Origin of the sequence: Polaromonas sp. CG_9.5 (assembly GCF_035984465.1) — a bacterium.
Lineage (GTDB): Bacteria > Pseudomonadota > Gammaproteobacteria > Burkholderiales > Burkholderiaceae_C > Polaromonas.
On the sequence record NZ_JAXCHR010000015.1, the window covers coordinates 1 to 55,274 of the forward strand.

At 59.8% G+C, this 55,274-nt stretch carries 54 protein-coding genes, 6 tRNA genes and 2 pseudogenes (1 of these 62 running past the window's edge); 25 read left to right on the plus strand and 37 right to left on the minus strand.

Annotated elements, in window-relative coordinates:
• The 13 genes and pseudogenes from RCH06_RS12295 to RCH06_RS12355 all read right to left on the minus strand — a co-directional run.
• Positions 1–267, minus strand: a pseudogene (locus RCH06_RS12295) (hypothetical protein); the annotation flags it as partial.
• Between the two features lie 153 nt (positions 268–420).
• Positions 421–1,254, minus strand: coding sequence for an AraC family transcriptional regulator (locus RCH06_RS12300; protein WP_327081759.1), 834 nt, complete (start codon positions 1,252–1,254; stop codon positions 421–423).
• On the minus strand, positions 1,251–1,481 hold the full coding sequence (gene nrtS / locus RCH06_RS12305; RefSeq protein WP_327081760.1) for a nitrate/nitrite transporter NrtS: 231 nt from the start codon (positions 1,479–1,481) through the stop codon (positions 1,251–1,253). Before nrtS ends, RCH06_RS12300 begins: the two co-directional genes overlap by 4 nt.
• Positions 1,478–1,708 carry a GDCCVxC domain-containing (seleno)protein gene (locus tag RCH06_RS12310; RefSeq protein WP_327081761.1) on the minus strand — a complete coding sequence of 77 codons (231 nt, stop codon included), beginning with the start codon at positions 1,706–1,708 and terminating at the stop codon, positions 1,478–1,480. Before RCH06_RS12310 ends, nrtS begins: the two co-directional genes overlap by 4 nt.
• 25 nt (positions 1,709–1,733) lie before the next feature.
• Complete coding sequence (locus RCH06_RS12315; RefSeq protein ID WP_327081762.1) at positions 1,734–2,336, minus strand: class I SAM-dependent methyltransferase; 603 nt, start codon at positions 2,334–2,336, stop codon at positions 1,734–1,736.
• 48 nt (positions 2,337–2,384) lie between these two features.
• Positions 2,385–2,924: an RNA polymerase sigma factor gene (locus tag RCH06_RS12320; RefSeq protein ID WP_327081763.1), complete on the minus strand. Its 540-nt coding sequence runs from the start codon at positions 2,922–2,924 to the stop codon at positions 2,385–2,387.
• A gap of 3 nt (positions 2,925–2,927) precedes the next feature.
• Positions 2,928–3,137 (minus strand): YgaP family membrane protein, encoded by a 210-nt coding sequence (locus RCH06_RS12325; protein ID WP_327081764.1) that lies wholly within the window; start codon positions 3,135–3,137, stop codon positions 2,928–2,930.
• A gap of 69 nt (positions 3,138–3,206) precedes the next feature.
• Entirely contained in the window at positions 3,207–4,244 is a 1,038-nt protein-coding gene (locus tag RCH06_RS12330) for an IS630 family transposase (protein WP_327081765.1), read from the minus strand.
• Between the two features lie 102 nt (positions 4,245–4,346).
• On the minus strand, positions 4,347–4,781 hold the full coding sequence (locus tag RCH06_RS12335; RefSeq protein ID WP_327081766.1) for a hypothetical protein: 435 nt from the start codon (positions 4,779–4,781) through the stop codon (positions 4,347–4,349).
• Between the two features lie 119 nt (positions 4,782–4,900).
• On the minus strand, positions 4,901–5,629 hold the full coding sequence (locus RCH06_RS12340; protein WP_327081767.1) for an HAD-IA family hydrolase: 729 nt from the start codon (positions 5,627–5,629) through the stop codon (positions 4,901–4,903).
• Positions 5,630–5,668: 39 nt separating this feature from the next.
• Positions 5,669–6,397 carry a cytochrome c biogenesis CcdA family protein gene (locus tag RCH06_RS12345; RefSeq protein WP_327081768.1) on the minus strand — a complete coding sequence of 243 codons (729 nt, stop codon included), beginning with the start codon at positions 6,395–6,397 and terminating at the stop codon, positions 5,669–5,671.
• Positions 6,397–6,783, minus strand: coding sequence for a thioredoxin family protein (locus tag RCH06_RS12350; RefSeq protein ID WP_327081769.1), 387 nt, complete (start codon positions 6,781–6,783; stop codon positions 6,397–6,399). Before RCH06_RS12350 ends, RCH06_RS12345 begins: the two co-directional genes overlap by 1 nt.
• A gap of 18 nt (positions 6,784–6,801) precedes the next feature.
• Positions 6,802–7,218 (minus strand): c-type cytochrome, encoded by a 417-nt coding sequence (locus RCH06_RS12355; protein WP_327081770.1) that lies wholly within the window; start codon positions 7,216–7,218, stop codon positions 6,802–6,804.
• A 469-nt stretch (positions 7,219–7,687) separates the two neighbouring features.
• Between RCH06_RS12355 and RCH06_RS12360 the strand changes: the two genes are divergently transcribed.
• Together RCH06_RS12360 and RCH06_RS17900 are read left to right on the plus strand one after the other, a co-directional pair.
• Positions 7,688–8,407: a DUF6969 family protein gene (locus tag RCH06_RS12360; RefSeq protein ID WP_327081771.1), complete on the plus strand. Its 720-nt coding sequence runs from the start codon at positions 7,688–7,690 to the stop codon at positions 8,405–8,407.
• Positions 8,404–9,032, plus strand: a pseudogene (locus tag RCH06_RS17900) (Y-family DNA polymerase). The gene RCH06_RS12360 and the pseudogene RCH06_RS17900 overlap by 4 nt, the downstream one beginning before the upstream one ends.
• 275 nt (positions 9,033–9,307) lie before the next feature.
• Here RCH06_RS17900 and RCH06_RS12370 read toward each other — a convergent pair.
• The 12 genes from RCH06_RS12370 to pip all read right to left on the minus strand — a co-directional run bounded on the left by RCH06_RS12370 (position 9,308) and on the right by pip (position 18,194).
• Positions 9,308–9,384, minus strand: a tRNA-Asp gene (locus RCH06_RS12370).
• An 80-nt stretch (positions 9,385–9,464) separates the two neighbouring features.
• Positions 9,465–9,540, minus strand: a tRNA-Glu gene (locus RCH06_RS12375).
• Between the two features lie 127 nt (positions 9,541–9,667).
• A tRNA-Asp gene (locus RCH06_RS12380) sits at positions 9,668–9,744 on the minus strand.
• A gap of 80 nt (positions 9,745–9,824) precedes the next feature.
• A tRNA-Glu gene (locus tag RCH06_RS12385) sits at positions 9,825–9,900 on the minus strand.
• A 68-nt stretch (positions 9,901–9,968) separates the two neighbouring features.
• Positions 9,969–10,044: transfer RNA gene (locus RCH06_RS12390), tRNA-Ala, on the minus strand.
• 71 nt (positions 10,045–10,115) lie between these two features.
• The gene (gltX, locus tag RCH06_RS12395) at positions 10,116–11,510 is read right to left on the minus strand and encodes a glutamate--tRNA ligase (RefSeq protein ID WP_327081773.1); all 1,395 of its coding nucleotides are present in this window, start codon (positions 11,508–11,510) and stop codon (positions 10,116–10,118) included.
• 7 nt (positions 11,511–11,517) lie between these two features.
• Complete coding sequence (locus RCH06_RS12400) at positions 11,518–12,732, minus strand: O-succinylhomoserine sulfhydrylase (RefSeq protein ID WP_327081774.1); 1,215 nt, start codon at positions 12,730–12,732, stop codon at positions 11,518–11,520.
• A 2-nt stretch (positions 12,733–12,734) separates the two neighbouring features.
• Positions 12,735–14,264, minus strand: a complete 1,530-nt coding sequence (gene purF, locus RCH06_RS12405; protein WP_327081775.1) for an amidophosphoribosyltransferase — start codon at positions 14,262–14,264, stop codon at positions 12,735–12,737.
• Between the two features lie 74 nt (positions 14,265–14,338).
• A complete protein-coding gene (locus RCH06_RS12410) occupies positions 14,339–14,824 on the minus strand; it encodes a CvpA family protein (protein WP_327081776.1) in 486 nt (161 codons plus the stop codon).
• Between the two features lie 15 nt (positions 14,825–14,839).
• The gene (locus RCH06_RS12415) at positions 14,840–15,697 is read right to left on the minus strand and encodes an SPOR domain-containing protein (protein WP_327081777.1); all 858 of its coding nucleotides are present in this window, start codon (positions 15,695–15,697) and stop codon (positions 14,840–14,842) included.
• Positions 15,698–15,775: 78 nt separating this feature from the next.
• Entirely contained in the window at positions 15,776–17,086 is a 1,311-nt protein-coding gene (gene folC / locus RCH06_RS12420) for a bifunctional tetrahydrofolate synthase/dihydrofolate synthase (RefSeq protein ID WP_327081778.1), read from the minus strand.
• A 157-nt stretch (positions 17,087–17,243) separates the two neighbouring features.
• A complete protein-coding gene (gene pip, locus RCH06_RS12425; RefSeq protein ID WP_327081779.1) occupies positions 17,244–18,194 on the minus strand; it encodes a prolyl aminopeptidase in 951 nt (316 codons plus the stop codon).
• A 180-nt stretch (positions 18,195–18,374) separates the two neighbouring features.
• Between pip and RCH06_RS12430 the strand changes: the two genes are divergently transcribed.
• Together RCH06_RS12430 and RCH06_RS12435 are read left to right on the plus strand one after the other, a co-directional pair.
• Complete coding sequence (locus tag RCH06_RS12430; RefSeq protein WP_327081780.1) at positions 18,375–18,719, plus strand: arsenate reductase; 345 nt, start codon at positions 18,375–18,377, stop codon at positions 18,717–18,719.
• 173 nt (positions 18,720–18,892) lie between these two features.
• Entirely contained in the window at positions 18,893–19,711 is an 819-nt protein-coding gene (locus RCH06_RS12435) for a glycine zipper 2TM domain-containing protein (protein WP_327081781.1), read from the plus strand.
• An 83-nt stretch (positions 19,712–19,794) separates the two neighbouring features.
• Here RCH06_RS12435 and RCH06_RS12440 read toward each other — a convergent pair whose 3' ends face one another.
• From RCH06_RS12440 to RCH06_RS12450, 3 genes are read right to left on the minus strand one after another with little or no spacing between them, the layout of a single operon-like run.
• Positions 19,795–20,577 carry an anti-sigma factor gene (locus RCH06_RS12440; RefSeq protein ID WP_327081782.1) on the minus strand — a complete coding sequence of 261 codons (783 nt, stop codon included), beginning with the start codon at positions 20,575–20,577 and terminating at the stop codon, positions 19,795–19,797.
• Complete coding sequence (locus RCH06_RS12445; protein WP_327081783.1) at positions 20,574–20,765, minus strand: hypothetical protein; 192 nt, start codon at positions 20,763–20,765, stop codon at positions 20,574–20,576. Before RCH06_RS12445 ends, RCH06_RS12440 begins: the two co-directional genes overlap by 4 nt.
• The gene (locus RCH06_RS12450) at positions 20,762–21,337 is read right to left on the minus strand and encodes a sigma-70 family RNA polymerase sigma factor (protein ID WP_327081784.1); all 576 of its coding nucleotides are present in this window, start codon (positions 21,335–21,337) and stop codon (positions 20,762–20,764) included. The genes RCH06_RS12445 and RCH06_RS12450 overlap by 4 nt, the downstream gene beginning before the upstream one ends.
• 145 nt (positions 21,338–21,482) lie before the next feature.
• Here RCH06_RS12450 and ppnP point away from each other — a divergent pair, with 145 nt between their 5' ends.
• From ppnP to RCH06_RS12480, 6 genes are all read left to right on the plus strand, one after another.
• Complete coding sequence (gene ppnP, locus RCH06_RS12455; protein ID WP_327081785.1) at positions 21,483–21,809, plus strand: pyrimidine/purine nucleoside phosphorylase; 327 nt, start codon at positions 21,483–21,485, stop codon at positions 21,807–21,809.
• Positions 21,810–21,849: 40 nt separating this feature from the next.
• Entirely contained in the window at positions 21,850–23,187 is a 1,338-nt protein-coding gene (argG, locus tag RCH06_RS12460) for an argininosuccinate synthase (protein WP_327081786.1), read from the plus strand.
• A 9-nt stretch (positions 23,188–23,196) separates the two neighbouring features.
• Positions 23,197–23,982, plus strand: coding sequence for a hypothetical protein (locus tag RCH06_RS12465; protein ID WP_327081787.1), 786 nt, complete (start codon positions 23,197–23,199; stop codon positions 23,980–23,982).
• 14 nt (positions 23,983–23,996) lie between these two features.
• Positions 23,997–24,206 (plus strand): type II toxin-antitoxin system MqsR family toxin, encoded by a 210-nt coding sequence (locus RCH06_RS12470; protein ID WP_327081850.1) that lies wholly within the window; start codon positions 23,997–23,999, stop codon positions 24,204–24,206.
• 2 nt (positions 24,207–24,208) lie between these two features.
• Positions 24,209–24,610 carry a type II toxin-antitoxin system MqsA family antitoxin gene (locus RCH06_RS12475; RefSeq protein WP_327081788.1) on the plus strand — a complete coding sequence of 134 codons (402 nt, stop codon included), beginning with the start codon at positions 24,209–24,211 and terminating at the stop codon, positions 24,608–24,610.
• A 208-nt stretch (positions 24,611–24,818) separates the two neighbouring features.
• Entirely contained in the window at positions 24,819–26,267 is a 1,449-nt protein-coding gene (locus RCH06_RS12480; protein WP_327081789.1) for an alpha/beta hydrolase, read from the plus strand.
• Between the two features lie 193 nt (positions 26,268–26,460).
• On the opposite strand, the gene RCH06_RS12485 is transcribed toward RCH06_RS12480, so the two are convergent.
• On the minus strand, positions 26,461–27,312 hold the full coding sequence (locus tag RCH06_RS12485) for a glycine-rich domain-containing protein (protein WP_327081790.1): 852 nt from the start codon (positions 27,310–27,312) through the stop codon (positions 26,461–26,463).
• 2 nt (positions 27,313–27,314) lie between these two features.
• Positions 27,315–28,382, minus strand: coding sequence for a UDP-N-acetylmuramate dehydrogenase (gene murB, locus RCH06_RS12490; RefSeq protein ID WP_327081791.1), 1,068 nt, complete (start codon positions 28,380–28,382; stop codon positions 27,315–27,317).
• Between the two features lie 53 nt (positions 28,383–28,435).
• Between murB and RCH06_RS12495 the strand changes: the two genes are divergently transcribed.
• Together RCH06_RS12495 and RCH06_RS12500 are read left to right on the plus strand one after the other, a co-directional pair.
• Positions 28,436–28,927 carry a YajQ family cyclic di-GMP-binding protein gene (locus RCH06_RS12495; protein ID WP_196868940.1) on the plus strand — a complete coding sequence of 164 codons (492 nt, stop codon included), beginning with the start codon at positions 28,436–28,438 and terminating at the stop codon, positions 28,925–28,927.
• Between the two features lie 107 nt (positions 28,928–29,034).
• Positions 29,035–29,685, plus strand: coding sequence for a retropepsin-like aspartic protease family protein (locus tag RCH06_RS12500; protein WP_327081792.1), 651 nt, complete (start codon positions 29,035–29,037; stop codon positions 29,683–29,685).
• Here RCH06_RS12500 and plsY read toward each other — a convergent pair.
• Genes plsY through RCH06_RS12515 form a run of 3 tightly spaced genes read right to left on the minus strand, consistent with a single transcriptional unit; the run spans position 29,679 to position 31,964 of the window.
• On the minus strand, positions 29,679–30,353 hold the full coding sequence (plsY, locus tag RCH06_RS12505) for a glycerol-3-phosphate 1-O-acyltransferase PlsY (RefSeq protein WP_327081793.1): 675 nt from the start codon (positions 30,351–30,353) through the stop codon (positions 29,679–29,681). The genes RCH06_RS12500 and plsY overlap by 7 nt on opposite strands.
• A 21-nt stretch (positions 30,354–30,374) precedes the next feature.
• Positions 30,375–30,866: an aminoacyl-tRNA deacylase gene (locus tag RCH06_RS12510; RefSeq protein ID WP_327081794.1), complete on the minus strand. Its 492-nt coding sequence runs from the start codon at positions 30,864–30,866 to the stop codon at positions 30,375–30,377.
• A 36-nt stretch (positions 30,867–30,902) separates the two neighbouring features.
• Positions 30,903–31,964, minus strand: a complete 1,062-nt coding sequence (locus RCH06_RS12515) for an aldo/keto reductase (protein WP_327081795.1) — start codon at positions 31,962–31,964, stop codon at positions 30,903–30,905.
• 214 nt (positions 31,965–32,178) lie between these two features.
• On the opposite strand from RCH06_RS12515, the gene RCH06_RS12520 reads away from it, so the two are divergent.
• The gene (locus RCH06_RS12520) at positions 32,179–32,841 is read left to right on the plus strand and encodes an OmpA family protein (protein WP_327081796.1); all 663 of its coding nucleotides are present in this window, start codon (positions 32,179–32,181) and stop codon (positions 32,839–32,841) included.
• 86 nt (positions 32,842–32,927) lie between these two features.
• Here RCH06_RS12520 and RCH06_RS12525 read toward each other — a convergent pair whose 3' ends face one another.
• Complete coding sequence (locus RCH06_RS12525; RefSeq protein WP_327081797.1) at positions 32,928–34,841, minus strand: acyl-CoA synthetase; 1,914 nt, start codon at positions 34,839–34,841, stop codon at positions 32,928–32,930.
• 3 nt (positions 34,842–34,844) lie between these two features.
• Between RCH06_RS12525 and RCH06_RS12530 the strand changes: the two genes are divergently transcribed.
• The 10 genes from RCH06_RS12530 to RCH06_RS12575 all read left to right on the plus strand — a co-directional run bounded on the left by RCH06_RS12530 (position 34,845) and on the right by RCH06_RS12575 (position 48,600).
• Positions 34,845–35,774 carry an alpha/beta fold hydrolase gene (locus RCH06_RS12530; protein ID WP_327081798.1) on the plus strand — a complete coding sequence of 310 codons (930 nt, stop codon included), beginning with the start codon at positions 34,845–34,847 and terminating at the stop codon, positions 35,772–35,774.
• 327 nt (positions 35,775–36,101) lie between these two features.
• Positions 36,102–37,091 carry a Bug family tripartite tricarboxylate transporter substrate binding protein gene (locus RCH06_RS12535; RefSeq protein ID WP_327081799.1) on the plus strand — a complete coding sequence of 330 codons (990 nt, stop codon included), beginning with the start codon at positions 36,102–36,104 and terminating at the stop codon, positions 37,089–37,091.
• Positions 37,092–37,225: 134 nt separating this feature from the next.
• A complete protein-coding gene (locus tag RCH06_RS12540) occupies positions 37,226–40,708 on the plus strand; it encodes a response regulator (protein ID WP_327081800.1) in 3,483 nt (1,160 codons plus the stop codon).
• A gap of 3 nt (positions 40,709–40,711) precedes the next feature.
• Positions 40,712–41,587 carry a CheR family methyltransferase gene (locus RCH06_RS12545; RefSeq protein WP_327081801.1) on the plus strand — a complete coding sequence of 292 codons (876 nt, stop codon included), beginning with the start codon at positions 40,712–40,714 and terminating at the stop codon, positions 41,585–41,587.
• Positions 41,584–42,192, plus strand: coding sequence for a chemotaxis protein CheB (locus tag RCH06_RS12550; RefSeq protein ID WP_327081802.1), 609 nt, complete (start codon positions 41,584–41,586; stop codon positions 42,190–42,192). The genes RCH06_RS12545 and RCH06_RS12550 overlap by 4 nt, the downstream gene beginning before the upstream one ends.
• A complete protein-coding gene (locus RCH06_RS12555; RefSeq protein WP_327081803.1) occupies positions 42,179–43,420 on the plus strand; it encodes a hybrid sensor histidine kinase/response regulator in 1,242 nt (413 codons plus the stop codon). Before RCH06_RS12550 ends, RCH06_RS12555 begins: the two co-directional genes overlap by 14 nt.
• A 153-nt stretch (positions 43,421–43,573) precedes the next feature.
• A protein-coding gene (gene prfB, locus RCH06_RS12560; RefSeq protein ID WP_327081804.1) for a peptide chain release factor 2 occupies positions 43,574–44,678 on the plus strand; the annotation gives its coding sequence in 2 pieces (ribosomal slippage) (positions 43,574–43,654 and positions 43,656–44,678; 1,104 coding nt in all).
• Positions 44,679–44,729: 51 nt separating this feature from the next.
• Complete coding sequence (gene pepN / locus RCH06_RS12565) at positions 44,730–47,453, plus strand: aminopeptidase N (RefSeq protein WP_327081805.1); 2,724 nt, start codon at positions 44,730–44,732, stop codon at positions 47,451–47,453.
• 51 nt (positions 47,454–47,504) lie between these two features.
• Complete coding sequence (locus tag RCH06_RS12570; protein WP_327081806.1) at positions 47,505–48,512, plus strand: class 1 fructose-bisphosphatase; 1,008 nt, start codon at positions 47,505–47,507, stop codon at positions 48,510–48,512.
• Positions 48,513–48,524: 12 nt separating this feature from the next.
• Positions 48,525–48,600 (plus strand) — tRNA-Thr (locus RCH06_RS12575).
• 1,383 nt (positions 48,601–49,983) lie between these two features.
• Here the strand turns inward: RCH06_RS12575 and dxs are convergent.
• Genes dxs through RCH06_RS12590 form a run of 3 tightly spaced genes read right to left on the minus strand, consistent with a single transcriptional unit; the run spans position 49,984 to position 53,167 of the window.
• Positions 49,984–51,861 carry a 1-deoxy-D-xylulose-5-phosphate synthase gene (dxs, locus tag RCH06_RS12580; RefSeq protein ID WP_327081807.1) on the minus strand — a complete coding sequence of 626 codons (1,878 nt, stop codon included), beginning with the start codon at positions 51,859–51,861 and terminating at the stop codon, positions 49,984–49,986.
• A gap of 41 nt (positions 51,862–51,902) precedes the next feature.
• Positions 51,903–52,826 (minus strand): polyprenyl synthetase family protein, encoded by a 924-nt coding sequence (locus RCH06_RS12585; RefSeq protein WP_327081808.1) that lies wholly within the window; start codon positions 52,824–52,826, stop codon positions 51,903–51,905.
• Positions 52,827–52,876: 50 nt separating this feature from the next.
• Entirely contained in the window at positions 52,877–53,167 is a 291-nt protein-coding gene (locus RCH06_RS12590) for an exodeoxyribonuclease VII small subunit (RefSeq protein ID WP_327081809.1), read from the minus strand.
• A gap of 291 nt (positions 53,168–53,458) precedes the next feature.
• Here RCH06_RS12590 and RCH06_RS12595 point away from each other — a divergent pair, with 291 nt between their 5' ends.
• A complete protein-coding gene (locus RCH06_RS12595; RefSeq protein ID WP_327081810.1) occupies positions 53,459–54,577 on the plus strand; it encodes an aromatic ring-hydroxylating oxygenase subunit alpha in 1,119 nt (372 codons plus the stop codon).
• Positions 54,578–54,704: 127 nt separating this feature from the next.
• Positions 54,705–55,274: the 5' portion of a DMT family transporter gene (locus RCH06_RS12600; RefSeq protein WP_327081851.1), read on the plus strand. Its footprint extends 333 nt past the window's final position; 570 of the gene's 903 nt are visible here — the first part of the coding sequence; the start codon lies at positions 54,705–54,707; its stop codon lies off the right edge, out of view.

Genomic DNA, 55,274 nt, shown 5'->3' on the forward strand with positions numbered 1-55,274 from the left:
CCGGGTTAAGTGCACACCATCGTGGTGGGCAACTCCCCGGATACTGCCCGGCTCATCAACCCGGCGCAAGAATGGTGTTCGTCGGACGGTTACGCGAAAGAGTCCGTAGCCGTGCAAGTAAGTGCTCAGGACGCCTGGGGCATTGACCATGTTGGCATACATATTGGGAATGAAGCCGACCTGTTTTTTGGCGGTATCGAGCAACTCCTTTTGCAAGCCTTGAGCACTGGCGTGGTCTACGGCGGTGAGGGTTTTGAGGTAAGACATGAGATTCCTTGGATGGTTAAGTTATTGGGTTGCTGTTGGCTCGGTCGAGCCGCCAATCAACGCAAGTTCATCGTAGGAAAATCAGCGCCAGCAAAGTTGGCCAAACGTCTCAGAGCGATGGCCTGGCGTCCTGCCAAGCCGTTTCTTCTGCGCTCACTCGATGTCAGCTTGCCGCCGCAGCCACTCCGAGGGCGACACGCCCAGCTTGCGCACGAACGCCCGGTGCAAGGCGCTCGACCCCCCATAGCCCACATCCACGGCCACCGACTTTGCGGGATGGCCACGGGCCAGCAGGCGTTGGGCAAGCATCACTCGCCACGAAGCCAAATAGTCCGCAGGAGGCTTGCCGACGACTTCGCGGAAGCGGTCGGCAAAACGCGCACGCGACATCCCGGCCTTTGCGGCCATGGACGGCAGGTCCCAATCGCGCGCGGGCTCGCGGTGGATGGCCTCCAGGGCTTTGGAGAGCTTGGGGTCGGCCAAGCCAGACAGCACGCCTCCATGAGTCGTTCCCTGTTCCAGGCAATGGCGCAGCATGCGAATCATCAAGACCTCGCACAGACGATCGAGGACGGCCTGCCGGCCGCTGCGGTCGTCAAAGGCCTCCGCGAACATCACGCCAAGGATTTCTTCAATGCCATCCATCTGCCCAAGCTCAATCATGACCGTGTCGGGCAAAGAGTCGGCGATGGGATTGCTGCCGCCGCCTCCGAGCATCACAGTGGCGCAGACGACATCAGCGCCTGCCCGCTCATCCGCCAAGAGCCGATGGGCTTGAGGACGGGGCAAGAAAACCAGGGTGGGGCGCTCAATCACGATGGCGGCTTTACCAGGCTCGATCAATTGGACGGGGCCGCTTTTGACCAAATGGAGATGGCCGCGCAACTCGTCGCGCTCGAAATCATGCAGACCGCAGAGGTTGCCCGTGTAGAAGACGCCTGCACGCAGGGAGAACTGAGTCAACAGGTGGTCGAGCGGCTCCGTCATCCCATGCGGTCCTTGTCCCGCGAGATTTGATTATTGGCCGCGCTGTAGCTGGCAACGCAATAGGGAACGGCATCGTTCAGAACAAGGTGAACCCATGACACGCCCGAGCGGGAAAGGATGGTGCCGCCTTGGTTGATCAGGTTCAGCGCGGTGCCGACAAACAGCGCAATCCGCAGCGCGTTGGCGGCAATAGGCCGGGTCCGCATCGCCCGCCAAATCTGCATCATGCGCGAGCCTGCTGCATGGGCGGGCACTTCACCGAACCATAGCTGCAAAAGACGCAGCAGTCGCCCGGCTGGGGGCGTAGCATCGCATGGCACGCGCGGCACTCGTGAAAGAACAGGCAGGCATCGGTCGGCATTTCGAGCTCTTCCGCATGACCACATTCGGGGCAAGTCAAAGTCGAACGAGTCAGGAAGGCTCGGGAGTTTTCGGGTGGAATCGCGCAGGTCATGTATCGTTCCTCAATGAAGTTTGAGTCAATGGCAATAGACGAAGTGCTGCACCGCCCCCCAAGGCGTCACGTGCTCTTCGCTGGCATGCGCCAGTAGTTCGAGGCTTGGCCCGAATTGACCATGGAGTTCTCCGGGGGCATACCTTGCCACCGGCAGCCCGCTGCATTGCTCGGGGCCGTCGGGCGCGAAGGTCGCGACGATCACATGGCCGCCGGGCTTCACGGCCTTCATTACCTGCGAGACATAAGCCGCTCGATCCTTCGGATCGGTCAGGAAGTGAAAGACGGCTCGGTCGTGCCATATGTCGAAACTTTGAGCGGGCAGGGACACTTCGCGGATGTCGCCAACAATCCAATGAACGGGATCACCCTTGGCGCCGAGCCGGGTTCGGGCGACTTCGAGCGCGCTGACGGAAAAATCGAGGACAGAGAGATTCCGAAAGCCATCGGCCAACAGGTCATCAACCAAAGTGGAGGCGCCGCCGCCCACGTCGATGATGCTTGAATCGGGCGTGGCTCCGACGGAGCGGATGATTTCAAGCGAGCGCGTGGCGTGTTTTTGGAACCAACTCACGTTGTCCGGTTGCTTGGTTTGGTAAACCTTTTCCCAATGCTGCTTGTCGTCCATGAAGGCTCCTTGCGCTTTGCGTATTTATACCGCCTATGTCGCTTTCAATTATTTGGGAGAGGCTTGCGGGCCGATCATGTATTCGCGCACAAGCTCGCGGGCGCGGTGGAGTCGGCTTTTGATGGCGCCGACCTGCTCGCCAAGACGCTCGGCGATCTCGGCGATGGTGAGCTCTTCGAAGTCGCGCAGCAGCACCACTTCGAGGTAATGGGCGGGGAGCGATTCAAGGGCTGCGGCAAGGTCGATCCGCAAGTCGTTGTCGGTCTTGCATAGCAACTGATGCTCGGCCAAGTCCTCGTCGAGGGAATCGGTCTTGAACATCATGCGCTCAAGCTTGCGGCACTCGCGCTTGATGACGGTGAAGAGCCAACCGGAGAAGGCTGCGGCGGCTTTGAGTCCCTTGACCTTTCGGGAAATGATCAAGAGCGATTCCTGAACGGCATCGTCCACGTCGCTAACGTGGCAATGCTTGTGGGCATAGCGGCGGGCATCGGCTTGGCACACGGCCAGTAGGCGGCCGATCGCAGCCGGGTCGCCCGTCTGGGCAGCCAAGATGAGGTTGTTGCGATCGGCTGCGCTGACTGCCATGTTTTACGCTCCTTTGTCGAGCTTGCGGCCCACCATGGCGCACATCGGGCAAAAGCCGAAGAGCCCGGTCATGGCGAGCATCGCGCCCATGGCGCCGATGCCGACGGCCATGCCAGAAACTCCCCAGTTCATTGCGGCGAAGGCAAGGCCTGCCATGCCCATCAAGACTCGAAGTATGCGCTCCCAGGTTGGGACATTTTTGACGTAGAACATATTGATCTCCTTTGAACTGTTTGTGTCGAGGACCATCCTCACCAACTATTGATCCGGCCCTGTGAAGTTTTAAGCCGCATAGTGAACCCGACGATCCTGGAAGTAGCTCATCACCCGCTCGGGGTTTTGCTCGAGCATCGTCATGTGATCGTTGGCAGCCTCACGTAATTTAGCCTTAGTCCTGACGGGCACGCGCTTGCCCATTTCCTGCTTCAGATCGGCGTTGAGTCGCTCCTCAGGGTTGAGTTGCGGGCTGTAGCTGGGCAAGTAAAAAAGCTCAATCTGATCACGCCGCTCAGCTACCCAGGCCTTGACGAGCTTGCTGTGATGCACCCGCAGGTTGTCCAGTATCAGGAACACCTTTTTGCCTGCATCCTTGATCAAGGCTTGCAAAAATTCAATGAGCTTGTCGGCATCAAACGCCTCATCAATGATCATCCAGCGTGCCTTGCCCTGATTGGTGACTGTGGCGATCATCGAGAGCTTGTGGCGGGTGCCGCCCACAGCCATGGCTACCGGGGTTTTGCCCGCTGGCGCAAAGCTCCTGCCGCGCACGTCGGTGTTGACCAAAGCTGTTTCATCGCCCCAGTGAATTTCAGCGCCCTCGCTTCTTGCGCGTTGCTCAATGGCCGGATACTCGCCTTGCAGCCAAGCCTGCACTGCCGCCGGGCTTTGCTCGTAGGCGCGCTTGACGGGCTTTTGCGCCGTAAAACCCCAGCGCGTGAGGTATTTGCCGATGCTGCACACTTGCAGTGTGATGCCAAACTCTTGGCTTATGAGTTGGCCTACTGCGGCCCGGCTCCAGAGATAAAAGTCCATCTTGAGTTGTTCGGGCCGAGTGTCAATGATCAAGCGCTGGATGGTGTCCTCTTGCACTTGACTGAGCACCCGGCCATCGCCTCTGGCGCGCCCGCGCAGGCTAGGCTTGACCGCACTCCAGCCGCCCGATTCAAACAGATCAATAGCCGAGCGTACCGTCGGGTAGCTCAGTCCCGTCATCGGCACGATTTGCATGATCTTGATGCCTTGTTTGTGCAGCCTCACGACTTGCTTGCGCCGCTCGTGCAGGCGCTCCAGTGTCTGGCTTCTTGCGTCTTCTTTTTCCATAAAGGTTTGATCAAAAAAATCATACAAAATTCAAACTTTATTGGGCCTTATCTATAAGAGGGGCCAGCGAGGCGAAACGGTTCGCGGCTGCAAAAAATATTTCTACTGCGAAACGAGCTCGCCCTCAAGCTTGAAGATTCGGTCGGTGGGGTTTGCCGCCTTGATGTGCAGCGTGCCCGCGCCCCTCAATCCCTTGAAACTGCCGGTGCCGGAGACCACTTCCCAAAAGCCGTTGTCGTTGAGTTCGGGCTTCCCATCTTTGCCTGGCAGGAAGATAGCGCGCACGGTCCACTTGATGTAGGCGACATTGCTTTCGCCCTTGGTGGCAACCAAATAGCCGCTGGGGTCTCCCGAGACGCCGGGGAGGATGTCATGGCGGCCGAATTCAACGATTTGAGCGCCGTCGAGCAATCCCGTTCCCGCAGCTTGGCCTTCGCGCTTGACCATCAGCACAAAGTGTCCCGTTCCGTCCTTGAAGTCGAGCTTGATTTGCTCCTTGGGGACCATGGTGGCCTGGATACTCAGCGGATCGGCCATGGCCGACCCTGTGGACAGAGATGCAGCGCAGAGGGCGAGGGAGGCAAAATTGCGCAGTGCGGAGAGTAGTAGCATGGGATTCCTTTCGATTTGCAGAAAACTAAATTTGAAGCGGGATTTCAATTTCTTTGAGATGGCGGCACTGGGGCTGCAATCGACCGAACGGCCCTGGCCAGCTCCTCGAATCCATCGAAGACAAAGTCGCAATCGGGGTGGGGCGTCGGCTCCGGTGGCGGCTCATGGCCCCACTCTCTGGGGCGTCTGACAAATGCGGTCTTGAAGCCGCATGCCCGCGCGGCATTGAGGTCAAAGTTATGGCAGGCCACCATCAGAATGTCTTCGGGGGCGACCGCCAGCCATTTCGAGGCCTGCAGGTATGCGCGGGGATCAGGTTTGTAGTAGCCAATGGCTTCGCAGGAGATCACAGCGTCCCAGGAAATGCCGTTGAACCGGGACACATCCACAACCAGCGACAACGGCAGCATGGTGAAGGAAACCACCGGGACCAGCTCTCGGATATCACGCAGAGGGCGGGCGAAGTCGCTCCACGTCGCGAGCTGGTGCCACGCGTGGGCAATCGACTTGCGGTCGTTCTCTGAAAAAACCGAAAGATCGTGGGACTCGAGCACCTCATCCAAAACGCTATAGTGAACGTCGTCCATGTTGAAGTCGGGCCGCGATTGCCCAACGATGCCCTTCATCGCCAGACGCCGATATTGATTCGCAATCGACGCCCAATCCCTTGCCACGCCATGCTTTTCCCCGATGGCCGCAAATGCGTCTCTTATGCCCGAGTGCCAGTCGATAACCGTTCCTCCGGTGTCGAATGCGATGGCTTTGATGTTCATGGCAATTCCTTGCTGCGTTTCAATGTGGGGCACCGCCTATTAAAACCGGGTTGTCAGTTGGGTGAGCCAAGCGGGCGAGTGCTCTACCAACCATGCTTCCATAGGCCTGTCGGCTCCGGTCAAGATCAACACCGACAGCGCGATCATGATTGCGCCCAAGATCGTCTTGCCGGTCTTGCCAGCCTGCATGAGCTTTCCACGCATCTTGAGCATGGCGCCGCGTGAGACGTAGGCCAGCGCGACAACGGGTAGAGCCGCACCGAGGCCAAAAATTCCCATGAGCAAGGCGACCTGGGGGAGTTGTGAGCCTTGGCTGGCCAGAACTACGGCAGCGCCCAAAGTCGGCCCTACGCAAGGGCTCCACACCACGCCAAGCACCAGGCCAATCGCGAATTGTCCCCACAGGCCGTCCAGTCGCATCCGTGAAATCAAGCTGTTGCCCGCGTCTCCAATGCCGGAGGTAGCCGCTGCAAACCGCTGCTGGAGACTTCCCGACATCAAGACCAAGCCCAGCAAACCCAAAATGGCGGCTCCGATTCCGCGAAAGATGGAGATGTCCAGTCCCAGCGCGGAGCCCGCCCATGCCAGAGCGGTTCCGATGACGGCGTAGGAAAGAGCCAGCCCGCCCGCGAGCGCCAGCGGCGCCCTCGGATGGGCATTGGTGGCCGAGCCCAGCAGAATCGGAATGATGGGCAAAACGCAAGGCGATAGCGTCGAAAGCAGCCCTGCCAGGAAACCAAATCCGTAGGAGCCAAGCCCGAACTCCATCAGTTCACCGTCTTTTTGATGAGGCCCTCAAGGCCTGCGGGCGTGGTGTCACCGACCGAGCGGCCCACTTCCTTCTCGCCTTTGAAGGCCACCAGCGTGCTTTGCATGGCGACCTTGAATTGCTTGAGTGTGGGCTTGGCGCTGTCGAAGTCGATGGTCAGCAGTGTCACATCCTTGTAGGCGGGCTGCTTCATCAAGCCGTCAATAATGGGCTTTTGCTCCTTGCAGGTGGGGCACCATGGCGCGCTGATGTCGAGCACGACGGGCTTGCCCGCCTTCGTGAGCTGGTCGAATTCCTGTTGGCTGAAGGGCTTGATGTCTCCGGCCATGGCCATGAATGCCAAGGAGGTGAGAGCGATGGTGAGAATGGTTTTTGCGAATTTCATGGGAAGTCTCCTGGTGGGTTAACGGGAAGGTTTGAAAGTCTTTTGCAGCGTCTGCACATAAACGGTGAGGCCTGCCAGCTCCTTGGAATCCCAAGGAAGCGGCTTGGCGGCCATGGGCATGACCATGCAGGCTTGGATCATTTCGTCCAGGTGGATTGTCTTGCGGCCCAACTGGTCCTTAGCCATGGCGACGGTGTGGGGATAGGGTTTGGCAAACGAGGCCGAGAACGCGCCGTGGTTGGCATGGCAGGACGCGCAGGACATGCCATTGGTCGAGAGCTTGGTGTCATTGAAGAGCTTCTCTCCCAGCTTGGCGTCACCTGTGATGGGCTTGTAGCCCGCGGGCCTGACCGTTTCGTCCGCAGCCGAGGCAGATGCGGCAAAGCCAAACGAGGCGATCAAAACGGCTAATAGCGTTGAAACGTGGTGGGTCATGGCAGTCCTTTGAGGTTGATTGCCCACTAAGAGGGGTTTCGGAGCCCAAACGGTTCGCGGGTTTGAAAAAATATTTGCAATGGGTCGGTTTCAGTGGCGTTTTCTTACGCTTGCTGCGTTTTTCGAACTTTTTTTCATTCGGCGCGAACCGATCCGTCTGGTTGATGCCTCTTAGTTGCCGAGGAAGCCAATCGCGGCCTCGATCCATCCACTACTGAGGAACATCCATGAAAACATCATTGAAACTGGCATCTCTGGCCGCTCTGACTGCCGCCACGTTGGCTCTACCAGCCGCCGCCCAAGACATGAAGGACGCCGCCAAGTGCAAGCCGAAGGCTGGCATGTCCAAATGTTGCGGCAAATGCGCGCCCAGGTGCTGCGCCAAACCCGCAAAGTGCGGGGCCAAGAAGTGCGCGGCTAAATGCGGTGCAAAGTGCGCTCCCAAGTGCATGGCCAAATGCGCCCCGAAATGCACGCCCAAGTGCGCTCCCAAGAACTGATGCGTAAAGAGAGCCGATCATCCAGAGCGGCAAGCCGCGCCGCGCAAGTCGCGACGGGTTCCCGTTTGCTTGAAACGTATGCCAGCCTTGCCCAGCGCAGGGAACATCTGTTTGGAAGCCTTTTGGATGGTGATCTGCCCAGGCAATGGGGGCACTATCCGGAGGACGATGCGATCGATTTGTCCAGCGGATTTCAGTGGTTCTATCACTCGCATTCGCCCGAGGACCGGCCTGGGGCGTCCGAGCATGGCCACATCCATTTGTTCGCCAGACGTAAGCTATGGTCGCGCCGACTGCGCTCCGCCCGAGAGCTTGAATTTGGAAGACTTGATGGCGGCGCCGAGAATCCCAACACGCGCCACTTGCTGACCATAGGCTTCGATGTGAAAGGCGTCCCAGTCTCGCTGTTCACGGTCAATAGCTGGGTGACAGGGGACTTGATGCTTAGTGCCCAGACCACGGCTGAATTGCTTGAGCAAATTGAGCTGGACACGGGCCATCCGGACGTGGATACCGTGGTGGAGTCGGTTGTCCGGATCTGCATGAAAGAAATCCGAAGCTTGCTTGAGCGCCGGGACGCCGCGCTCTGGAGCTTCGCAGGGGGCAAAGTGTTGGCCAACGAGTCGCTCGAGTTGCTTTCTGAGCAGGTGATCGACATGGATGCGAAGCTGTCGTCCTTGATGACATGAATGGGAAAGCTGCCGACGATTTTCTCAGAACCTATTTTCCAAACCAGACGCTTGCCCTCACGGCTGCCCTTCCCAGTTCGCGAAAACTGTTAGTGGAGAAAAATCTGGTTGTCACAGGCGCAAGCAAACCACTAACAGTTAGAACCATTCAGAACTCCTGCGAGCGCGCCTTCAATCCGCGCCTGGACAACGTGCCGGTAGTGGTGCTTTCCAATAATGACGATTGCGCAGTGGCACGCAGCAACGAGGTCAAAGCACTCGGTGTCATGATGGGTGCACCGTGGTTCAAACTCAAAGCGCTGGCCCACCAGCTCGGCATCGTGGCACTGTCATCCAATTACACGCTGTACGGGATATGAGCAACCGGGTCGTCTCCGTGCTGCGCGAGTTCTCGCCAGACATTGAGGTTTACAGCATCGACGAAAGCTTTCTGCGGGTGGAAACACTGGTGCATTTGCATGGCGGTGCAACCATCATGGGTCAAGCGATGCGCTGCAAAATCCGGCGCTGGACGCGGTTGCCTGTTTGTGCGGGGTTCGGCTCCACGAAGACACTGGCGACATCCAAACCTGGCCCCGCTACTGGGGGAACGCATCGACCACATCGGCCGGGGTTTTCCGTTTGAAATAAAAGATGGAACTGCGCCGGTGCAGATATTTCGGCAAAGCCAAACTGGACAGAGCGGGGTCGCGCAAGGATGCACGGCGCAGTGAAGCGACGGCATTTGACATAAGGGTGCCCCATGAACAAGTTCAAGAAACCCCATCGGGGCAACACCAACGTGCTACCCGACTGCTACACCAAAAGGGCTTCGGGGTAGCACCGACAAAACGAAAATGGGGCAGCAGAAAATGAAAAAGCCGTCGTAAATCAATGACTTACAACGGCTTTTCATATGACTGGCGGAGCGGACGGGACTCGAACCCGCGACCCCCGGCGTGACAGGCCGGTATTCTAACCAACTGAACTACCACTCCTGGTAGAAAAGCGTTTGCTCCTGCGAGCCAAGTGCTTGACATACTTGTGCTTGGCTTTTTCGCCTTGCAGCGAAAAAATTTGGCGACCCTACGGGGATTCGAACCCCGGTACCTACCGTGAAAGGGTAGTGTCCTAGGCCTCTAGACGATGGGGTCTTAACCTGGTGACTTCCGGCGCATGCTTTTAAAAAAAGCATGCAAAAACTCTAGCAACCTCTTTAGATCAAAAAATGATCCTAAAAGAAAAACCCCTGTAATTCATGAGATTGCAAGGGCTTCAATCTGGCGGAGCGGACGGGACTCGAACCCGCGACCCCCGGCGTGACAGGCCGGTATTCTAACCAACTGAACTACCACTCCTGGTAGAAAAGCGTTTGCTCCTGCGAGCCAAGTGCTTGACATACTTGTGCTTGGCTTTTTCGCCTTGCAGCGAAAAAATTTGGCGACCCTACGGGGATTCGAACCCCGGTACCTACCGTGAAAGGGTAGTGTCCTAGGCCTCTAGACGATGGGGTCTTAACCTGGTGACTTCCGGCGCAGACTTTTGAGGGCCTGCAACAAAACTTCAAAAACTTTCCGACAGTTGGTGGAGGTAAACGGGATCGAACCGATGACCTCTTGCATGCCATGCAAGCGCTCTCCCAGCTGAGCTATACCCCCAATGTCGCTAATTTCTTAGTAACCTGTCGAGCCTCAAATTATAGCGAAAAAAATTGGCCTTTTTGAAATTTTCAAACTAAATTCAATTTGGAGATCACTTTTTCTCGCGCCATGAGTTCCACTGCAGCATCAAGTGACGGCGTTTGTGGCGTTCCCAAAAGCAACACGCGCACCGGCATGGCCAGCTGCGGCATTTTCAGGCCGGTGTCCAGCAGCACCTGCTTGATGGCGGCAGCAATCGCGGCTTTGTTCCACTCGCAAACCGCCAGCGCATCGGACAGCCTGGCCAGCGCAGGCCGCACCGCCTCGGTCACATGCTTGCTGACATCCTCAGCACTGGGCTGCCCGCCGGTGACAAGCAGTTTCAGCCAGCCCGCCAGCTCGACCAGCGTGCTGCAACGATCCTTGAACAGCGCGCAGCCACGCGCCAGCCAGGCGGGATCCGCATCAGTCACGCCCTCATGCGCCAGGAAAGGCTGGACCAGCCCCGCCAGTACCTCATCCGCCATAGCCTTCAGGTGCTGTGCGTTCACCCATCGCAGCTTGGCTTCGTCGAACTGCGCGGCGCTTTTGCCCAGATGGTCAAGGTTGAACCACTGCAAAAACTGCTCGCGGCTGAAGATTTCGTCGTCGCCGTGGCTCCAGCCCAGGCGCGCCAGGTAGTTGACCATCGCATCAGGCAGATAGCCTTCGGCGGCGTATTGCGTCACTGGCTTGGCGCCGTTGCGCTTGCTCATTTTTTCGCCCTGCTCGTTCAGCACGGTGGGCAGATGGGCATAGACCGGAATCTCCCGGCCCAGCGCGCGGAAGATGTTGATCTGGCGCGGCGTGTTGTTGACATGGTCATCGCCGCGAATCACATGCGTGATGGCCATGTCCATGTCGTCGACCACGACACAGAAGTTGTAGGTCGGTGTGCCATCGGGCCGGGCGATTACCAGGTCGTCGAGTTCGTCGTTGCTGATTTCGATCCGGCCCTTGACCTTGTCGTCCCAGACCACCGCGCCGCCTTGTGGATTCTTGAAGCGCAATACGGGCTGCACACCTTCGGGAATCGCCGGCAGCGTCTTGCCGGCCTCGGGTCGCCAGGTGCCGTCGTAGCGGGGTTTTTCCTTCGCGGCCATCTGCGTTTCACGCAGGGCGTCGAGTTCGGCCATGCTCATGTAACACGGGTAGACATGACCTCCGGCCACCATCTCGGCCAGCACGGCCTTGTAGCGTTCCATGCGCTCCATCTGGTAGAACGGGCCTTCGTCGTAGTCCAAGCCCAGCCAGCGCATGCCTTCGATGATCACATCGACGGCGGCCTGGCTGGAACGCTCCACATCCGTGTCTTCGATGCGCAGGATGAAATCGCCGCCGGTGGCGCGCGCAAAGGCCCACGGATACAGCGCCGAGCGGATATTGCCCAGGTGAATAAAGCCGGTGGGCGACGGTGCGAAACGGGTGCGGGTTTTTTGGGTCATGTGAACTTCAAGCCAATGTGTGCAGGCCGCGCAACAAGTCGGCCTTGATGTCGTCGATATGGTCCAGCCCGACCGCGACGCGGATCAGCCCCTGGCCAATGCCGGCGGCCTGCCGCTGGTCTTCGCTCAGGCGTCCGTGGGAGCTGGTGGCGGGGTGGGAAATGGTGGTTTTGGTGTCGCCCAGATTAGCCGTGAAGCTGCACACCAGCGTGCTGTCAACGACATGAAAAGCGTTGCTGCGCGCGGACTCGGGCGACGTGGTCCGTACATCAAACGACACCACGCCACCGCCCTGCCCCGACTGCTGGCGCATGGCAAGTTCATGCTGCGGATGCGATGCCAAGCCGGGATAGTAAACACGCGCCACGCCGGGCTGCGTCTCTAACCACTGCGCCAGCGCCAGCGCACCGCTGCTGTGCGCGCGCATGCGCAAACTCAGCGTCTCCATGCCCTTGAGCACGACCCACGCATTGAAGGGCGACAGCGCCATGCCGGCGGTGCGCACCACCGGGGCAAACACGCCACCGATCAAGGCTTGCGAGCCGCAAATCGCGCCCGCCAGCACCCGGCCCTGACCGTCAAGGTACTTGGTGCCCGAGTGGATCACCAGATCGGCGCCCATCTCGGTCGGTCGCTGCAAGGCTGGCGAGCAAAAACAGTTGTCGACCACCAGCAGCGCCCCGGCGTTGTGCGCCAGATCGGCCAGCGCCTGGATGTCGCACACATCGGTCAGCGGGTTGGTCGGTGTTTCGGCAAACAAAAGCTTGGTAGAAGGCCGCAAGGCGGTGCGCCATTCAGCGATATCGGTTTGCGAGACAAAGGTGGTTTCAACGCCGAACTTGCCAAACAGGTTGCCAATCAGCCCCAGCGTCGAGCCGAACACGGAACGCGAGCACACCACATGGTCACCCGACTTGAGCAGGCCCATGCACATCATGAGAATCGCGCCCATGCCGCTGGACGCGCCAATCGCGGCTTCGGTGCCTTCAAGTGCCGCCAAACGCTGCTCGAAGCTGGCCACTGTGGGGTTCGAGGTGCGCGAATAGGTGAAGCCTTCTTCGGTGCCGGCAAAGCGCCGCGCCGACGTTTCGGCGTCAGGCTGCACGAAACTGCTGGTCAGGTACAGCGCTTCGGAGTTTTCGCCGTACTGGCTTTTGTCCACGGCAACGCGCACGGCCAGCGTGTCGCGGTGCAAGTTGTCAGGCAATTTTCGGGTCGTCATCTTCACGCTTCCTGCGGGTTGGGCAGCGCCAGGCGCGACACATCGACATCACTGTCTTCGCCAATTTTTTCAGCCGTGTCGGCGCGCGCCGAATTCATCGCGGCGATGGTTTCGGCGGTCACGTCGCCGGTCACATAAATACCGTCAAAGCAGGACGCATCAAAGCCATTGAGCGCCGGATTCAGCGCCCGGATAGCGCGTTTCATACCCTCGACATCCTGATAAATCAGCGCGTCACAGCCGATTTCCTGTCGGATTTCTTCCACGCTGCGGTTGTGCGCGACCAGCTCATTGGGCGTCGGCATGTCGATGCCATAGACATTCGGAAAACGCACAGGCGGCGCGGCGCTGGCCAGATAGACCTTGCGCGCACCGGCGTCACGCGCCATCTGCACGATTTCTCTGGAAGTGGTGCCGCGCACGATGGAGTCGTCGACCAGCAGCACGTTGCGGCCCTTGAACTCGCTGGCAATCACGTTGAGCTTTTGGCGCACGGATTTCTTGCGAACGCCCTGCCCCGGCATGATGAAAGTGCGGCCCACGTAGCGGTTTTTGACAAAGCCTTCGCGGTACGGAATCCCCAGCAGGTGCGCCAATTGGCTGGCGCTGGGGCGGCTGGATTCGGGAATCGGAATGATGACGTCGATCTCGTTCGGCGGCACGGTGGAAACGACCCGCTTGGCCAGCGTTTCGCCCAGGTTCAGGCGCGCCTGGTAGACCGAAATGCCGTCAAGCACCGAGTCGGGGCGCGCCAGATACACAAACTCGAAAATGCAGGGCTTGAGCTGGGGGTTGGCCGCACATTGCTCGGCATACACCGCGCCGTCCAGGTCGACAAACACCGCTTCGCCCGGCGCAATGTCGCGCTCGAACTGGTGCGCGGTGCCTTCGAGCGCCACCGATTCGCTGGCCACCATGACGGTGTCGCTGTCTCCGTTGCGGCCACGGCCCATGCACAGCGGGCGAATACCGAACGGGTCGCGAAAGGCCAGCAAGCCGTGGCCCGCAATCAACGCCACCACGGCATAAGAACCCTTGATGCGCTTGTGAACGCCGCGCACGGCGGAAAACACGTCGGCGGGCGTCAGCGGCAGGCCGCGCGTGGTTTTTTCCAGCTCGTGCGCCAGCACATTGAGCAGCACTTCAGAGTCGCTGTCGGTGTTGATGTGGCGGTGGTCGGTGTTGAACAGCTCGGCTTTCAGCTCGACCGCATTGGTCAGATTGCCGTTGTGGGACAGCACCAGACCAAACGGCGCATTGACGTAAAACGGCTGCGCTTCATCTTCGCTGAAAGCATTGCCCGCCGTCGGGTAGCGCACCTGACCCAGGCCGACATTGCCCGGCAGCGCGCGCATGTTGCGGGTGCGAAACACGTCCCGCACCATGCCCTTGGCCTTGTGCATGTAGAACTTGCGTCCTTGTTGGGTGACGATGCCGGCGGCATCCTGACCCCGGTGCTGCAGCAACAGCAGACCGTCGTAAATCAACTGGTTAACCGGCGCTTTGCTGACGATTCCAACTATGCCGCACATGGTGATCCGTTCATGATGTATTGACTCTCAAGATAAATTCAAATTCAGACAACGCATACAGCTGACTTGTTCAGCTAATTCAGATAATTTGCAAACTGTTCCGGCAGCAGCGGCTTCAGATTGTCGAGCGTGGCGGTCAACACTGGCGCGCCTTTGGACGCCAGCCACCAGTCGCTGGACTTCAACGCCGTCATGTTGATGACCACCGTCGCGGCCAGCAGCATGATCACGCCGCGCAGCACGCCAAAAGCCGCACCCAGCGTGCGGTCTACGGGACGCAGACCGATGGCGTCCACCAGCTTTTTCACCAACGCCGCCAGCAACCCCGCCACAAACAACGCCCCAATAAAGACCAGCACAAACGCCGCTGCATAGCGCAGCGTATTTGAAGTCGACTGCAGCGGCAGCCAGGTGGCCACTTGCGGCGCAAACCATTGCGCGGCATAAAAAGAAGCGGCCCATCCCAGCACCGACAGCACCTCATACACCAGCCCGCGCCAGGCGCCCAGCAACAGGGAAAAGACCAGCACCCCCGTCAAAATCAAGTCAAACCCCGTCACAAAGCGGCCAGGCGACTAGAAGCTCAAAATCGCAACCGGCAGATCGAGCGAGCGGATCTTGTTGACCGCTTTTTCGGCTTCTGACTTGGTGGCAAACGGCCCGACACGCACCCGGATGCGCTTGCCGTCTTTGGTATCGACCGCCTGGGTGTAGGTTTTCAGACCCGCCCCTTCGAGCCTGCGGCGGGTTTCGTCCGCCTTGGCGGCATCGGCAAAAGCGCCCACCTGCACCACCATGCGGCCTTTGGTTTCTGCTGCGGAGGCTTTGGTTTCCTCTGTGGCTGCGGGCTTGGCTACTGCAGCGGGTTTGGAAGCCTGCTGCGCAGCCGTGCCGTTAAGCAGGGCTCTGGCCCGGGCACCGTCGTCGCTGGCCGTATTGTTTTTGGGCGGCGTACTGGTTTCGGCCTTGACGGCCGGCTTGACTTCGGCTTTCGGCTCGGGTTTTACCGCAGGCTTGTGCTCAGGTTTTGCTTCTTTTTTAATAGCTGCAGGCGCTGAATCAGTGGGCGCAGGGACTGGTCTTGATGAAAAAATCTCTTCGCGCGGCGACAGACTGGCGGCGGCGGCCACTTTTTCAGACGCGGTTGTCCGTGCGGCGCGCGGTGAAGCGGCGGGCGCAGGAGAAGCCGGAATCACCAGCGGCTTGAGCGCTTTTTTTCCGGGTATTTCAATCGGAATATCGTCCTCAATAGGCCGGGGCTGGGTGTCAAACACCAGCGGAAACCCCACCACCCCCATCAGCACCAGCACCGACGCGCCAATCAGGCGCTGCTTGGCACGTTTGCGCAGGACTTCCACGCTTTGCACCTGGGTGGCTGGACCGGCAGAAGGGGCTGATGCGGCATCGCCCCGACGGAACTTGAAAAACGGCATGGTGTGAGGGGGATTGCGTTAAAGGCCAGAGAGGTTGCAGGGTGCTTCCCAAGGATGGCGCAGGCGGTGGGTTCGACGTCAGGAGGAAAGATGCGGCGCTGAAAGACGCGGTACGCCGTTCTTCAGGATGCCGCCCACGGTGTAGAACGAGCCAAAGACCACAATTCTATCAGCGGGGTTGGCCGCTTTGACCGCTGCAGCCAGCGCTGACTCGGGCGTTTTGTAAGCAGTGGCAGTCACGTCTGCGCGGGTGTTGCCGGCCTGCCATTTGGCCTGCAGCGCTTCGCCGGTGGCCGCCCTGGGCGTGGGCAAATCGGTGAAATACCATTTATCGACCAGCGGCCCGACCCGCGCCAGCATGGGGGCCACGTCTTTGTCGGCCATCGCGCCAAACACCGCATGCGTACACGGGTAAAACCCCATCGCATCAAGATTTTCGGTCAGCGCCGCGACCGAATGCGGGTTGTGGGCCACGTCCAGCACCAGCGCCGGCTGGCCCGGAATGATCTGAAAGCGCCCCGGCAGCTCAACCATCGACAGGCCATTGCGCACCGACTGTGCGGTAACGGGCAGGCGGTCGCGCAGCGCCGTCAGCGCCGCCAGCACGCCCGAGGCGTTGACCAGCTGGTTCGCGCCGCGCAGCGCCGGATACGCCAGCCCCGCATAGCGCCTGCCCCGGCCCGCCCAGCTCCACTGCAGCTTGTCGCCTGAAAAATTGAAGTCCTCGCCAAAGCGCCACAAGTCAGCGCCCAGGCTGGCCGCGTGATCCAGCACGCTTTGCGGCGGCACCGGGTCGCTCACCACCACCGGCTTGCCGGCGCGCATGATGCCGGCTTTCTCAAAACCGATGCTTTCCCGGTTGTTGCCCAAAAACTCCATGTGGTCCAGGTCAACGCTGGTGATGACGGCGCAGTCGGCGTCCAGAATATTGACGGCATCGAGCCGGCCGCCGAGCCCGACTTCCAGAATCACGACTTCAAGTTTGGCATCGGCCAGCAACTGCAAAATCGCCAGCGTGGTGAATTCAAAGTAGGTCAGCGATATTTCATCGTCATTTTGGCATCTTGCGCTTTCCACACGGGCGAAGTTAGCTATCAAATCAGCAGCACTGACGATATCGCCCCGAACCCGGCAGCGCTCTTCAAAATGCACCAGATGCGGCGAGGTGTAAACGCCGGTGCGGTAGCCGGCCTCCATCAAAATCGCTTCCAGCATGGCGCAGGTCGAGCCTTTGCCGTTGGTGCCGGCCACCGTGATGACGGGGCAGTCGAACTTCAGGCCCATGCGTTCGGCCACGGCCTTGACGCGGGCCAGCCCCATGTCGATGGAGGTGGGGTGCAGGCGCTCGATGTAGGCCAGCCAGTCGTCTAGTGTGATGAGATTTTCCATAGAGAGCGCATTGTCGCGCAGACTGGGGGAATACCCGCATTTAAGGGCACTGCATGGTGCGCTCTTTCCTTGCAGCTGCGCGCACTTGCGTCCGCCAAAGCCGAATGGCAGACCGTGCTGAAAAGCGCCGATGCCCGTTTGACGTTGCGCGCCGTTGTCAAGCAGCGAAGCGGTCGGTCGCCGCCAGCAGTTGCGCCAGGATGCCGGGCTCGTTGAAGGCATGGCCGGCGTCGGCGATCAGGTGGAAATCGGCCTCGGGCCAGGCGCGGTGCAAGTCCCAGGCGGTTTTTGTCGGGCAGGCCATGTCGTATCGGCCCTGCACGATGACGCCCGGAATGCCGGCCAGCTTGCCCGCATCGCGGATCAGCTGGCCCTCTTCGAGCCAGCCGCCATGCACGAAATAATGGTTTTCGATGCGCGCAAAGGCCAGCGCAAACTCGTCTTCAGCGTGCTTGGCGATGCCGGTCGGGTCGGGCAGCAGCGTGATGGTTTGGCCTTCCCACACACTCCAGCTGCGGGCACAGGCCAGTTGCGCAGCCCGGTCGTTGCCGATCAGCCGCTGGCGGTACGCGGCCATCAGGTTGCCTCGCTCGGCGGGCGGAATCGGTGCCAAAAATTCTTCCCACAGGTCGGGAAACAGCCAGGACGCGCCTTCCTGGTAATACCAGTCCAGCTCGGCGCGGCGCAGCGTAAAGATGCCGCGCACGATCAGTTCGGACACCTGCGCCGGGTGCGTCTGCGCATACGCCAGCGCCAGCGCGCTGCCCCAGGAACCGCCAAACACCAGCCAGCGCTCGACGCCCAGCAAGTTGCGCAGCCGTTCGATGTCGGCGACCAGATGCCAGGTTGTGTTGTTGTCCAGCGACGCATGCGGCGTGGAACGGCCACAGCCGCGCTGGTCAAACAGCAGCACGCAATAGCGCGCTGGGTCAAACAGCCGCCGGTGGTCTGGCGAGCAGCCCGAGCCCGGCCCGCCATGCAAAAACACTGCTGGTTTGCCTTGCGGGTTGCCGCACAGTTCCCAGTAAATCTGATGCCCGTCGCCGGTATCCAACGTGCCGGTGCGAAACGGCTCAATAGGCGGGTAAAGCGCAGGCAAAGAATTCATCGAATCTCCATCGGGTAAATAAACTGGCACAAACAGGCGCAGCGCCAAAGCGCCAGCGGGGTCATTCATTATTCCAGCACCTGCCAACATACTCAATTGCTACTAAATTAATAGCTGGTTGCACCCGTGTGCATTGCGCAATAGCCATTTATGACATAAAAACATGCAAAAATAGCCGCCATGATCATCCTCTACGGCATTCCCCACTGCGACACCGTCAAGAAAGCCCGCGCCTGGTTGACTGAACACCATCTAGCCTACTGCTTTCATGACTTCAAAAAGCAAGGCGTTCCGCCCGCTGAACTGGCGCGGTGGAGCACATCTGCTGGCTGGGAAACGCTGCTGAACCGAAAAGGCACGACCTGGCGCAAGTTTGATGCAGCCACCCAGGCCGCCGTGGTCGATGCCACCAGCGCCCAAGCTCTTATGCTGGCGAACCCGAGCGTCATCAAGCGACCCGTGGTGGACTGGGGCGAAGACATCACGGTGGGGTTTGATGCCGCCGCCTGGGCAGAGCAGGCTTGAGCCAACTTCAAAACTTTACAGTCGCGCCCGCGAACTTTTGCGGCTGGCAGCGACTCTGATTTACTAAAATCAGGAACAGCGGGCTTGGGCCATGCCAGCTTGGTTTGTCTTGGTGCCAACAGTTCGTCACAACGGTTCAGCTGGCTTTATCGGCTGAAAAAAGGGGTTCAGACATGAAAAACATACGCATTAAAACAGTTGTCGGCGCTGCCATCGCCGCAGCCGCCATGGCGTCCGTGCCGGCATCGGCCATGGACATTTTGGCGCGGGTGATTTCCAGCACGCCGGTGGTGCAACAGGTGGCTGTGCCGCGTCAGGTGTGCAACAACCAAACCGTGATGACGCAGGCACCCAAGTCGGGTGCGGGCGCGTTGATGGGCGCACTGGCCGGAGGCGCTGCGGGCAATGCGATTGGCAACGGCGGCGGTCGGGCCGCTGCCACCCTGATTGGTCTGGTGGGCGGCGCGATGATTGGCGACAACATTGAAGGCCCCAACAACCAGTTGCAAAACGTCCAGCAATGCAGCACCCAGACGTATTACGAAAACCGCGCCAGTTATTACAACGTGGTGTATGAATACCAGGGCACGCAGTACACGACGCAAATGGCCAACGACCCGGGTTTGTATGTGCGCTTGAATATGACGCCGGTGGGCGCCATGCCTGCGTCGCAGTCGGTGCAGCCTTTCCAGTCAGCGCCCATCGAGCCGCAGCAACCCTACTACCAGCCCGCGCCGGTCGCTGCGCAGCCCACCTACTACCCGCCCACCTACCAGCCTGCTTACCAGCCTGCTTACCAGCCCGCGCCGGTGCAGCAGCCGGTTTATGTGCAGCCCATGCCAGCGCCGGTGTACTACCCGGCTTATTACCCCCGGCCTTACTACGCGCCTTATTACTCACGTCCCTACTACGCGCCCTATTCCTCGCCCGTCGGTTTGTCGCTGAACTTTGGCTACAGCCGGGGCTTTGGTGGCGGCCACCATCGCCGTTAACGCGGGTTGGCGTCAAGCATAAAAAAGGGCGTTTTCAAAACGCCCTTTTTTTGTGGAATAGCCGGGTTTTGGCCGCCGCCCGGCTACATCTCCGTCTTGATCAACGCACCCTTGAACAGGATAGGCCCCGTCGCCGCCGTGCCGGGCGGAACACCGCCCTTGGGCTCCAGCGTGATGGCCAGCGCAGGCGAGCGCTGAATATCGGTGCTTGCTGCCGTCAGCTGCACCACGGCGTCACCACTCAACACGCCCAGCGACTTGGCCGGCGCACCGGGCGGCAAGGCCCAGAGTTCGAGCGACTTGTCAGGCTGCTCGCGGAAGTCTCCGACCCGCTTGAGCATGAGTTTTTTGGTGTTGGGATCAAACGTCACCAGCATCGAGGCCGACGCCTTGTCGTCTGCCAGCACGGCGACATATTCAATCGCCGGCGTGGACGCCAGTTTGGCACTCAACTCCTGAACCTGGCCGTTCAGCTGGGTATTGAAATTCAGGCCGGTCACGACCGCAATCACCGCCGCAAAAGCGCCTGCCGCCGTCGCGCCGCGCCACAAGCCCAGACTGGCCCACCAGCCGACCGCAGGCGCTGGCGCCACCGGCACGTTGCGCGCGGCCTGCATGGCATGCGCCTGCTTTTCGGCATTGACGAGGTTTTCAATCCGCTTCCAGACCGCCGGGCTGGGCGCGACTTCAGGCTGCAACTCGGCCACCGACGCCAGCCGGCCTTGCCAGATCAGCGCCGCAGCGCGCAGCGTGGCGTTGTCACGCGCCAGGGTTTCAAAGCGCCGACGCGCACCGCCGCGCAAAGTGCCCAGCGCATAACTTGCGCCCAGCTGGTCAATCAGCGCGGGATTTTTATGAATATTCATGAAACTGTCCAGAAAAACGCACGGGACGTAGCGGCAAATGTGGGGTCAAAAAACGAAGCGGGCAGCGCGGGGCTGCGAATCCGCCACCAGCAGGAGCCGCGCAACTGGCTTTGCCAGGCCGCAGGCGCAGCGGCCCCCTCGGGGCGCAGCGAACCCCGCGAAGTGGGCAGCGTGGGGGCAACATTCATGCGAACCTCCCCATGCAGCCGCGCAATTGCTCCAGACCCCGGCGAATCCAGGTTTTCACCGTTCCCAGCGGCAGCTTGAGCTGCTCGGCCAGTTCGCTGTGGCTCAGGTCGCGCAAATAGGCCAGGCTGACCACTTCGCGCTGTTTGTTTTCCAGCTGGCTCAGGCACTGGTGCAGCGCCCAGGCCTGTTCGCTGGCTTGCGTGGTGTCCATCGGATTGGGCGAGTCGCCGGCCACCGTGTCTGAAATCACGTCGTCCAGCTCCTGCACCCGATCGGCCCGGTCAGACGCCCGGCGGCGCAAGAAATCCAGCCCCCGGCTGCGCACCAGCAAACCCATCCAGGCCATCGGCGGCGACAGCGACGCCTTGTACGACCCGGCAATCTTCCAGATGTTCAGATACGCCTCCTGCAACACGTCCTCCGCCCATTCGCGGTTGGTGACCACGCGCACCGCCACGCCGTAGAGCTTGGACGACGTCAACGCGTACAGCTCTTTGAGGGCCGATTCATCGGCCAGCGCGATGCGGTCAAGGAGTGCGATCAATTGGCTATCCGGGCTTTCTGGTTTCATGGACGTCATTGTCCAGCAATATGGATACGCGCCCCATACCGCATTGGATTCATTCGGCAGCGGTGCCGCCTGCAGGCTGCCCTAAAATCAAACGCTGATTGCCCCGCCTGCCCCGTGCAGCGTTTATCCCCTAACAAACCCCCTCATGACTACCGAAAAAATCGACAACGTCAGCATCACCACCCAGGCCAACGTCTACTTTGACGGCAAATGCATCAGCCACGGCTTCACGCTGGCAGACGGCCGCAAACAGTCGGTCGGCGTGATTCTGCCGGCCACCTTGACCTTCAACACCGGCGTGGCCGAAATCATGGAATGCGTGGGCGGCGCCTGCGAATACAAGCTGGCCGGCACTGATGCATGGGTGCTGTCATCCGCTGGCGAATCCTTCAGCGTGCCTGCCCATTCAAAGTTCGACATCCGCGTGGCACCGGGCTTTGATGCCTACCACTACCTTTGCCAGTACGCCTGATCCACACCCGCCCGATAACCCTGCAGAAACACCTCTATTCATGGCCACCATTCTTCAAAACCTTCCCGCCGGCCAAAAAGTCGGCATTGCTTTTTCCGGCGGACTTGACACCAGCGCCGCACTGCACTGGATGAAGCTCAAGGGCGCGATTCCCTATGCCTACACCGCCAACCTCGGCCAGCCCGACGAGCCCGATTACGAAGAAATCCCGCGCAAGGCGATGCAGTACGGCGCTGAAAAAGCCCGGCTGATCGATTGCCGCCAGCAACTCGCCGCCGAAGGCCTGGCCGCGCTGCAAGCCGGTGCCTTTCACATCACCACCGCCGGCGTCACCTACTTCAACACCACGCCACTGGGCCGCGCCGTGACCGGCACGATGCTGGTGGCCGCCATGAAAGAAGACGACGTCAACATCTGGGGCGACGGCTCGACCTACAAGGGCAACGACATTGAGCGCTTTTACCGCTACGGCCTGCTGACCAACCCGTCACTGAAAATCTACAAGCCGTGGCTGGACCAGTTGTTCATCGACGAGCTGGGCGGCCGTGCTGAAATGTCCGAATTCATGACGCAAGCCGGTTTTGGCTACAAGATGTCCTCCGAAAAAGCCTATTCGACCGACTCCAACATGCTGGGCGCGACGCACGAAGCCAAAGACCTCGAATTCCTCTCCAGCGGCATGAAGATCGTCAACCCCATCATGGGCGTGGCGTTCTGGAAAGACGAAGTCGAAGTCAAGCGCGAAGAAGTCACCGTACGCTTTGAAGAAGGCCGCCCCGTCGCACTGAACGGCGTCGAATACACCGACTTGGTCGAGCTGATCCTGGAAGCCAACCGCATCGGCGGCCGTCACGGCCTGGGCATGAGCGACCAGATCGAAAACCGCATCATCGAAGCGAAAAGCCGTGGCATCTACGAAGCCCCCGGCCTGGCGCTGCTGTTCATCGCCTACGAACGGCTGGTCACCGGCATCCACAACGAGGACACCATCGAGCAATACCGCGACAGCGGCCGCCGCCTGGGCCGACTGCTGTACCAGGGCCGCTGGTTTGACTCGCAAGCCATCATGCTGCGCGAAACCGCCCAGCGCTGGGTGGCCAGCGTCATCACCGGCGAAGTGACCATCGAGCTGCGCCGTGGCAACGACTATTCCATCCTGAACACCGAGTCAAGCAACCTGACCTACCAGCCCGAGCGGCTGAGCATGGAAAAAGTCGAAGGCGCGTTCACACCACTAGACCGCATCGGCCAGCTGACGATGCGCAACCTGGACATCACCGACACCCGCGCCAAGCTGGGCATTTATGCCAAGAGCGGTGTGCTGTCACTGGGCACGGGCGGGGATTTGCTGAATTTGACAGGTAGCAAGAGCGAATAAGGGGGGGGTTTGGCATGGGCGCTTGTGGGACGGGCGCAGTGTGCTATTGAATTTGCAGTAAATATTCATACGTCCGGGAGCCACATCTCCCACGCTTTTTCGGAAGATGTGGCATCAGGGATCACAGACGAGGAAAAAGCAGTGTCATATTTCACTGGAACCAACACAGAGTTCAAGCGCTACATTGGCCCTCGCCTGCGCAACCTTGTGCAGATGATCACCAAGAAACACAAAGCTACTGTCGCTGCTTGTGAACACTGCGGGGTCGCGGATGATCTGGAGGCAGCTCACATTCGAGGTAGAGATCGCAACCAGATCATCGACATCTTGATGGCGGCAAATTCGTCGGCGCATGTCGTCATAGTTGACCTTGAGAAATTCGAGACGGACTTCCGAAGGGAACATGATCCGGTCGAGAAAGCCATCCTAATTTTGTGTCGCCGGTGCCACTCGAAGTACGACTCTGGACACCAGCCTGCTGTGTCCAACAAACCTATGGTCACAAGTGCGAAACCCCTGACCGCACTGGAAAGCACGTTAAGCATGCTGCCAATCGTTTTAGATCCATCGTCGTCGGTCGAATTCAAACGGAGGTTGCTGACTTCCCGAAAAGCGGAAATTGTCATTCATTACGGCAATGGTCGGATTGATCACCGTCCTTGGAATGCGTCGAGATTCTCGGAGAACTCCAACGTTATGGGCAACCTCCGATCACGTCCAGAGTTTAGGTCGGGTGCGTGGCAGGCTGCGGGCATCGTTAAGGTGCATGTATGCGTCACGAACAGTGATACCTAACCCGCTCAGCCAGGCTGGGCGCTACTGCGATGGAGTTGGAACTCTCCGACATGCTGGTTGTGTTGATAGCACTCACGCCAGCAGACTTTTACAAGAGCATGACCACCCATGCCGATCACACGGTATGGCAGGACGTTTACCGCCCAAGCACACCAGCGGGCGACGTGTACCTAAAGCTGACGGTCATTGATGACGTGCTGATTGTTTCCTTCAAGGAGTTATGACCATGAAATGTCCTGTTTGCGGCGCGGCCGAACTGATTCACGACACCCGCGACCTGCCCTACACCTACAAGGGCGAAACGACCACGATTCCTGCGGTGACTGCCGATTTTTGCCCTGCGTGCGATGAGTCCATCACCGATATGCCTGAAACCGAGCGCGTCATGCGCGAGATGCAGGCCTTCAACAAGCAGGTGAATGCGGCCATCGTCGACCCGGCTTTCATCGTCAGCGTGCGCAAAAAGCTTCATCTCGGCCAGCGCGAGGCCGCTGAAATCTTCGGCGGCGGCATCAATGCGTTTTCGCGCTACGAAAACGGCAAGACCAAACCTCCGCTTGCATTGGTCAAGCTGTTCAAGCTTTTGGATCGTCACCCTGATTTACTGAGCGAGGTCAGAAGCGTCTGAGGGCACCGTCGGTCAAAGCCGACGAATTGAACCAACCCTTAGGGTACTGAATCCGGCTTCCCAAAAGCGCCAATTCTCCCGAGGGCTTATCAGGGTATATCCGGTCCCATTTATGTCTCCTGAGCGACATGAATGGCTTTGGGCGCAGGCATAAGCTGCTGTCGGACTTCAACAGCTGCGACTGCAGCCCTACAAACCGGAGACATTAATGAACCCACGTCATTTCAGGATTTTTCGCCCTGCCCTGGCTACTCTTGCCTTGGCCTCACTGGCTGCCTGCGGCGGTGGCGACGATGGCCCCCAGCCCGTCGTGCCGGAACCCAGCCGCGTGCAGGACGCACGTGTGTACACGCCACTCGCCGAGGCCACGTTTGCCGCCTTGCCCAACAGCGCGGTGGCCACCGACCGCTGGACTGGCACGCTGGGCGGCGCGGCCTACCGCATTGAAGTCCCCAAGACCGGCTGGAACGGCAAACTGGTGATGTGGGCGCATGGCTACCGGGGCACCGGCGCCAGCCTGACAGTCGATACCCCCATCATGCGGCGCTATCTGCTGGACAACGGCTATGCGTGGGCAGCGTCGAGTTATTCCAAAAACTACTACGACGTGCGCGCCGGCGTTGAAGACACCAATGCGCTGGCGCTCAATTTCAGCGCCATTGCGGCCGCCAAGGGACGCACGCTGCCAGCGCCGTCCAAGATCTTCATTACCGGCGTCTCGATGGGCGGCCAGATCACCGCTGCAGCCATCGAGGCAGAAGCGCAGATGACTGCCGTCAACAAAGTGAAATACGCAGGTGCTGTTCCGATGTGCGGCGTGGTCGGCGACACCGAACTGTTCAATTACTTTGCTGGCTACCAGGTGGCGGCGCAGCAGCTTGCCGGTGTGCCAATCACCAAGTTCCCGGTCACTGATTTTGCGGCACTGGTGCCTACCATCCAGTCGGCACTGTGGAGCAGCTACCCAACCCAGTCCAACGCGCAGGGCGACAAGCTCAAGAATGTCGTGATGAACCTGAGCGGCGGCGCACGCCCCTTCTACGCCGAAGGTTGGGCCAATCCATCGAACCAGAACAATATCTGGTCTTCGCTGGGCGGCGACGGCACCATCAACGGCATCCTGACGCAAAACGTTCTGGACACGACCCAGCTGTTCTACAAGGTCGATGCGTCCAGCACCAGCATCACGGCGGCTGACACCGCCTTCAACGCCAGCGCTTTCAAGATCCAGCCGACGCTAGACGCCAACCGCCTGCGTCGCGATGGCCTGCGCTGGATTCCGCTGACCAGTGGCGACTTCAACGTGCCGGTCGTGACGCTGCACACGCTGGGCGACCTGTTCGTGCCGTTCAAGATGGAGCAGGTGTATTTCGACCGCGCCAAGGCCAAAGGCACCGACAAATGGCTGGTGCAGCGGGCGGTGCGGGATGTCGGGCACTGCGCTTTCACTGCCGCCGAGGCCACCACGGCTTTTGACGACATGGTCAAGTGGGAGGCCGGCGGTCCGAAACCCGCAGGCGATGACGTAACAACCGCCGCCACCGTCGGCGCAGCCAGCTATGGCTGCAAGTTCACTAAAAACACCCCCAGCACAGAGGACTACACCGCGCCCGCAGTACGCGCTGGTTACCAGGCGAACTATCCCGCTTGCCCTTGAGCCTGCCCGCCAGGCTTTAGGGTGTGTCACGGGCCATGCGAAGCCTCGGCCTCGCATGGCTTGGCAAGCCACACCGCTCACTATGGGGTGAAAGTGGCATGAAAATCAGGAATTTTCAGTAAAACAGGGCTGTAGCGCATGCTGTACGTGCGCAAGCAGCTCTGTTTTTCATAGCGATGATGAAAAACACCGCTTAATCGCCCCCGCCGCTGCAGCCACCACCCCCGCAGCTTCCGCCGTCACTGCCGGAGCTGCTGTCATCTCCGCCGCTGGAGTCAGAACCTTCCGAGCCGCCAAAACCGTCCGCGTCGCCGCTGTAGCTGCCGTCTGAAAAGCTCTCTCCGCAGTACACCCCGCCCGGGTTGCTGCCAAGCGCCAGACCCCGGCAATCGGGCTGGTAGGCAAAGCCGTTTTCTATGGCCAGCTTGGCGTCCAGCGCAAACAACAGTGGCAGCCGGCTCGGTTGGCGCGGCAGGATGGCTTCTTCGCGGCAAGCCCAGTACCAGGCGCGGCGCAAGCCGTCATTGGCCTTCGCATTTTTGCCGAGCACTTCAGCCGGCACATGGTCAATAAAGCGGCCCACCACCAATTCGCACCATTCGCGGTAAGCGCTGGTGTGCAGGATAAATTCATGCCACATGCTGTCCACCACCTTTGAGGGCATGGCCACAAACTGTTTGCGGCTGCGCTGGCAGGCCAGAAAAAACTGGCGCAAGCCGCGCTCGACCAGTTCGGCGTCCTTGGCGCTCAAGTGCGGATACGTGGTGAGCAGCTTGCGCTTTAAAAAATGCGGCAGCGGCACCGTGCGCACCATGCGTTCGCGCTCGCGCGAAGCCCAGATTCCCAGCACCAGCATGGCGGCAAAAAGCGTGAACACGGCGCTCATCACGCCAACCGGCGGACGCCAGCCGACGACGATGCCGACTACCCAAAGCGCCACCCAGGCAAAGGCCACGCGGGCAGCAAACGAGGCCGAATGCCGCAGCACCAGCCGCCGCCAAAGCGGCATCTCAGGCCCGGTGTACACCTTGCCAAAGCGCGGCATGGCTAGACCACGACGGGCTCGGGCTCCAGCCGCAAGCCAAAGCGCTCGTACACGCTGGTCTGGATGGCTTTGGCCAGCGTCATGACTTCGCCGCCGGTGACCGGGTTGGCGCTGCCGCCCCGGTTGACCAGCACCAGCGCCTGCTTGTCATAAACGCCGGCGTTGCCAATCGACTTGCCTTTCCAGCCGCAAGCGTCAATCAGCCAGCCGGCGGCGAGCTTGACCGAGCCGTCGGCCAGCTGGTAGTGCACGATTTTCGGGTCGCGCTGGATGATGTCTTCGCATTGCTCGGGCGAGACGGTCGGGTTCTTGAAGAAGCTGCCGGCGTTGCCGATGACTTTCCAGTCGGGCAACTTGGCGCGGCGAACCTCGCACACCCACTCATAAATTTGTAGCGCGGTGGGCACGTCCACATTGCACTGGCGCTGCTTTTTATCAATATCTGCGTAACCCAGCACGGGTTTCCAGGCTTTGGGCAGCGCAAAACGCACGCGGGTGATGATTGCCCGGTCTTTCAGGCCCAGCGCTTGCGCGCCCGACGCTTCGCCGGGCTGGCTGGCGTGCTTGAAGACCGAATCGCGGTAGCCGAACGCGCATTGCGCGGCGTTCAGGGTGAAGGCTTGGCCGGTCGTCAAATCCACCGCGTCGAGCGAGTCGAAGCGGTCTTGCAGCTCGACGCCATAAGCGCCGATGTTCTGCACCGGCGAAGCCCCGACGGTGCCCGGAATCAGCGCCAGGTTTTCCAGGCCGGGGTAGCCGTTTTGCAGCGTCCAAGTGACCAGGTCGTGCCAGTTTTCGCCGGCACCGGCTTCAATAATCCAGGCCTTGGGCGTTTCACCGGCCAGGCGCTTGCCCATGATCTCGACCTTGAGCACCAGCGGTTTGACATCGCCAGTCAGCACGATGTTGCTGCCGCCGCCGAGCACGAATTTGGGCGCAGCTTGCCAGGCCGGGTCTTGCAGGACGGCGTAAATATCGGCTTCGCTCTTGAGGCGCACAAGATGGAGCGCCTTGGCAACGATGCCAAAGGTGTTGCAAGACTGGAGGGGAGCGTTTTTCTCGACTAACATTCCGGGATTGTCTCACCCATGCGGCACCCCTTTTTTTTCAGGAAACCCACACCATGCCTTCATTCGACACTGTTCTTGAAACCGACCTGGTCAAGGTCAAAAACGCGGTAGAAAACACCGCCAAGGAAATCGGCACGCGCTTTGACTTCAAGGGCACGGCCGCTTCGGTCGAGCTGAAGGAAAAAGACAAGGAAATCATCCTGATTGGCGATGGCGATTTCCAGATCGAGCAGATTCACGACATCTTGCGCAACAAGCTGACCAAGTCCGGCGTTGACGTGCGTTTTCTGGATATCGGCAAGGTCGAAAAAATCGGCGGCGACAAGGTCAAGCAAGTCACCAAGGTGCGCGACGGCATCGAAACCGAAGAGGCCAAGAAAATCCAGCAGCTCATCAAGGGCAACAAGATGAAAGTGCAGGCGGCGATTCAGGAGGGCAAGGTGCGCGTGACGGGTGCCAAGCGCGACGACCTGCAAGCCGCCATGGCCTTGATTCGCGCCGAGATCAAGGATTTGCCGCTGAGTTTTGACAACTTCAGAGATTGAATGCGCCCCGACGCTTGTCGCTTCGCGTACTGCACTGCCCCCGAGGGGGCCACTGCGCCTGCGATCCGGCGAAGCCGGTTCCGTGGCCCCTGCTTGCATTGAACTCCGTGCGCTTTTTCGCCGCCTTGATGCTGACGATGCTGACGTGTCTTCCGGCTGTCGCACAGACTGAAAATGTTGCACTGGCCGGCATGCTGGGTAGCAAGGTGCTGCTCATCGTCAATGGCACAGCGCCCAAAACCGTCGCTGCAGGCGAATCGCACCAGGGCGTCAAGGTGATTTCCACTTCAGGCGACCAGGCGGTCATTGAGCAGTCCGGCAAGCGCCTGACGCTGCGGGTCGGGCAAGCCCCGGTCAGCATCGGCGGCAATGCGGCGGCCAGCGGACGCGGCACGCGCATCGTTTTGACCGAGAGCAGCGGCGGCCATTTCATGACCGCCGGACAAATCAATGGGCGCGCCGTGCAATTCATGGTCGATACCGGCGCGACGGTCGTTGCCATGAGCGTGGCGGACGCCGAACGCGCAGGCGTTGCCTACAAAACCGGCCAGCCGGTGCTGATGTCCACGGCCAATGGCGCGATTCAGGCTTACCGTATCCGGCTCAATTCGGTGCGCGTTGGCGATGTCGAGGTGTTTGACGTTGAGGCCGTGGTCACCCCCCAGCCCATGCCCCACATACTGCTGGGCAACAGTTTTTTGACGCGCTTTCAGATGAAACGCGACAACCAGCAGATGACGCTGGACAAGCGTTACTGACCTGTTTTTTTGCCGGGGTGTTGCCGGGCTTTCTTGACCGGGGGTTTTGAAGCGCCGAGTCTGGATTCGGTTCCCTTGAGCAGCTTGCTGATGTTCTCGCGGTGGCGATACACCAACAGTGCGCCAATCGCCACCAACGCCAGCACGATAGTGGTGTCGACATTCCAGACGGCGCGGTCGCCCAGCAAATAGAAAAAGGGCGCAAACACGGCGGCGGCGATGGAGGCCAGCGACACATAGCGCGAGAAAAACACCACGATGGCAAACGTTGCCAGCGTCGCCACGCCCAGCACCCAGTGGATGCCCAGCACCACGCCAGCCGCCGTGGCCACGCCCTTGCCGCCCTTGAACTGGAAAAACACCGGGTACAAATGGCCAATAAATGCAGCCAGCGCCACCGCCGCCACCGCGCCGTCACCCAGGCCATAGTCAGCCCCGAACCACTTGACCAGCACCACCGGCAACCAGCCTTTCAGGCCGTCCAGCAGCAGCGTCGCAATGGCCGCACCCTTGTTGCCCGAACGCAGCACGTTGGTGGCACCGGGGTTTTTGCTGCCGTAGCTGCGCGGGTCATTCAAGCCGGACAGGCGGCTGACGATGACGGCAAATGACAGCGAGCCCAGCAGATAAGCCAGCAGCGTCGCACCCAAAAAGTAGGCGTAGTTCAAAGTCAGGTTTCCTTGTAGTGGTTATTCAGCCAGCGCGCACTGCACCGGTTTTGCCCCCAGCAGCGCAACACACGCCTGCGGGTCGAGGCGCACCAGGTAGCCGCGCCGCCCGCCGTTGATGGCAATCTCGGGCAGCCCCAGGATGCTTTCTTCGATGTACACCGGCATGGCTTTGCGCGTGCCAAAAGGCGAAGTACCCCCAACCAGGTAACCACTGTGCCGGTTGGCGACTTCGGGCTTGCAGGGTTCAACCGACTTGGCACCCATCTGGCGCGCCAGGCTTTTGGTCGAGACCTTGCGGTTGCCGTGCATCAGCACCAGCAGCGGTTTAGCGTCCTGGTCTTGCATCACCAGCGTCTTGACGACGGTGAACGGGTCAAACCCCAGCACCTGCGCGCTGTGCTGGGCACCGCCATGCTCAACGTAATCGTAGAGGTGCTCGGTAAAGGCGACCTGGTGCGCCTTGAGTAATTGCGTGGCCGGCGTCTCGGACGCATGGTCTTTTTTAGCCATGGTTATTACCAGAAAAAGTCCGAAAAGATGCGGCTTTTACAGCGCCGTGTCGCGCGCTTCCCAGCGAATCTGGTCAATGTCTGCCAGCATTTCAGCGCTCAGCGTCGTGCCCCAGGCGTCCAGGTCTTCGTCCAGCTGCGCCACCGAAGTCACGCCGATGATGGTGCTGGCGACTTGCCACTTGGTGTAGCAAAACGCCAGCGCCAGCTGCGTAGGCGTCAAGCCGTTGCCCTGCGCCAGCTGGTTGTAGCGCCGTGCGGCAGCCAGCGCATCGGGACGGCCCCAGCGCTGCTTGCGGACTGACTCGTAACGGGCGATGCGCCCTTCTTTCGGCGCATCCGGGCCTTCAAGGCCGCTGGCGTCGTACTTGCCGGTCAGCAGGCCAAAACCCAGCGGCGAATAGGCCAGCAGTGACACGCCCAGGCGGTGCATGGTTTCGTCCAGGCCGTTTTCTACGGTGCGGTTGACCAGGCAGTACGGGTTTTGCACCGTCGCCACGCGCGGCAGGCCGTGCTGCTCGGCAAGACGAACAAACTCATGCACGCCGTACGGTGTTTCGTTGGACAGGCCGATGTAGCGCACTTTTCCCTGCTTGACCAGCCGGCCCAGTGCGTCAAGCTGCTCATGAATGGACGTGGTAGTGCGCTCTTTGGCGGGTTCGTAGTACATCGCGCCAAACACCGGCGTGTTGCGCTCGGGCCAGTGAATCTGGTAGAGGTCAATCACATCGGTCTGCAGGCGTGTCAGGCTGGCATCGCAGGACGCCTGGATGTCTTGCGCCGTCAGGCCCGTGCCTTCCCGAATCCAGGGCATGCCGCGCGACGGGCCAGCGACCTTGGTGGCAAGCACCAGCTTTTGCCGCATGCCGGGATGGTTGGCAAACCAGTGGCCGATGATCTGCTCGGTCGCGCCAAAGGTTTCGGCGCGCGCCGGCACGGCATACATTTCAGCCGTATCCAGAAAATTGACACCACGCTCCACCGAGCGGTTCAGGATGGCGTGGGAAGTGGCTTCATCGACCTGTTCGCCAAAGGTCATGGTGCCCAGGCAAACCGGTGTTACGTGCAGGTCACTGGCGCCGAGTTGAACTTTATTCATGAAATTTCCAGTGGATCAATAAGAAATGACAGCCGGGCAAAGCGCTTGCCGACACGCGATAAAAACGACGAGTTTAAAGGTTGCAAACGAAGCCTGCCCACCTGAGGAGTCGCGCCTTTGTCTTACAACTTCGCACGTATGAATTGTTTAGTATTCCGTCACAGGCGCTGTGATGCGCCTTCAATTTCAGATCAAACACCTTGAGGAGTTCCCCATGAAAAAAGTATTCATCGCCACCATTACTGCTGCTTCACTGGCGATTGCCGGCCTGTCAGGCTGCGCCAACATGAATGAAACCCAGCGCGGTTCAGCCCAAGGTGCCGGTATCGGCGCGGGCCTGGGTGCCCTGCTCGGTGCGGCGACAGGCGGCTCTAAAGGAGCGGCACAGGGCGCGGTGTTGGGCGGTGCGCTGGGTGCGGGCGGTGGCTATATCTGGTCTAAAAAGATGCAGGACCAGAAGGTCGCCATGGAACGCGCCACTGCCGGCACCGGCGTGGCAGTCAGCCAGACCCAGGACAACCGCCTGAAGCTCGACATTCCGAGCGACGTTTCGTTTGACGTGGGCCAGTCGGCCATCAAGTCCAACTTTGCGCACGTGCTGACGAATTTCGCGACCAGCCTGAACCAGAACCCGATCACCACCGTGGCCATCATCGGCCATACCGACAACACAGGCTCTGACGCCATCAACAACCCGCTGTCCGTTGACCGTGCCAATGCAGCGCGCGACTATCTGGTAGGCCGGGGTGTCGCTGCCCAGCGCATTGCCACCGATGGCCGGGGTTCACGCGAGCCGGTGGCCGACAACAGCAGCGCGCAAGGCCGCTCGAAGAACCGCCGTGTTGAAATCTACGTGGCTGAGCCTTCAGCCCGTTAATCAAGCCTTGGCGACTTGAATTAAAAAGCACCTTCGGGTGCTTTTTTTGTGCTTGTTCGCACCGCGCCTGGCCGATGGCGGGGCATTCAGCCGTTTTTGAAGCGCGCTTCTTCCTGCAGTCGCAGCACGCGGCGCTGCACCTTGCCGGTGGTCGTCATCGGCAGCGCGTCGATGAATTCGATTTCCTTGGGGTATTCATACGGCGCGAGCAGCTTTTTGACGTGGGCCTGCAGTTCTGCCACCAGTTTTTTATCAAATCCGGCTCCAGCGCTTGCTGCATCTGCGCGGGCAGCTATCAATTCAGGACTGAGCACCACATACGCCTTGACCACCGCGCCGCGCTCTTTGTCGGGCTTGGGCACGACGGCGGCATTGGCAACCGCCGGGTGCTTGACCAGGCAGTTCTCGATTTCGCCGGGGCCGATGCGGTAGCCGGCGGCCTTGAACACATCGTCGGCCCGGCCTTCGTACCAAAGGTAGCCGTCGGCATCGACCCGCGCCAGGTCGCCGGTGCGGCACCAGTCGCCCGTGAACTTGGCGCGGGTGGCGGCGTCGTTGTTCCAGTAGCCCAGAAAAAAGATCGGGTCCGGGTCGCCGTGAATGTCAAAGCGGTTGACCGACACATCGCCAGGCACGCCCACGGCGCATTCATGGCCTTCGTCGTCCAGCACCGCAACCCGGTGGCCGGGGTAGGCCTTGCCCATGCTGCCGGGTTTGGCGGGCCAGCCGCAGGGCTCGCCCAGGCTGGCGATCGGGTAGACGGCGACGCCCTGCGCGCCAGATTTGCCTGGCAAGGCCGGCGGGGCTGGCACTGCCGGATTGACAGCGCCCAGGTTCATCGCACAGTTGCCCACCACATAGTTGATTTCAGTCTGGCCAAACATTTCGTTGACAACCACGCCGAGCTGCGTGCGGCAGTAGTCAAACACCGCGTCGCCCACGGCCTCGCCGGCGCTCATCAAACCTTGCAGTTGCAGGCTGAACTGCTCGCGCGGACGCGGGTAGGCCTTCATCATGGCCTTGAGTGCCGTCGGGAACAAAAAGCTGTGCGTCACGCCATGCGCCTGCATCAGGCTGAAAGCAAGTTCAGGGCTGAAGCGGCCATTGAAGGCCACAATTGGCCGGCCAAAATACAACGTCGGCAGCAGCGCATCCATCAGCCCGCCAGTCCAGGCCCAATCGGCCGGACTCCAGAAAACGGCTCCGGACGTTGGGTTGTTGGCGCCGTCAACGCCGTCAAAGCCAAACCAGTTCTGGCTGCAGACAAAGCCCGGCAGGTTGCCGATCAGCGCGCGGTGCGGAATCAGCGCGCCTTTGGGCTGGCCCGTGGTGCCGCTGGTGTAGATCAGCACGGCGGCTTCTTCAGAGCGGGTTTTGACGGCGGTAAAGGCGCGCTGATGTGCGGCCACGGCGGCGGCGTAATCCACATCGCCCTGCCCTGCGGCTTGCCCGGCCGCCACCACGCTGCGCAAGGCCGGACACGCGGCCCGGACGGAATTGACGCTGGCGATGGAACTCTCGTCGCAAATCGCCACCACCGTTTCGCTGTCCTGCAGCCGGAACGCCAGCGCCTCCGGGCCGAACAGCATCGACAGCGGCATGGCGACCGCGCCCATCTGGAACACGGCCATGAACGCCACGGCAGTTTCAAACCGCTGCGGCATGACGATGGCCACCCGGTCGCCGCGCTGCACGCCCAGACCGGCCAGCACATGGCTGAGGGCGTCAGCGGCCTGCTGCAGCTCAGAATAAGTATGAAACAGGGCTTCTGTGCATGCCTGGTGGACACGGACAGCTATTCTTTCAGGAGCATTGTCTGTTTCAGACTGCCTTGCCCAACGGCGGCAGCAAACCTCTGCGATGTTGAAAAATTCATCGACTTGCCAACGAAATTTGCGCTGTATTTGCGCATGCGGATCCGGCTGGTGGCTTGGCGGCTGGCTGTCGGGCTTGTCGCTGTCTTGACTGTGTTTCAACGCGTGTCTCCTTATGATGTGCATCCAATGTACAAAGAAAACCGACCCTTTCGCAGCGAGTTTGTCCCAATACGCGGACTCGACTACCACGTTCAAATCTGGAACGGCCAGACCGGCTCCACCTTGCCGCCCTTGGTGCTGGTGCATGGCTGGATGGATGTGGCCGCGTCTTACCAGTTCATGGTGGACGCTTTTTCTGAAGCGTTTGTTGCCGGCCGCGCCATCCTGGCGCCCGACTGGCGCGGCTTCGGGCAAACCGGCCTGACGCCATCGGGCTACCAGGCCGACAGCTATTGGCATGCCGATTACCTGGCCGACCTCGACCTTTTGCTCGACCATTTCGCACCTAATCAAGCGGTGGACCTGGTGGGCCACAGCATGGGCGGCAATGTCGCCATGATGTATGCCGGCGTGCGGCCGGCGCGCATCCGCAAACTGGTCAATCTGGAAGGCTTTGGCCTGCCCGCCACCCGGCCCAGCCAGGCACCTGGCCGTATGGCGCAATGGATGGACGGGATTAAAAGCTTAGCGCGCGGCGAACTGGCGCTCAAGGGCTATGCCAGCGTGGACGGCGTGGCCCAGCGCCTGATGAAAACCAACCCCCGGCTCACACCGGACAAGGCGCAGTGGCTGGCCGGCCACTGGGCGCGGCCCGATGCATCCGGCGAGTGGAAAATCCTGGGCAATCCGGCGCACAAAATTATCAATTCGCAGCTCTACCGGGTCGACGAAGTGCAGGAAATCTACCGCTGCATCAGCGCACCCGTACTGGCCGTCGAAGCGTCTGGCGACTCGATGGGGCTGTGGTGGAAAGGCAAGTATTCGCTGGATGAATACCACGAGCGGCTCCAGCAGGTGCCCGATGTACGAGTGGCCGTGGTGCAAGATGCGGGCCACATGCTGCACCATGATCAGCCCGAACAACTGGCCCGGCTGATCGAAGAATTCCTGGGCTGAATCTACAAGTGCTGGAGCGGGGTGCTAACGAACACGGCTTACCTCGCCAGCCACGCTTTCTTAAACGTCGTTTTTAAAAACCAGTCACGGCTTCACTTAAGCGCAGCGTTCAACCGGTGGTTTGCCTTCGGACTGGTATGGGTTGACGGGAGCCAGTACCCTTACCTTCCACTTTCTGGATCAAAATTGAGCCGGCTGCGCGTGACATACCTATTCGTTCCCGGATGGGCACACAGTCGAAATCATCCGGAAATTTCTTTCGACAAATGAAACCCGCATTAATAAACTGAGGCGCACGCCACGTTATTTAATTGAAAGGTATTAATCATGACAAACAAAGTTATTTTTTCACGCAGAAAAATAATTGCAGCCAGCGCTGTTACGGCATTGACGATGGCGACTTTTTCTGCACAAGCGGCACAATGGCCCGATAAAGTGGTGCGTATGGTGGTGGCTTTTCCTGCGGGCGGCCCTACTGACACGATCGCGCGCCTGATTGCGCAAAAATTATCTTCTCGACTTGGCCAGCAAGTCATTGTCGAAAATAAACCAGGCGCTTCGGGTTCGATTGGCACTGACGCCTTGATCAAGTCGCCTGCTGATGGATATACCATTTCCATGTTCGGCATGCCGGCGCTCATTGCACCGATTATTTACAAAAATAATTTGTACGATTCGCGCAAAGATTTTACGTGCGTGTCTACGGTCTACGACCTGCCCTACGTCATCGTCATCAATCCCGAAAAGCTGCCTGGCGTTGAGAATCTGCAGCAGCTCATTGCGGTAGCCAAAACCAAAGACATTAATTACTCCAGCCCGGGCACCGGAAGTATTGGCCATCTTTCCATGGAGCAGCTCAAGGATCTGGGCGGTTTCAAAATGGAGCACATCCCTTACAAAGGAAGCGCGCCGGCGATCACAGACCTGCTGGGTGGGCAGATCTCTGTGATGTATGCAGACTTGATCGCTGCCATGCCGCACATACAGTCGGGGCGGTTGAAGGCAATAGCACTCGGCTCTCCTGACGCAAAAACGTTTTTGCCTGCAGTGAAATCAATATCCGAACAGGGTTTTAAGGGCTTTAAATCCAGCTCCTGGAGTGGCCTGATTGTTCCAAACGGCACGCCAGCGGCGGTGATCACACGGCTGGACACCGAGCTCAAGCGTATTTTGAGTGAAAAAGATACGAAAGACCGTATCGAGAAAGTCGGCGCTTTGGCCGTGTACCAGTCTCCGGAAAAAATGAAGGCGCGTCTGGTTGCTGAATACACGCGCTGGAACAAAGTGGCGACCGAAAAAAGTATTTTTGCGCAGTAAGGTGACTGCCGGGCGTGGGCCATGAAAAACTTCCATGCCCGAACTGAGGAGTAGCGTGTACCCGGGCTTTTTTGAGGCAAACTTGGCACTTTTTTGTCATTCCCCTACCTCTTGAGCCAGACGCCCATATGCCCATGACCGCGCAAACTGCCATCGACCAGCAAGGATTTCGCACCATCCTGACACGCAACATCGTGCTGCCTTTGGCCATGGGCGCACTGAGTGTGGTGCTGTTTATCTCGTTGGTGGTGTACCTGCTTTCGGTGTTGAATTGGGTGGAGCATTCGGAGCATGTCATCGGCAACGTCAATGAAGTGTCCAAGCTCAATTCGGACATGGAAAGCAGCATGCGCGGCTTTTTGATTTCGGGCGACGAAACCTTTTTGCAGCCCTATGACATTGCGCGCGCGCGTTTTGGCCGTGAAATTGACACCCTGTCCGAACTGGTCACGGACAATCCCGCCCAAGTCAACCGCCTGAGCCGGGTCAAAGGCCTGAACCAGCAATGGAACGAATTTGCGCAGGAAGTCATTGGCCTGAAACGGCGCAACCAGGATTACGTGCAGCCCGTGGTGGCCGGTCGCGGCAAAGGCCTGAACGACGAAATCCGGCGGGAGCTGGGTGTGTTCATCCTGACCGAGCAGCGCCTGCGCCAGGAGCGCAACCTCGAAGCGCGCAGCACCACGCTGTGGAGCATGGCGGCTTATTTGCTTTTCACGCTGGTCGTGAGCGGGATTCTGGCTTTCATGGGCCGGCGTCAGTTGATGAGCCTGTCAGACAGCCATGCCCAGGCGTTGCAGCGCCAGGCCGAGCATGCCGAAGAACTCTTGCAGCAAGCCTGGTTGCGCAACGGCCAGACCCGGCTTGCCGAACAATTGCTGGGCCAGCCGGGGCTGGAACGGCTGGGGCACAGTGCGCTGGTTTTTTTGACCAGTTACCTGGACGCGCCCGTGGCCGCTTTTTATGTGCGCGAAGACAGCGGCAGCCTCAAGCGCGTAGCGGCGCATGGTTTTACCCCCATCAGCGCGCAAGTGGAGCGAACGTTTTATGACGCCCAAGGCCTGGTCGGCCATGCGGCTGCACAAAATCGGGTGATCCAGCTGGACGATGTGCCGCCGGACTACCTCAAGATCACTTCAGGACTGGGACAGGCTTCGCCGCGCCACGTTCTGGTGGTGCCGCTGCACCACGACGGACAGGTCACGGGCGTGGTCGAGATGGCCTTTTTGCGGCCGCTGGTCAAGCGCGACCTGGAACTGGCGGCCATCATGGCCAACAACATTGGCACCGCCCTGCATGGCGCAGTCAACCGCCAGCGCCTGCAGGGCGCACTGGCCGAAACCCAGCAACTCAACGAAGAGCTGCAGGTGCAGCAAGAAGAACTGCGCACCACCAACGAAGAGTTGCAAGAGCAGTCGCGCGTGCTTTCGCAGTCGCAGGCTACGCTGGAAAACCATCAAGCCGAGCTGGAGCAAACCAATGTGCAATTGGCCGAGCAAGCGCTGTCGCTGGACAACAAAAACATGGCGCTGCGCGATGCGCAAACTGAAATCGAAAAGCGCGCCGAGGAACTGACACGGGCCAGCCGCTACAAGTCTGAGTTTCTGGCCAACATGTCGCACGAGCTGCGCACGCCGCTGAACAGCTCACTGATCCTGGCCCGCCTGCTTTCCGAAAACCCGCAAGGCAACCTGAGCGAAGAGCAGGTGCGCTTTGCCGAGTCGATTTACTCGGCGGGCAACGACCTGCTCGACCTGATCAATGACATTCTGGACATCTCCAAGGTCGAAGCCGGCAAGCTGGAGTTGCTGCCTGAAACGCTGCCGCTGGCCAGTTTGGTGGAATCCATCAAAAACACGTTCGAGCCGATTGCACGTCAAAAAGCCCTGGTGTTCGAGATGGCCATTGACCCGGATGCGCCTGCAGCCATCGTCACCGACCGCCAGCGGGTCGAGCAAATCCTGAAAAACCTGTTGTCCAACGCCATCAAGTTCACCGAACACGGCGCCATCAGGCTGCGCGTGTCAGCCCAGCCCAACGGCGGCGTGGCGCTGGCCGTGCAGGACTCGGGCATCGGCATTGCACCTGAGCAACAGGCGATTATTTTCGAGGCGTTTCGCCAGGCGGACGGCACCACCAGCCGGCGTTATGGCGGCACCGGCCTGGGGCTGTCGATCTCGCGCGATCTGGGCGCGCTGCTGGGCGGCTCGATATCCGTGCACAGCACACCCCATCAGGGCAGCATATTTACCCTGTACCTGCCGGCCACCCTGGCCGAGCCGGCCAGCGACACCGAAGCCAACGCGCCAGCACCGACGCCGACACTGACGCCAGCCGTCCAGCCCGTGACCGCCGCCCTGCCCGCCGCCGTCCCGCAGGCCAAGTCCGTCCGCCTGCCGGCTTTTGCCGATGACCGCCATGCACCTCGCCCGGGCCGCACGGTGCTGGTGATCGAGGACGAAACTGCCTTTGCGCGCATCCTGTACGACCTGGCGCACGAGCTCAACTACAGCTGCCTGGTGGCGCACAGTGCCGAGGACGGCGTGGCGCTGGCCATGCAGTTCATTCCCGACGCGGTGCTGCTGGACATGGGACTGCCTGACTCCTCAGGCCTGTCGGTGCTGCAGCAGCTCAAGGAAAGCCCGCTCACCCGCCATATACCGGCGCATGTCGTGTCGGGTCATGACCGCCGGGAAGCGGCGCTGCAGATGGGCGCGGTGGGCTATGCCATCAAGCCCGCCACACGCGATCAGTTGCGCGATGTCTTCAAAAAGCTCGAAGACAAGCTGACCCAGAAACTCAAGCGCGTGCTGCTGGTCGAAGACGATGCCCGCCAGCGCCAAAGCGTGGTCGAGCTGATTGGCGACAGCGATGTGGAAATCACGGCAGTGGAAAGCGGCGCGCAAGCACTGGCACTGCTGACGGACACGGTGTTCGACTGCATGATCGTCGACCTCAAGCTGCCCGACATGCAAGGCAGCGAGTTGCTCAAGCGCATGTCCACAGGCGACATCTGCTCGTTCCCGCCGGTCATCGTCTACACCGGGCGCAGCCTGAGCCGCGCCGAAGAAGCCGAGCTGCTGAAGTATTCGCGCTCCATCATCATCAAGGGCGCGCGTTCGCCCGAGCGACTGCTCGACGAGGTGACATTGTTCCTGCACAAGGTCGAAGCGCAGTTGTCTGCCGAGCGCCAGACCATGCTGAAAACCGCCCGCAGCCGCGACCGCGTGTTCGAAGGCCGCAAGGTCTTGCTGGTCGATGACGACGTGCGCAATATCTTTGCCCTCACCAGCGCACTGGAGCACAAAGGTCTGCGGGTAGAAATTGGCCGCAATGGCTTCGAGGCCCTGGACAAGCTCGATGCGGTGGCCGACATTGACCTGGTGCTGATGGACATCATGATGCCGGGCATGGACGGCCTGGAAGCCACGCGGCGCATCCGCCAAAACCCGCGTTTTCAAAAGCTGCCTATCATCGCGGTCACGGCCAAAGCCATGAAGGACGACCAGGAGCAATGCCTGGCCGCCGGCGCCAACGACTACCTGCCCAAACCCATCGACCTGGACCGACTGATGTCGCTGCTGCGTGTCTGGATGCCGGCGCTTGAGCGCCTTTGAGTCATGCCACACCGCAACCCATCCGCACCAGCGGCCGTCGATTCGGCTGCGGCCAGCAGCGTGGACATAGAACTGCGCCTGCTGATGGAGGCGATCTACCTCAAGTACAGCTACGACTTTCGCGACTATTCGCGCGCCTCGCAAAAACGCCGTGTACTTTATGCGCTCGGTCAGCTGAACTGCCCGACCATTTCGGCGCTTCAGTCGCGCGTGCTGCACGATGCGGCGGTGTTCCTGCAGTTGCTGCAATACCTGACGATTCCTGTCAGCGAAATGTTTCGCGATCCGGGGTTTTTTCTGGCGCTGCGCCAGCAGGTGGTGCCGCACCTGCAAACCTACGCCTCCCTGAAAATATGGATTGCGGGCTGCAGTACGGGCGAAGAGGTTTATTCGCTGGCCATCTTGCTGCGCGAAGAAGGTCTGCTTGAGCGCACATTGATTTACGCCACCGACATCAACCCCGCCTCGCTGGAAAAAGCCCGCCAGGGCATCTTTGCCCTGGGCAGCATCAAGGGCCATACCGCCAATTACCAGCAAGCGGGCGGCCAGCGCGCATTTTCTGATTACTACACAGCCGCCTACGAATCGGCGATTTTCGACAAAACCCTGCGCGAGAACATCACGTTTGCCGACCACAGCCTGGCCACTGACAGCGTGTTTTCCGAAACCCAGCTGGTGCTGTGCCGTAACGTGTTGATCTATTTCAACAAGCGGCTGCAAGACCGTGCGCTGGGCTTGTTCCACGATTCACTCGGCTACCGTGGCTTTTTGGGGCTGGGCAGCAAGGAAAGCCTGGATTTTTCGGCTTATTCGGACCATTTTGAGACGCTGGTACGCGCAGAACGCATCTTTCGCAAACGCTCGGTATTGCCGCAATGAACAGCAGCTTCCGAGCACCAAGGCGTCCCATCGAAGCCGTCGTCATCGGTGCCTCGGCTGGCGGCGTGGACGCTTTGATGACCATCTTGCCAGGCCTTTCGCCCACCTTTGGCCTGCCGATTGTGGTGGTGCTGCACCTGCCTGAAGGCCGGCCAAGCCTGTTGGCGCACATCTTTGGGCTGCGCCTGTCCATACCGGTTCGCGAGGCGGCCGACAAGGAAAGCATTGCGCCGTCTACCGTTTATTTTGCGCCGCCCGGCTATCACCTGTCGGTGGAGGCTGACCGCTCTTTTTCATTGAGCTGCGAAGCCCCGGTGCATTTTTCGCGCCCTTCCATCGACTTGTTGCTGGAATCAGCCGCAGACGCTTACGGGGCCGCCCTGGCAGGAATTTTGCTGACAGGGGCCAACTTTGACGGCGCTGCCGGGCTGGCTAAAATCAAGGAGTGCGGCGGCTTTACCGTAGTGCAAAATCCGGCGCAAGCCCAAGTAGCCACCATGCCAGAAGCAGCTTTGCGCCAACACACACCGGATTTGATTCTTGACCTGGAAGACATCCGCAGCCTGCTCCCCCAGTTAGAAAAACTTCACCATGTCCAACGCTAACCCAACCGTTAACCTCCTGATTGTGGACGATCTGCCTGGCAACCTGCTGGCGCTAGAAGCCGTCATTCGCGGTCCCGGACGAAATGTTTTTCAGGCCACCAGTGGCGAGCAGGCGCTGGCCTTGCTGCTCGAAAACGAGTTCGCGCTGGCTATTCTTGATGTCCAGATGCCGGGCATGAACGGCTTTGAGCTCGCTGAGCTGATGCGTGGCACCGAAAAGACGCGCCATGTTCCCATCGTCTTCGTCACCGCTGCGGGCAAGGAGTCCAATTACGCCTTCAAGGGCTATGAATCCGGCGCAGTAGACTTTTTGTACAAACCACTCGACATTGACGCCGTCAAGGGAAAAGTCAATGTGTTTGTCGACCTCCACCAACAGCGCAATGAAGTCCGCCGGCAGGTCAAGGCCCTGGAAAAAAGCCGGCAGAAGCAAGATGTTCTGGTGCAGCAACTTCAGCTTGCCCAGCACGAACTGCACAAGGCCGTGCGCATGCGCGACGACTTCATGTCAGTAGTGGCGCATGAACTGCTGCCGCCCCTCAACACCCTTTTTCTGCAAACCCAGTTGCGCAAACTGGAACTCGACCGAAACAACCCGGACATGTTCCAAAAATCGGGACTGGCAGAGATTTTTGTCAGTGACCAGCACCAGATCCAAAGCATGGTGACGCTGATTGACGACATGCTGGACGTCTCGCGTATTCGCCACAACCGGCTGACGGTTCGTCCGCGTCCGGCAGAACTCTCCAGCGTGGTGAAGCACGCCATAGCCCAGGTGGGCAGTCAGGCGGCTGCCACAGGCACCGTGATCACTCTCAAGGCTGATGAAGAAATTGCCGGCTGCTGGGATGAATTCCGCATCCAGCAAGTCATCGTCAACCTGCTGAACAACGCCATCCGCTACGGAGAAGGCAAGCCGGTGACGATCACTCTCAGCTCGGCCAACGAAAGAGCGTGCATTGAAGTGCGCGACCAGGGCACGGGCATTGCCGGCGCCGACCAAAAGCGTATTTTTCAGCAGTTCGAGCGCGGCCAGGACAGCGCCGATGCGTCCGGGTTTGGGTTGGGTCTTTACATCAGCCAGCAGCTCGTGGAAGCGCATGGCGGCACCATCGAGTTGGTCAGCGAAGCGGGAAAAGGCGCGGTCTTTACCGTGCGTTTGCCGCTGGCCGTGCCGGCTGAAATAGCTGCTGAATCAGCGCCATCTTCAATTCTGGCCAAGGCCTGAGCCAAAGCCACGGGCCCTGTGAATAAGCGGCCCGTCAATGCCTTTAACAAGCTGCCGGGCTTCAAGAAAAAAGGTTGAGCCGCTTGGGCGGCATGCGCGCAGGGAGCATGAGAAAATAGCTGATTGATCTCAGATAAAACACAGGAATTTCTCATGGACGCAGAACAAATCAACCTCATTTCCAACCAGATCGAGGACCTGAGCAATCGGGTGACTGAACTCAGGGGGTATCTTTGACTACCCTGCCAAATCCCGAAAACTGAACGAAGTCAACGCCGCGCTCGAAGACCCGAAGGTCTGGGACAACCCCAAGCGTGCGCAGGAACTCGGCCGCGAAAAAAAATCGCTTGAAGACGTGGTGCTGATCCTGGACCGGCTGGAACAAGAGCTGGCAGACAACACCGAGCTGTTCGACATGTCGAAGGACGACAACGACGAAGCCGGCATGCGCGCCATTGAGGGCGAAGCCGCCAAGGTGGCCACAGAGGTCGAGAAGATGGAGTTTCGCCGGATGTTCAACAACCCGGCCGATCCGCTCAATTGCTTCCTCGACATCCAGTCCGGCGCCGGCGGCACCGAAGCCTGCGACTGGGCCAGCATGCTGCTGCGCCAGTATTTGAAGTACGCCGAGCGCAAGGGTTTCAAGACCACGATTGAAGATGAGTCTGCGGGCGACACCGCCGGCATCAAGGGCGCGACCATCAAGATTGAAGGCGAATACGCTTTTGGCCTGCTGCGTACCGAAACCGGCGTACACCGGCTGGTGCGCAAGTCGCCGTTCGACTCGTCGGGCGGACGCCACACCTCGTTTGCCTCGGTGTTCGTCTATCCCGAGATTGATGACTCGATTGAAATCGACATCAATCCGGCCGACGTGCGCACCGACACCTACCGTGCCAGCGGCGCCGGTGGCCAGCACATCAACAAGACCGACTCGGCGGTTCGCCTGACGCACATTCCGACCGGCATCGTCGTGCAGTGCCAGGAAGGCCGCTCGCAGCACGGCAACCGCGACGTTGCCTGGAAACGCCTGCGCTCGCGGCTGTACGACTTCGAGTTGCGCAAGCAGCAAGAAGCGCAGCAAAAGCTGGAAGACACCAAGACCGACGTGGGCTGGGGACACCAGATTCGCAGTTATGTGCTGGACAACAGCCGTATCAAGGACTTGCGCACCAACTACGAAACCTCGGCCACGCAAAAAGTGCTGGACGGCGACCTGGATCCGTTTATTGAAGCGTCGCTGAAACAGGGCGTCTGATGGCGGCGCTTGCCGCCCGTTTTTAATTTCTGGATTTTTGAGGAAACCCCCATGCTGCAAATGCTTGACGGAACAGGACCAGGCGCCGCCGTGGTCATCAACCGCGCCGACTATCTGGCACCCGCCTACTGGATCGACACGGTCGACCTGTGCTTTGACCTGGACCCGGTCAAAACCCGCGTGCTCAACAAGATGACGCTGCGCCGCAACCCGGAGGTGCCGGCGCAGCCGCTCCGGCTCGACGGCGAGGAACTCAACCTGGCGCGGGTGCTGGTCAACGGGCAAGGGACGTCGTTCAAGATGGAAGGCGGCCAGCTGGTGCTGTGCGACCTGCCCGACGCGTTCCAGCTGGAAATCTTTACCACCACCTGCCCGTCCAAGAACACCAAGCTGATGGGCCTGTACGTCAGCAACGACTCGTTCTTCACGCAGTGCGAAGCCGAGGGCTTTCGGCGCATCACTTACTTCCTGGACCGCCCCGACGTGATGGCGAGCTACAGCGTCACGCTGCGCGCCGACAAGGCGAAATACCCGGTGCTGCTGTCCAACGGCAACCTGGTGGCGCACGGCCCCCTGGAAGACGGGCCCAACGGCGCGCGGCACTTCGCCAAATGGGTCGATCCGCACCGCAAGCCCAGCTACCTGTTTGCCTTAGTGGCCGGCCAATTGGTGGCGCGGGAGCAGCGCATCACCACGCGCGCCGGCCAGGACCACCTGCTTCAGGTGTATGTGCGGCCCGGCGACCTGGACAAGACCGAGCACGCCATGGTCTCGCTGATGCATTCAGTCGCCTGGGACGAAGCGCGCTTTGGCTTGAAGCTCGACCTGGAGCGCTTCATGATTGTCGCCACCAGCGACTTCAACATGGGCGCGATGGAAAACAAGGGCCTGAACATCTTCAACACCAAGTATGTGCTGGCGAACCAGGCCACCGCCACCGACGTTGATTTCTCGAACATCGAAAGCGTCGTCGGCCACGAGTACTTCCACAACTGGACCGGCAACCGCATCACCTGCCGCGACTGGTTCCAGCTCAGCCTGAAGGAAGGCCTGACGGTGTTCCGCGACCAGGAATTCAGCCAGGATTTGTGCGCCGCGCCTTCCGCCCGCGCCGTCAAGCGCATTGAGGACGTTCGCGTGCTACGCACCGCCCAGTTCCCTGAAGACGCCGGCCCGATGGCGCACCCGGTGCGGCCCGATAGCTACATAGAGATCAGCAACTTCTACACCGTCACCATCTACGAAAAAGGCGCTGAGGTTGTCCGCATGATGCAGACGCTGGTGGGCCGCGAAGGCTTCGCCAAGGGCATGACGCTGTACTTCGAGCGGCACGACGGCAACGCCGTGACCTGCGACGATTTTGCGCAGGCCATCGCCGACGCCAATCCGGCGTCCGACCTGTCGCGCCTGTTGCCGCAGTTCAAGCGCTGGTACAGCCAAGCCGGCACGCCACACCTGCAAGCGCAGGGCGTGTACGACGCGGCCGCGCGCAGCTACACGCTCACGCTGGCGCAAAGCTGCGCGTCCACGCCGGGCCAGCCAGCCAAGGAACCCTTCGTGATTCCGGTCAGCCTGGGCCTGCTCGGTGTGGACGGCCAGGATTTGCCGCTGCAACTGGACAGCGAAACCGCTCCGGCAGCAGGAACGCGCACCGTCGTGCTGACGCAGGAGCACGAGACGTTCACCTTCGTCAACATCGACGCTGAACCGGTGCCGTCCATCCTGCGCGGCTTCACCGCGCCGGTGGTGCTGGATTTTGCCTATACAGACGCGCAACTGCTGCACCTGCTGGCACACGACAGCGACCCTTTCAACCGCTGGGAAGCCGGCCAGCGACTGGCCGTCAACCAGGCTGTCAATGCTATTAAAAATATAGCTATCAGCGCAGATGCAGCATGCACAAACGTGCTAAATGATGCTTATCTGGACGCCATGCGCCAGGTATTGCGCCATCCGTCGCTCGATTCGGCCTTCAAGGACCTGGTGCTGACGCTGCCGTCCGAAACCTATCTGGCCGAGCAACTCGACGTGGTCGATCCGCAGCACATCCATGCCGTGCGCGAAGCCATGCGTCAGCAGCTCGCCAGCGCACTCCAGGCCGACTGGGAGGCGGTGTACGAAGCGAATCACGACACCGGCGCCTACACGCCTGACCCGGTATCGAGCGGACGGCGCGCGCTGGCCGGCATCGCGCTGACGCATCTGTGCCTGGCAGCCCAAGCCAGCGGCGACACCGTCTGGCCCGGCAAGACGCTGCAGCGTTTCAAGGACGCCGGCAACATGACCGACCGCTTCAACGCCCTGGCGGCTCTGGTTTCGAGCAGCCATCCGCTGGCTACCCAGGCACTGGCGCAGTTTCATGCCATGTTCAAGGACGAGCCGCTCGTCATCGACAAATGGTTCAGCCTGCAAACCGGCGCGCCCGACCGTGGCGGGAACATCCTGCCAGCGGTCAGGCAACTCATGAAGCACACCGATTTCAGTCTGAAGAATCCCAACCGCACCCGCAGCGTCATCAGCACCTTTTGTCAGGGCAACCCGGCAGCTTTTCACCGGCTGGATGCGGCGGGCTACCAGTTCTGGAGCGAACGCGTCATTGAGCTGGATGCCATCAACCCCCAGGTTGCCGCCCGGCTGGCACGAGCGCTGGACCGCTGGAGCAAGCTGGCCGAGCCGTACCGCAGCCAAGCGCACCAGGCGATTGCCCGCGTCGCCGCCCGCACCGACCTGAGCAAAGACACGCATGAAGTCATCACGCGCGCCCTGGGTCAATAAGGCCAGCCAGAATTTACTGACAACAACCCTACCCTTTCACTGGAGTTCCTGATGTCCCCCAAAATTTCCCTCACCCGCTACCTGGTCGAGCAGCAGCGCCTCGCCGGTCATATTCCGCCCGAGCTGCGCCTGCTGATCGAAGTGGTGGCCCGTGCCTGTAAAAGCATCAGCCAGGCTGTCAACAAAGGCGCATTGGGCGAAGTGATGGGCACCGCCGGCAGCGAGAACGTGCAGGGCGAAATCCAGAAAAAGCTTGATATCGTTGCCAACGAAGTGCTGATTGAGGCCAACGAATGGGGCGGCCACCTGGCGGCAATGGCGTCTGAAGAAATGGACAGCATTTATGTTGTGCCCAACCGCTATCCACAAGGCGAGTATCTGCTGATGTTCGACCCGCTGGACGGCTCCAGCAATATTGATGTAGACGCCAGCATCGGCACCATTTTCAGCGTTCTGAAAAAGCCCGAAGGCAATGACAGCGTGGAAGAAAGCGACTTTTTGCAGCCCGGCTCCAGCCAGGTCGCTGCCGGTTACTGCATCTACGGGCCACAAACCACCCTGGCACTCACGGTAGGCGACGGCGTGGCCATGTTCACGCTGGACCGCGAACAAGGCTCGTTCGTGCTGATCGAGGAAAACGTCACCATTCCGAAAGACACCCAGGAATTTGCCATCAACATGAGCAACATGCGGCATTGGGACGAACCGGTCAAGCGCTACATCGACGAATGCCTGCAAGGCAAGGAAGGCCCGCGCGGCAAAGACTTCAACATGCGCTGGGTGGCCGCCATGGTGGCCGACGTACACCGCATCCTGTGCCGTGGCGGCGTGTTTTTATACCCGTGGGACAAACGCGAGCCTGAAAAAGCCGGCAAGCTGCGCCTGATGTACGAAGCCAATCCCATGAGCTGGCTGATCGAGCAAGCCGGCGGCGCCGCCACCAACGGCAAGCAGCGCATTCTTGACCTTCAGCCAACCAAACTGCACGAGCGCGTCAGCGTGGTGCTGGGCTCTAAAAATGAAGTCGAGCGCGTTACCGCCTATTACTCCGGGCTATAATCGAGGGCTTAAGCCGGTGTAGCTCAGTTGGTAGAGCAGCTCATTCGTAATGAGAAGGTCGGGTGTTCGATTCATCTCTCCGGCACCAATACAGATAAAGGTTCATTGCTATGAAAATAGCAGTGAACCTTTTTCTTTGCAGTTTGTCGGCAGCCCAGACTTGCTCCTGTTTGCAAGACATGTCGGATGACATGATGTGTCTGGGAACCAATAATGCCAAAAACGAAAAAACCGCTTGCGGGCTAGCTCAAACGGGAGGCGGTGACGCTGCTCAAGCAGGTTGGGGCGAAGGTCACACACATTGGCGAAAGCGCTGGATCGTGGGCAGCGCTTGATGGGGCACTGGATCAGCCAAAATGACGATGGCCTGATGGCCATGTGCTCAAACAACCCTTTTACAGCGAATCAGCATGAGGCTTCCAGGCAACATCCCCAGCAGGTTTGAAAAGCCTATCAAGCTAAACCATTGGCAGCGCGATTTCCAGCAGTCATAGCTTCATCAAAAGCGGGTCGCAGACTTCAACTTCCTCTGAGCGACAAAGGGTTGGCTTTATGTCCTGGCAATGAAAAGCGCAGGGGAAACGTCCAGAAAATTCGCATAAGCGCAACGAGTGCAGTTTTGATGTTAAAAACTATGGATTTATTCATGGCCATTTTCCATACATCCAGGTTTTATGAATTTCGGCTCCATAAGCAAACAACAAAATGCTACCCTTAAAGTTTACAAATCATCTAAATATGCTTAAAACTTGTTCTGCCTGTAAAAAATCTATTGAGCGAAAAGATTGCCATGAAAACCGCTACGGGGAGTACATATGTCGGAGCTGTCAAAGTGACGGGGTAAAAGTCACCCAACGTCAGCGGTTTCTAAATCTCAAGAAAAAAATGCAGGAGACAGAACCCAAGATTTGGCGCCTATTAATTGGCACCATACTGGCATTTTCTGTCTTATGGTTGATGTTCAATACTTTTGAATCGGTAGGTTCTTGATTTTTCAATCAATTCATATTCAACTTTTCGTCAGTCAGTTAAGCACGGCTCTAAAATTCCGGACCAAATTTCGATGCGACCTGCTCATCTGATTTGGCCAAACTGACGGATACTTCCCCTGGCCTTTACCGATACCTTATGGCAGCGTATCGAGCCGCACATGCAGCCTTGTAAAGTCCGTGCCTGTGAGACAACAGGAACGTTTTTTTAATGCATTGTTATGGATGCCCCGTCCAGACACGGCGGGCACGACTTTCCCGCATGGCAGGGAACACGCAGTATGGCGTAACACCCTTGCACCTAATGGCGCATAAAGCATGTACAACGGCCACCCGATTATTCAGGCCGAGTAGATGCAGTCACCATCACTTGCAACCTGAACCCCAAAAAAACCAGCAGTTGACTTGGCGGCATTCATGGTTTTGCGGGGTTGACCAGTTAAAGCCTTGATGAAGCCCTGCTGCTTGCTTGATGACACGCGCTAACCAACCGAGGTGAGCCCCTCAAAACGCGTCCGGACAGCGGCCTCAATGCCGGTGGCATCGAGTCCCTGCAGCGCCAGTAGCTGCCCATGTTCGCCATGCTCGATGAACTCGTCTTTCAGGCCGAGTTGCAGCAAGGGTTTGAGCACACCTGCAGCTTGCAGCGCTTCACCCACTGCGCTGCCTGCACCGCCCATGATGGCGCCCTCTTCCACAGTTACCAGCACTTCATGGCTGGCGGCCACTTTCAGAAGCAACTCGGTATCCAGCGGCTTGGCCCAGCGCATGTTGACCACTGTGGCGCCCAGTTTTTCAGCCGCTTGCAATGCCGGATACAGCAGAGTGCCAAAGGCCAGAATCGCAATGCCCTTGCCTTCACGGCGAATCTCGCCCTTACCGAAAGGCAGTGACTTCAGACCGGCCTCGGGCTCGACACCCGCGCCCGCGCCGCGCGGGTAGCGCACGGCCACCGGATGGTTTTGCTCGAAGGCCGAAGTCAGCAGTTTGCGGCACTCGTTTTCATCGGCCGGGCAGGCGATGCTCATGTTGGGAATGCAGCGCAGAAACGGGATGTCGTAGGCGCCCGCATGGGTCGCGCCATCGGCTCCCACCAGCCCGGCACGGTCCAGCGCAAACACCACCGGCAGGTTTTGCAGCGCCACGTCATGAATCAGCTGGTCGTAGCCGCGCTGCAAAAAGGTCGAATAAATCGCCACGACAGGTTTCAGGCCTTCGCAGGCCATGCCGGCGGCAAACGTCACCGCATGCTGTTCGGCAATGCCGACGTCGTGATAGCGCTTTGGAAAGCGCCGGTGAAATTCAACCATGCCCGAACCCTCGCGCATGGCGGGCGTGATGCCGACCAGGCGCGGGTCATGTTCGGCCATGTCGCACAGCCAGCGGCCAAACACCTGGGTAAAGGTCTGCTTGGCGGGTGTGCTGGACTTTTGCAGACCCATGAATGGGTCGAACTTGCCGGGGCCATGGTAGGCAATCGGGTCGGCTTCGGCCAGCTTGTAGCCCTGGCCTTTTTTGGTCACGACATGCAAAAACTGCGGACCCGCGCCGGTCGCCATCAAATGCTTGATGTTTTCCATCGTGGGAATCAGCGACTCCAGGTCATGGCCGTCAATCGGGCCGATGTAGTTGAAACCGAAGTTCTCGAACAGCGTGGCCGGCACCACCATGCCCTTGGCATGCGACTCCAGTCGCTTGGCCAGTTCCAGCAGCGGCGGGGCCACACGCAGCACCTGCTTGCCGACCTGGCGGGCCGATGCGTAGAAGCGGCCGCTCATCAGCTGGGCCAGGTGGCGGTTCAGGGCGCCCACCGGCGGGCTGATGCTCATGTCGTTGTCGTTGAGCACCACCAGCAGCTTGCAGTTGTCATGTACGCCGGCGTTGTTCAGGGCTTCAAACGCCATGCCGGCACTCATGGAGCCGTCGCCGATGATGGCCACCGAATTGCGGTCTTCGCCCTTGAACTGCGAAGCCAGCGCCATGCCGAGCGCCGCTGAAATAGAAGTCGAGGAATGGGCCGTGCCAAAGGTGTCGTATTCGCTTTCGTCGCGGCGCGGAAAACCCGACAGCCCGCCGAACTGACGCAGGGTGCCCATGCGGTCACGCCGGCCGGTCAATATCTTGTGCGGATAAGTCTGGTGACCTACATCCCACACCAGCCTGTCGTCAGGTGTATTGAAAACATAGTGCAACGCGACCGTCAGCTCGACCGTGCCCAGGTTGGAGCTGAGGTGACCGCCGGTCTTGGAGACGCTGTCAAGCACGTAGGCACGCAATTCATCGGCCAGCCTTTTGAGCTGGGAGCGCGGAAGCCGCCGCAGATCGGCAGGACTGTTAATGGTTTCAAGTAATGCGTACATCGTAGGTATCTGGTTGAGGGCTGGACGAAGCCGGACCGGGTCTAGTGCTGTCGGTTGACCAGCATGTCGGCGAGCGCCTGCAAGGCATGGGTGTTTTCAAGTCCGCTGTTCTGCAGGCTGGCCAGCGCCTGCGCCAGCAGTTGCTGTGCATAGTCTCTGGAGTCCTGCAACCCCATCAGTGAAACAAAAGTGGGTTTGTCCTGGGCCGCATCCTTGCCGGCAGTTTTGCCCAGCGTGGCAGCGTCGGCGGTCACATCCAGAATGTCATCGACGACCTGGAACGCCAGCCCCACTGTCGCACCATAGGTCTGCAAGGCCTTGAGCGCTGCCGGCGACGCCGTGCCGCAGGCGGCACCCATCATGACGCTGGCCTGCAGCAATGCGCCGGTTTTCAGGCGATGCATCTCGTGCAATTGCGCAGAAGTCAAAGGCAGTCCAACGCTGGCCAGGTCAATCGCCTGACCACCGGCCATGCCCTGGTAACCCGCAGCTTGCGCCAGCAGGCGGCACAGGCGCGCCTGGGTTGGCGCACTGACTGAATCATCGCTCTCTGGCGTCAGAAGCTCAAAGGCCAGCGCCTGCAAGGCATCACCGGCCAGCAGGGCCTGAGCCTGGCCAAACTGCACGTGAACGGTCGGCTTGCCCCGACGCAGCACATCGTTGTCCATGCAGGGCATGTCGTCGTGCACCAGCGAATAGGCATGAATCAATTCGACCGCACAGGCGGCGCGCAAAGCCGTCGCAATCGTTCCGTTCACGGCATCGCAAGCGGCCATGACCAGCAGCGGGCGCAGGCGCTTGCCGCCGTCCAGCACGGCATAACGCATCGCATCACCCAGGCCAGCGGGCGCGGGCGCATCAAGCGGATTGGCGACCCAGCGGGACAAGGCCTGCTCGGTGGCGGCAAGCTGCCGGGCGCTCCAGTCGCTCAGGTCAAACAGGGGGAAATTTTCAGGGGCATTCAAAACAGGGGTCTCTTGGCTTGGGGCTGTGACATTGAGGATGACGGCGCAAATTACGCTTGCGCCCAGGGCTTGAGCTCCGTGCCTTCGAGCACCTTGATCTGGGTTTCAACGGCTTCGAGCCTGTCCCGGCAAAACTTCAGCAGTTGCGCGCCGCGCTGGTAGCCGGCGAGCAACTGGTCAAGCGGCAACTGGCCGGACTCTAGCCGGCTTACCAGCCCTTCAAGCTCTTGCAGCGCGGCTTCGTAGCTGGCAGGCAGGGCAGGAACCGGTGCGGCGCTGCTGGCGTCAGCCGGCGTGGTGGACGATGCAGACGAAACAGAAGAAGCGGAGCTTTTGGCCATGGGTATTTGAAAGAAGGGCAGATTTTAGGCGGTTGCAGTATTTTGGGCGCGGGTACGGATATGGATCAAGGCAAGGGCGCATTATCCTGCGGCCCCCTTACGGCCGCTTGAAAACAGCCCAAACGGGTACAATTGATAATAATTCTCGATACCGGCGCTTTCATATTTTGTGCTGAAAAACCCGGTAATTCCTTGTTTGCGGGTTGCCTTGCAGCCTGCTTGTTCACCTGGCTTTTATGACATGCCTGCCAAGCCTGGCTGTGGGCTGCAGTGGCCTGCTGAAAGAAATTGATGCCTGATAAAAGCCTTCGCCTGCTGCAAGCCACCAGCCAGCTCCCTATTTCCAGCTATTTTGATACCGGCCTTTACCAGCGCGAGCAGCAAAAGCTGTTTGCGCGCGGTCCGCGTTATCTGGGCCATGAACTCGCCGTGCCCAACCTGGGCGACTACTATGCCCTGCCGCATGAAGGCGAAGGCCGGGCACTGGTCCGCAATGGCTCGGGCATCGAGCTGATCTCCAACGTCTGCCGCCACCGCCAGTCCACCATGCTGCAGGGCCGGGGCAACACTGGCAGCAACATCGTCTGCCCGCTGCACCGCTGGACCTATAACACGTCGGGCGAGTTGATCGGTGCGCCGCATTTCGAGGTCGACCCGTGCCTGAACCTGAACCGCTACAAGACCACAACCTGGAACGGCCTGGTATTTGAAGACAACGGCCGCGACATTGCCGCCGAAATGGCGTCGCTGGGCCATATGGCCGACCTTGATTTTTCCGGTTACCAGCTCGACAAGGTGCATCTGCACGAATGCAACTACAACTGGAAAACCTTCATCGAGGTCTATCTGGAGGACTACCACGTCGGCCCTTTCCACCCCGGCCTGGGCGGTTTTGTTACCACCGACGACCTGAGCTGGGAACTGGCGCCCAGTTATTCGGTGCAAACGGTGGGCGTATCCGACAAGCTGGGCAAACCCGGCACCGATGTCTATAAAAAATGGCATGACGTGGTGTTGCAGTACCGCAACGGCGCGCCGCCCAAATACGGCGCCATCTGGCTCACCTGCTACCCACACATCATGGTCGAGTGGTATGCCCATACGCTGGTGGTCAGCACGCTGCATCCGCAGGGGCCTGACAAAACCCTCAATGTGGTGGAGTTTTTCTACCCTGAGGAAATCTGCGCTTTCGAGCGCGAGTTCATCGAAGCGCAGCAGGCGGCCTACATGGAAACCTGTGTCGAAGACGACGAACTCGCCCTGCGCATGGACGCCGGCCGCAAGGCGCTGATGCTGCGCGGCGACAACGAGTTTGGCCCCTATCAGAGCCCGATGGAAGACGGCATGCAGCACTTTCACGAGTGGTATCGCCGCGAAATGGGCGCCAGCAAAACCACGCAGATGATCTGAGGGGCGCAGCCCCTTCACCCGGCCGATGCTGTTGACTCGCTTTATTGGCTATGCCTTTAATAGCTACCAGCGCCCGTCCACCCTGCTCAAAAGCCATTTTCAACTCTTAAACAAGCAACAAGCACCGATGCAAGCCATCTGGATGATCCTGTCCGCCTTCCTGATTGCATCGATGGGCGTGTGCGTCAAGTTTGCATCGGCATATTTCACCAGCGCTGAGCTGGTGTTTTACCGGGGCGTGGTCAGCGTGGTGTTCATGGTGGCCTATGCGCAGGTCCACGGCACCTCCCTGCGCACCCGTTATCCGGGCATGCATGCCTGGCGCAGCGTGATTGGCGTCACCTCGCTGTCGGCCTGGTTTTACGCCATTGCCCACCTGCCGCTGGCCACCGCCATGACGCTCAATTACATGAGCAGCGTCTGGATTGCCGCTTTCCTGGTCGGCGGCACGCTGATGCTGGGCAAACCCGGCAAAAAAGGCCCGAGCCAGGGTCCGCTGGTGCTGGCGATCCTGGCGAGTTTTGCCGGCGTCGTCATGCTGCTGCGCCCGGCCATGGACCAGAACCAGACGTTTGCCGGCCTGATCGGGCTGCTGTCGGGACTGGGCGCGGCCTTTGCCTACATGCATGTCATGGCCATTTCGCGCATGGGCGAGCCTGAAATACGCACGGTTTTTTATTTTGCGGTGGGCACCGTG

What these genes read in the sequence shown, in the direction of transcription:
- RCH06_RS12430 (WP_327081780.1), top strand. Translation starts at nt 18,375, where the DNA reads ATGATCATCCTCTACGGCATTCCCCACTGCGACACCGTCAAGAAAGCC.
- gltX (WP_327081773.1), bottom strand. Translation starts at nt 11,510, where the DNA reads ATGACCCAAAAAACCCGCACCCGTTTCGCACCGTCGCCCACCGGCTTT.
- pepN (WP_327081805.1), top strand. Translation starts at nt 44,730, where the DNA reads ATGCTGCAAATGCTTGACGGAACAGGACCAGGCGCCGCCGTGGTCATC.
- purF (WP_327081775.1), bottom strand. Translation starts at nt 14,264, where the DNA reads ATGTGCGGCATAGTTGGAATCGTCAGCAAAGCGCCGGTTAACCAGTTG.
- folC (WP_327081778.1), bottom strand. Translation starts at nt 17,086, where the DNA reads ATGGAAAATCTCATCACACTAGACGACTGGCTGGCCTACATCGAGCGC.
- RCH06_RS12510 (WP_327081794.1), bottom strand. Translation starts at nt 30,866, where the DNA reads ATGGCTAAAAAAGACCATGCGTCCGAGACGCCGGCCACGCAATTACTC.
- murB (WP_327081791.1), bottom strand. Translation starts at nt 28,382, where the DNA reads ATGTTAGTCGAGAAAAACGCTCCCCTCCAGTCTTGCAACACCTTTGGC.
- RCH06_RS12340 (WP_327081767.1), bottom strand. Translation starts at nt 5,629, where the DNA reads ATGAACATCAAAGCCATCGCATTCGACACCGGAGGAACGGTTATCGAC.
- RCH06_RS12315 (WP_327081762.1), bottom strand. Translation starts at nt 2,336, where the DNA reads ATGGACGACAAGCAGCATTGGGAAAAGGTTTACCAAACCAAGCAACCG.
- RCH06_RS12300 (WP_327081759.1), bottom strand. Translation starts at nt 1,254, where the DNA reads ATGACGGAGCCGCTCGACCACCTGTTGACTCAGTTCTCCCTGCGTGCA.
- RCH06_RS12480 (WP_327081789.1), top strand. Translation starts at nt 24,819, where the DNA reads ATGAACCCACGTCATTTCAGGATTTTTCGCCCTGCCCTGGCTACTCTT.
- RCH06_RS12400 (WP_327081774.1), bottom strand. Translation starts at nt 12,732, where the DNA reads ATGACGACCCGAAAATTGCCTGACAACTTGCACCGCGACACGCTGGCC.
- RCH06_RS12440 (WP_327081782.1), bottom strand. Translation starts at nt 20,577, where the DNA reads ATGAATATTCATAAAAATCCCGCGCTGATTGACCAGCTGGGCGCAAGT.
- RCH06_RS12485 (WP_327081790.1), bottom strand. Translation starts at nt 27,312, where the DNA reads ATGCCGCGCTTTGGCAAGGTGTACACCGGGCCTGAGATGCCGCTTTGG.
- RCH06_RS12345 (WP_327081768.1), bottom strand. Translation starts at nt 6,397, where the DNA reads ATGGAGTTCGGGCTTGGCTCCTACGGATTTGGTTTCCTGGCAGGGCTG.
- RCH06_RS12355 (WP_327081770.1), bottom strand. Translation starts at nt 7,218, where the DNA reads ATGACCCACCACGTTTCAACGCTATTAGCCGTTTTGATCGCCTCGTTT.
- RCH06_RS12335 (WP_327081766.1), bottom strand. Translation starts at nt 4,781, where the DNA reads ATGGCCGATCCGCTGAGTATCCAGGCCACCATGGTCCCCAAGGAGCAA.
- RCH06_RS12495 (WP_196868940.1), top strand. Translation starts at nt 28,436, where the DNA reads ATGCCTTCATTCGACACTGTTCTTGAAACCGACCTGGTCAAGGTCAAA.
- RCH06_RS12570 (WP_327081806.1), top strand. Translation starts at nt 47,505, where the DNA reads ATGTCCCCCAAAATTTCCCTCACCCGCTACCTGGTCGAGCAGCAGCGC.
- RCH06_RS12535 (WP_327081799.1), top strand. Translation starts at nt 36,102, where the DNA reads ATGACAAACAAAGTTATTTTTTCACGCAGAAAAATAATTGCAGCCAGC.
- RCH06_RS12435 (WP_327081781.1), top strand. Translation starts at nt 18,893, where the DNA reads ATGAAAAACATACGCATTAAAACAGTTGTCGGCGCTGCCATCGCCGCA.
- RCH06_RS12350 (WP_327081769.1), bottom strand. Translation starts at nt 6,783, where the DNA reads ATGAAATTCGCAAAAACCATTCTCACCATCGCTCTCACCTCCTTGGCA.
- RCH06_RS12310 (WP_327081761.1), bottom strand. Translation starts at nt 1,708, where the DNA reads ATGACCTGCGCGATTCCACCCGAAAACTCCCGAGCCTTCCTGACTCGT.
- RCH06_RS12520 (WP_327081796.1), top strand. Translation starts at nt 32,179, where the DNA reads ATGAAAAAAGTATTCATCGCCACCATTACTGCTGCTTCACTGGCGATT.
- ppnP (WP_327081785.1), top strand. Translation starts at nt 21,483, where the DNA reads ATGACTACCGAAAAAATCGACAACGTCAGCATCACCACCCAGGCCAAC.
- RCH06_RS12590 (WP_327081809.1), bottom strand. Translation starts at nt 53,167, where the DNA reads ATGGCCAAAAGCTCCGCTTCTTCTGTTTCGTCTGCATCGTCCACCACG.
- RCH06_RS12545 (WP_327081801.1), top strand. Translation starts at nt 40,712, where the DNA reads ATGCCACACCGCAACCCATCCGCACCAGCGGCCGTCGATTCGGCTGCG.
- RCH06_RS12595 (WP_327081810.1), top strand. Translation starts at nt 53,459, where the DNA reads ATGCCTGATAAAAGCCTTCGCCTGCTGCAAGCCACCAGCCAGCTCCCT.
- RCH06_RS12555 (WP_327081803.1), top strand. Translation starts at nt 42,179, where the DNA reads ATGTCCAACGCTAACCCAACCGTTAACCTCCTGATTGTGGACGATCTG.
- nrtS (WP_327081760.1), bottom strand. Translation starts at nt 1,481, where the DNA reads ATGATGCAGATTTGGCGGGCGATGCGGACCCGGCCTATTGCCGCCAAC.
- pip (WP_327081779.1), bottom strand. Translation starts at nt 18,194, where the DNA reads ATGAATTCTTTGCCTGCGCTTTACCCGCCTATTGAGCCGTTTCGCACC.
- RCH06_RS12360 (WP_327081771.1), top strand. Translation starts at nt 7,688, where the DNA reads ATGCACGCCCAAGTGCGCTCCCAAGAACTGATGCGTAAAGAGAGCCGA.
- RCH06_RS12450 (WP_327081784.1), bottom strand. Translation starts at nt 21,337, where the DNA reads ATGAAACCAGAAAGCCCGGATAGCCAATTGATCGCACTCCTTGACCGC.
- RCH06_RS12325 (WP_327081764.1), bottom strand. Translation starts at nt 3,137, where the DNA reads ATGTTCTACGTCAAAAATGTCCCAACCTGGGAGCGCATACTTCGAGTC.
- RCH06_RS12330 (WP_327081765.1), bottom strand. Translation starts at nt 4,244, where the DNA reads ATGGAAAAAGAAGACGCAAGAAGCCAGACACTGGAGCGCCTGCACGAG.
- RCH06_RS12515 (WP_327081795.1), bottom strand. Translation starts at nt 31,964, where the DNA reads ATGAATAAAGTTCAACTCGGCGCCAGTGACCTGCACGTAACACCGGTT.
- argG (WP_327081786.1), top strand. Translation starts at nt 21,850, where the DNA reads ATGGCCACCATTCTTCAAAACCTTCCCGCCGGCCAAAAAGTCGGCATT.
- RCH06_RS12475 (WP_327081788.1), top strand. Translation starts at nt 24,209, where the DNA reads ATGAAATGTCCTGTTTGCGGCGCGGCCGAACTGATTCACGACACCCGC.
- RCH06_RS12320 (WP_327081763.1), bottom strand. Translation starts at nt 2,924, where the DNA reads ATGGCAGTCAGCGCAGCCGATCGCAACAACCTCATCTTGGCTGCCCAG.
- RCH06_RS12540 (WP_327081800.1), top strand. Translation starts at nt 37,226, where the DNA reads ATGACCGCGCAAACTGCCATCGACCAGCAAGGATTTCGCACCATCCTG.
- RCH06_RS12530 (WP_327081798.1), top strand. Translation starts at nt 34,845, where the DNA reads ATGTACAAAGAAAACCGACCCTTTCGCAGCGAGTTTGTCCCAATACGC.
- RCH06_RS12445 (WP_327081783.1), bottom strand. Translation starts at nt 20,765, where the DNA reads ATGAATGTTGCCCCCACGCTGCCCACTTCGCGGGGTTCGCTGCGCCCC.
- dxs (WP_327081807.1), bottom strand. Translation starts at nt 51,861, where the DNA reads ATGTACGCATTACTTGAAACCATTAACAGTCCTGCCGATCTGCGGCGG.
- RCH06_RS12550 (WP_327081802.1), top strand. Translation starts at nt 41,584, where the DNA reads ATGAACAGCAGCTTCCGAGCACCAAGGCGTCCCATCGAAGCCGTCGTC.
- RCH06_RS12525 (WP_327081797.1), bottom strand. Translation starts at nt 34,841, where the DNA reads ATGCACATCATAAGGAGACACGCGTTGAAACACAGTCAAGACAGCGAC.
- RCH06_RS12415 (WP_327081777.1), bottom strand. Translation starts at nt 15,697, where the DNA reads ATGCCGTTTTTCAAGTTCCGTCGGGGCGATGCCGCATCAGCCCCTTCT.